At 60.1% G+C, this 57671-nt stretch carries 51 protein-coding genes and 1 pseudogene (2 of these 52 cut by a window edge); 28 read left to right on the top strand and 24 right to left on the bottom strand.

All coding sequences use genetic code 11. From position 1 onward, the window contains the following. Together C7T36_RS12350 and C7T36_RS12345 are read right to left on the bottom strand one after the other, a co-directional pair. Positions 1 to 895: the 5' portion of a cation:proton antiporter gene (locus C7T36_RS12350; RefSeq protein WP_257013380.1), read on the bottom strand. 353 nt of this gene lie to the left of the window's left edge; only the first 895 of its 1248 coding nucleotides appear in the window; the start codon lies at positions 893 to 895; its stop codon lies beyond the left edge, outside the window. A gap of 74 nt (positions 896 to 969) precedes the next feature. After that, a complete protein-coding gene (locus tag C7T36_RS12345) occupies positions 970 to 2478 on the bottom strand; it encodes a tryptophan 7-halogenase (protein ID WP_045065691.1) in 1509 nt (502 codons plus the stop codon). Positions 2479 to 2972: 494 nt separating this feature from the next. On the opposite strand from C7T36_RS12345, the gene C7T36_RS12340 reads away from it, so the two are divergent. The 7 genes from C7T36_RS12340 to C7T36_RS12310 all read left to right on the top strand — a co-directional run bounded on the left by C7T36_RS12340 (position 2973) and on the right by C7T36_RS12310 (position 11684). Then, positions 2973 to 4688: an NAD(P)/FAD-dependent oxidoreductase gene (locus C7T36_RS12340; RefSeq protein ID WP_045065687.1), complete on the top strand. Its 1716-nt coding sequence runs from the start codon at positions 2973 to 2975 to the stop codon at positions 4686 to 4688. A 372-nt stretch (positions 4689 to 5060) separates the two neighbouring features. Further along, positions 5061 to 6260 (top strand): MFS transporter, encoded by a 1200-nt coding sequence (locus C7T36_RS12335; RefSeq protein WP_239654652.1) that lies wholly within the window; start codon positions 5061 to 5063, stop codon positions 6258 to 6260. Positions 6261 to 6372: 112 nt separating this feature from the next. After that, positions 6373 to 7206, top strand: coding sequence for a siderophore-interacting protein (locus tag C7T36_RS12330; protein ID WP_045065683.1), 834 nt, complete (start codon positions 6373 to 6375; stop codon positions 7204 to 7206). A 222-nt stretch (positions 7207 to 7428) separates the two neighbouring features. Next, complete coding sequence (locus C7T36_RS12325; protein ID WP_239654651.1) at positions 7429 to 9021, top strand: FAD-dependent monooxygenase; 1593 nt, start codon at positions 7429 to 7431, stop codon at positions 9019 to 9021. A gap of 11 nt (positions 9022 to 9032) precedes the next feature. Further along, the gene (locus C7T36_RS12320; RefSeq protein WP_045065680.1) at positions 9033 to 9962 is read left to right on the top strand and encodes a VOC family protein; all 930 of its coding nucleotides are present in this window, start codon (positions 9033 to 9035) and stop codon (positions 9960 to 9962) included. Between the two features lies 1 nt (position 9963). After that, entirely contained in the window at positions 9964 to 10788 is an 825-nt protein-coding gene (locus C7T36_RS12315) for a fumarylacetoacetate hydrolase family protein (RefSeq protein ID WP_045065677.1), read from the top strand. A 113-nt stretch (positions 10789 to 10901) separates the two neighbouring features. Then, positions 10902 to 11684 (top strand): IclR family transcriptional regulator, encoded by a 783-nt coding sequence (locus C7T36_RS12310; protein WP_239654650.1) that lies wholly within the window; start codon positions 10902 to 10904, stop codon positions 11682 to 11684. 98 nt (positions 11685 to 11782) lie between these two features. Here the strand turns inward: C7T36_RS12310 and C7T36_RS12305 are convergent, their stop codons facing one another. The 3 genes from C7T36_RS12305 to C7T36_RS12295 form a co-directional block, all read right to left on the bottom strand. Continuing rightward, positions 11783 to 13387: an ABC transporter substrate-binding protein gene (locus C7T36_RS12305; protein WP_204368955.1), complete on the bottom strand. Its 1605-nt coding sequence runs from the start codon at positions 13385 to 13387 to the stop codon at positions 11783 to 11785. A 54-nt stretch (positions 13388 to 13441) separates the two neighbouring features. After that, a complete protein-coding gene (locus tag C7T36_RS12300) occupies positions 13442 to 14422 on the bottom strand; it encodes a hypothetical protein (RefSeq protein WP_052683414.1) in 981 nt (326 codons plus the stop codon). A gap of 76 nt (positions 14423 to 14498) precedes the next feature. Then, the gene (locus tag C7T36_RS12295; RefSeq protein WP_045065672.1) at positions 14499 to 14891 is read right to left on the bottom strand and encodes a VOC family protein; all 393 of its coding nucleotides are present in this window, start codon (positions 14889 to 14891) and stop codon (positions 14499 to 14501) included. A 272-nt stretch (positions 14892 to 15163) separates the two neighbouring features. Between C7T36_RS12295 and C7T36_RS12290 the strand changes: the two genes are divergently transcribed. Then, positions 15164 to 16075: an alpha/beta hydrolase gene (locus C7T36_RS12290; RefSeq protein ID WP_045065670.1), complete on the top strand. Its 912-nt coding sequence runs from the start codon at positions 15164 to 15166 to the stop codon at positions 16073 to 16075. Between the two features lie 20 nt (positions 16076 to 16095). On the opposite strand, the gene C7T36_RS12285 is transcribed toward C7T36_RS12290, so the two are convergent. Both C7T36_RS12285 and C7T36_RS12280 read right to left on the bottom strand, forming a co-directional pair. Then, positions 16096 to 19392: a protein kinase gene (locus C7T36_RS12285; RefSeq protein ID WP_045065667.1), complete on the bottom strand. Its 3297-nt coding sequence runs from the start codon at positions 19390 to 19392 to the stop codon at positions 16096 to 16098. A 139-nt stretch (positions 19393 to 19531) separates the two neighbouring features. Next, positions 19532 to 20155: a LysE family translocator gene (locus C7T36_RS12280; protein ID WP_033233756.1), complete on the bottom strand. Its 624-nt coding sequence runs from the start codon at positions 20153 to 20155 to the stop codon at positions 19532 to 19534. Positions 20156 to 20257: 102 nt separating this feature from the next. On the opposite strand from C7T36_RS12280, the gene C7T36_RS12275 reads away from it, so the two are divergent. From C7T36_RS12275 to C7T36_RS12265, 3 genes are all read left to right on the top strand, one after another. Continuing rightward, entirely contained in the window at positions 20258 to 21172 is a 915-nt protein-coding gene (locus C7T36_RS12275; RefSeq protein WP_052683411.1) for a LysR family transcriptional regulator, read from the top strand. Positions 21173 to 21349: 177 nt separating this feature from the next. Continuing rightward, complete coding sequence (locus C7T36_RS12270; protein WP_045065664.1) at positions 21350 to 21619, top strand: Rho termination factor N-terminal domain-containing protein; 270 nt, start codon at positions 21350 to 21352, stop codon at positions 21617 to 21619. 56 nt (positions 21620 to 21675) lie between these two features. Next, complete coding sequence (locus C7T36_RS12265) at positions 21676 to 22833, top strand: glutamate--cysteine ligase (protein WP_045065663.1); 1158 nt, start codon at positions 21676 to 21678, stop codon at positions 22831 to 22833. 2 nt (positions 22834 to 22835) lie between these two features. Here C7T36_RS12265 and C7T36_RS12260 read toward each other — a convergent pair whose 3' ends face one another. After that, positions 22836 to 23438, bottom strand: coding sequence for a DUF4304 domain-containing protein (locus C7T36_RS12260; protein WP_045065662.1), 603 nt, complete (start codon positions 23436 to 23438; stop codon positions 22836 to 22838). A gap of 25 nt (positions 23439 to 23463) precedes the next feature. Continuing rightward, the gene (locus tag C7T36_RS12255; protein ID WP_033233753.1) at positions 23464 to 24693 is read right to left on the bottom strand and encodes an oxygenase MpaB family protein; all 1230 of its coding nucleotides are present in this window, start codon (positions 24691 to 24693) and stop codon (positions 23464 to 23466) included. A gap of 199 nt (positions 24694 to 24892) precedes the next feature. On the opposite strand from C7T36_RS12255, the gene C7T36_RS12250 reads away from it, so the two are divergent. Continuing rightward, complete coding sequence (locus C7T36_RS12250; RefSeq protein ID WP_052683480.1) at positions 24893 to 25507, top strand: TetR/AcrR family transcriptional regulator; 615 nt, start codon at positions 24893 to 24895, stop codon at positions 25505 to 25507. A gap of 3 nt (positions 25508 to 25510) precedes the next feature. Here C7T36_RS12250 and C7T36_RS12245 read toward each other — a convergent pair whose 3' ends face one another. Both C7T36_RS12245 and C7T36_RS12240 read right to left on the bottom strand, forming a co-directional pair. After that, positions 25511 to 26575, bottom strand: a complete 1065-nt coding sequence (locus tag C7T36_RS12245) for a helix-turn-helix domain-containing protein (protein WP_239654649.1) — start codon at positions 26573 to 26575, stop codon at positions 25511 to 25513. Between the two features lie 9 nt (positions 26576 to 26584). Next, entirely contained in the window at positions 26585 to 27556 is a 972-nt protein-coding gene (locus tag C7T36_RS12240; protein WP_033233752.1) for an alpha/beta hydrolase, read from the bottom strand. A gap of 92 nt (positions 27557 to 27648) precedes the next feature. Here C7T36_RS12240 and C7T36_RS12235 point away from each other — a divergent pair, with 92 nt between their 5' ends. The 3 genes from C7T36_RS12235 (at position 27649) to C7T36_RS12225 (ending at position 30099) form a co-directional block, all read left to right on the top strand. Beyond that, on the top strand, positions 27649 to 28242 hold the full coding sequence (locus C7T36_RS12235; RefSeq protein ID WP_045065660.1) for a hypothetical protein: 594 nt from the start codon (positions 27649 to 27651) through the stop codon (positions 28240 to 28242). A gap of 159 nt (positions 28243 to 28401) precedes the next feature. Further along, the gene (locus C7T36_RS12230) at positions 28402 to 28830 is read left to right on the top strand and encodes a YciI family protein (protein WP_033233750.1); all 429 of its coding nucleotides are present in this window, start codon (positions 28402 to 28404) and stop codon (positions 28828 to 28830) included. A gap of 3 nt (positions 28831 to 28833) precedes the next feature. Beyond that, positions 28834 to 30099, top strand: coding sequence for an RNA polymerase sigma factor (locus C7T36_RS12225; protein ID WP_045065656.1), 1266 nt, complete (start codon positions 28834 to 28836; stop codon positions 30097 to 30099). A 14-nt stretch (positions 30100 to 30113) separates the two neighbouring features. Here C7T36_RS12225 and C7T36_RS12220 read toward each other — a convergent pair whose 3' ends face one another. Together C7T36_RS12220 and C7T36_RS12215 are read right to left on the bottom strand one after the other, a co-directional pair. Continuing rightward, positions 30114 to 31427 carry a YhgE/Pip domain-containing protein gene (locus C7T36_RS12220; RefSeq protein ID WP_045066781.1) on the bottom strand — a complete coding sequence of 438 codons (1314 nt, stop codon included), beginning with the start codon at positions 31425 to 31427 and terminating at the stop codon, positions 30114 to 30116. Positions 31428 to 31512: 85 nt separating this feature from the next. Beyond that, positions 31513 to 32496 (bottom strand): alpha/beta fold hydrolase, encoded by a 984-nt coding sequence (locus tag C7T36_RS12215; RefSeq protein WP_052683409.1) that lies wholly within the window; start codon positions 32494 to 32496, stop codon positions 31513 to 31515. Positions 32497 to 32656: 160 nt separating this feature from the next. Between C7T36_RS12215 and C7T36_RS12210 the strand changes: the two genes are divergently transcribed. The 6 genes from C7T36_RS12210 to C7T36_RS12185 all read left to right on the top strand — a co-directional run bounded on the left by C7T36_RS12210 (position 32657) and on the right by C7T36_RS12185 (position 39505). Then, entirely contained in the window at positions 32657 to 33505 is an 849-nt protein-coding gene (locus C7T36_RS12210; protein WP_045065654.1) for a fumarylacetoacetate hydrolase family protein, read from the top strand. A gap of 271 nt (positions 33506 to 33776) precedes the next feature. Next, positions 33777 to 35501 carry a bifunctional 3-(3-hydroxy-phenyl)propionate/3-hydroxycinnamic acid hydroxylase gene (locus C7T36_RS12205; RefSeq protein WP_045065652.1) on the top strand — a complete coding sequence of 575 codons (1725 nt, stop codon included), beginning with the start codon at positions 33777 to 33779 and terminating at the stop codon, positions 35499 to 35501. A gap of 38 nt (positions 35502 to 35539) precedes the next feature. Further along, the gene (locus tag C7T36_RS12200) at positions 35540 to 36406 is read left to right on the top strand and encodes an alpha/beta fold hydrolase (protein ID WP_045065649.1); all 867 of its coding nucleotides are present in this window, start codon (positions 35540 to 35542) and stop codon (positions 36404 to 36406) included. Continuing rightward, positions 36403 to 37347, top strand: a complete 945-nt coding sequence (locus tag C7T36_RS12195) for a 3-carboxyethylcatechol 2,3-dioxygenase (protein WP_033233746.1) — start codon at positions 36403 to 36405, stop codon at positions 37345 to 37347. Before C7T36_RS12200 ends, C7T36_RS12195 begins: the two co-directional genes overlap by 4 nt. A 50-nt stretch (positions 37348 to 37397) precedes the next feature. After that, on the top strand, positions 37398 to 38759 hold the full coding sequence (locus C7T36_RS12190; RefSeq protein WP_045065648.1) for an MFS transporter: 1362 nt from the start codon (positions 37398 to 37400) through the stop codon (positions 38757 to 38759). A gap of 47 nt (positions 38760 to 38806) precedes the next feature. Continuing rightward, positions 38807 to 39505: an IclR family transcriptional regulator gene (locus tag C7T36_RS12185; protein WP_033233745.1), complete on the top strand. Its 699-nt coding sequence runs from the start codon at positions 38807 to 38809 to the stop codon at positions 39503 to 39505. On the opposite strand, the gene C7T36_RS12180 is transcribed toward C7T36_RS12185, so the two are convergent. Beyond that, positions 39506 to 39796: a hypothetical protein gene (locus C7T36_RS12180; protein WP_233366256.1), complete on the bottom strand. Its 291-nt coding sequence runs from the start codon at positions 39794 to 39796 to the stop codon at positions 39506 to 39508. A 118-nt stretch (positions 39797 to 39914) separates the two neighbouring features. Then, positions 39915 to 40541, bottom strand: coding sequence for a DUF5701 family protein (locus tag C7T36_RS12175; RefSeq protein WP_033233743.1), 627 nt, complete (start codon positions 40539 to 40541; stop codon positions 39915 to 39917). Positions 40542 to 40711: 170 nt separating this feature from the next. On the opposite strand from C7T36_RS12175, the gene C7T36_RS12170 reads away from it, so the two are divergent. From C7T36_RS12170 to C7T36_RS12160, 3 genes are read left to right on the top strand one after another with little or no spacing between them, the layout of a single operon-like run. After that, positions 40712 to 41965 (top strand): M23 family metallopeptidase, encoded by a 1254-nt coding sequence (locus C7T36_RS12170; RefSeq protein WP_084702532.1) that lies wholly within the window; start codon positions 40712 to 40714, stop codon positions 41963 to 41965. Between the two features lies 1 nt (position 41966). Beyond that, the gene (locus tag C7T36_RS12165; protein ID WP_045065643.1) at positions 41967 to 43271 is read left to right on the top strand and encodes a diacylglycerol kinase family protein; all 1305 of its coding nucleotides are present in this window, start codon (positions 41967 to 41969) and stop codon (positions 43269 to 43271) included. 52 nt (positions 43272 to 43323) lie between these two features. Further along, a complete protein-coding gene (locus C7T36_RS12160; protein ID WP_045065642.1) occupies positions 43324 to 43998 on the top strand; it encodes a YoaK family protein in 675 nt (224 codons plus the stop codon). 340 nt (positions 43999 to 44338) lie between these two features. Here the strand turns inward: C7T36_RS12160 and C7T36_RS30535 are convergent, their stop codons facing one another. Both C7T36_RS30535 and C7T36_RS30530 read right to left on the bottom strand, forming a co-directional pair. Then, positions 44339 to 44848 (bottom strand): O-acetyl-ADP-ribose deacetylase, encoded by a 510-nt coding sequence (locus C7T36_RS30535; RefSeq protein WP_239654692.1) that lies wholly within the window; start codon positions 44846 to 44848, stop codon positions 44339 to 44341. Between the two features lie 141 nt (positions 44849 to 44989). Further along, positions 44990 to 45817, bottom strand: a pseudogene (locus C7T36_RS30530) (ADP-ribosylglycohydrolase family protein); the annotation flags it as partial. A 27-nt stretch (positions 45818 to 45844) separates the two neighbouring features. Here C7T36_RS30530 and C7T36_RS12150 point away from each other — a divergent pair. Genes C7T36_RS12150 through C7T36_RS12140 form a run of 3 tightly spaced genes read left to right on the top strand, consistent with a single transcriptional unit; the run spans position 45845 to position 48161 of the window. Continuing rightward, on the top strand, positions 45845 to 46516 hold the full coding sequence (locus C7T36_RS12150) for an NUDIX hydrolase (RefSeq protein WP_045065640.1): 672 nt from the start codon (positions 45845 to 45847) through the stop codon (positions 46514 to 46516). A 51-nt stretch (positions 46517 to 46567) separates the two neighbouring features. Next, positions 46568 to 47701, top strand: coding sequence for a dihydrodipicolinate reductase (locus C7T36_RS12145; RefSeq protein WP_045065639.1), 1134 nt, complete (start codon positions 46568 to 46570; stop codon positions 47699 to 47701). Then, positions 47682 to 48161: a carboxymuconolactone decarboxylase family protein gene (locus tag C7T36_RS12140; protein ID WP_045065637.1), complete on the top strand. Its 480-nt coding sequence runs from the start codon at positions 47682 to 47684 to the stop codon at positions 48159 to 48161. The genes C7T36_RS12145 and C7T36_RS12140 overlap by 20 nt, the downstream gene beginning before the upstream one ends. Before the next feature lies 1 nt (position 48162). Here the strand turns inward: C7T36_RS12140 and C7T36_RS12135 are convergent, their stop codons facing one another. From C7T36_RS12135 to C7T36_RS12110, 6 genes are all read right to left on the bottom strand, one after another. Beyond that, positions 48163 to 48939, bottom strand: a complete 777-nt coding sequence (locus C7T36_RS12135; protein WP_045065635.1) for an SDR family NAD(P)-dependent oxidoreductase — start codon at positions 48937 to 48939, stop codon at positions 48163 to 48165. 1 nt (position 48940) lies between these two features. Then, positions 48941 to 50686, bottom strand: a complete 1746-nt coding sequence (locus C7T36_RS12130) for an amidohydrolase family protein (RefSeq protein WP_045065633.1) — start codon at positions 50684 to 50686, stop codon at positions 48941 to 48943. After that, the gene (locus C7T36_RS12125; RefSeq protein ID WP_375128911.1) at positions 50683 to 52302 is read right to left on the bottom strand and encodes a class I adenylate-forming enzyme family protein; all 1620 of its coding nucleotides are present in this window, start codon (positions 52300 to 52302) and stop codon (positions 50683 to 50685) included. The genes C7T36_RS12130 and C7T36_RS12125 overlap by 4 nt, the downstream gene beginning before the upstream one ends. Positions 52303 to 52363: 61 nt before the next feature. Then, positions 52364 to 53404: an NAD(P)-dependent alcohol dehydrogenase gene (locus C7T36_RS12120; protein ID WP_045065629.1), complete on the bottom strand. Its 1041-nt coding sequence runs from the start codon at positions 53402 to 53404 to the stop codon at positions 52364 to 52366. After that, positions 53401 to 54555, bottom strand: coding sequence for an EstA family serine hydrolase (locus C7T36_RS12115; RefSeq protein WP_045065627.1), 1155 nt, complete (start codon positions 54553 to 54555; stop codon positions 53401 to 53403). The genes C7T36_RS12120 and C7T36_RS12115 overlap by 4 nt, the downstream gene beginning before the upstream one ends. Further along, positions 54552 to 55940 carry an NAD(P)/FAD-dependent oxidoreductase gene (locus C7T36_RS12110; protein WP_045065626.1) on the bottom strand — a complete coding sequence of 463 codons (1389 nt, stop codon included), beginning with the start codon at positions 55938 to 55940 and terminating at the stop codon, positions 54552 to 54554. The genes C7T36_RS12115 and C7T36_RS12110 overlap by 4 nt, the downstream gene beginning before the upstream one ends. Positions 55941 to 56115: 175 nt before the next feature. On the opposite strand from C7T36_RS12110, the gene C7T36_RS12105 reads away from it, so the two are divergent. Continuing rightward, the gene (locus C7T36_RS12105; protein WP_045065624.1) at positions 56116 to 56763 is read left to right on the top strand and encodes a TetR/AcrR family transcriptional regulator; all 648 of its coding nucleotides are present in this window, start codon (positions 56116 to 56118) and stop codon (positions 56761 to 56763) included. A gap of 109 nt (positions 56764 to 56872) precedes the next feature. Here C7T36_RS12105 and C7T36_RS12100 read toward each other — a convergent pair whose 3' ends face one another. Then, positions 56873 to 57671: the 3' portion of a helix-turn-helix transcriptional regulator gene (locus C7T36_RS12100; protein ID WP_045066779.1), read on the bottom strand. Its footprint extends 377 nt past the window's final position; only the last 799 of its 1176 coding nucleotides appear in the window; its start codon lies beyond the right edge, outside the window — the gene reads right to left on this strand; it ends in the stop codon at positions 56873 to 56875.

Below are 57671 nucleotides of genomic sequence, written 5' to 3'. Positions count from 1 at the left end.
CGGTGAGTACCGAGAGGTCAACGCGTAAACCTGCGGTAGCAAGGAACAACGGTGCAAATACCGTCATCACCACGGTCCTCAGCGGGGCTAGCAACGCCGCTCGATTCTGGCCCACCACTACTCCGGCGACAAAGGCACCGAGAATCGCTTCGAGATGCAGCGCTTGCGTAGCCGCGGCGCAACCGAGGACGACGATAACCACCGTCGCGATGGTTGTCCGTTGATCGGAGAGCTTCTCGGCGCGATCCAAGACGACTTTCACGAGTGGCCGTAGCAACAGCAGTGCGGCCGCGACAAGCAACACCAACGATGCCACCGTCCACACGATCTTGCCTGCGCGCACGCCGACGGTCGCCATAGCCGACACCACTGACAGCATCACCCAGGCCGCAGCATCGACGACGGTTCCCGAGGCAAGCGTCAACTGCCCTACATTGCGATGCAGGAGTCCCATTTCCAGGAGAGTCTTGGCGATCACCGGTACGGCGCTGGCGGACAGCGCCGTACCGATCAGCACCGCAAAGGTGAGCTTCGACGTGCCTTCGCCGATCAGGCTGTCGGGGAGGAGAAAGCCCGCCGCGATGCCTGCACCCAACGGAATTACAAAGGCCCCGGCGCTGACCGACGCAACCACCCCGACACGCTTGCGAACGAATGCTGTATCAAGTTGCGCTGCAGACAAACCCACCAACAAGAGGATGCCGATCTGCCCCACTGCATCAAGAAGGTTCTGTTGCGCGGCAACCGCCGGAAACAGCCAATTCTCCACTGCGGTTGCAGTGCTTCCCAGGATCGACGGTCCCAACACGATTCCCGCTGACAACTCACCGACGATGCTCGGCAACCCAAACCTGTTTGCCACCTTACCTAATGCTGTAGCGACGCCTATGAGCACAGCGATTTGTGTCAGTAGTATCAGCAGTGCATGCTCACTGATCTGCGGTACGGGATCGGCAGCCGCCCAGATATTCACCGCGCCGCGACCGCAGGCTCTGCCCAAGCCAGCCCGTCAGGTGAAGGGACCAACCCGCCCTCGAGCAGTGGCGGTGGAGTCTGAATGGAATCGGTTGCGCCACGCGCTTGCAACGAATTCATCTCTTCCATCACTTCTCGTACTACCGGCGCGGCAAAGAGATGATTCATCCTCTGGCCGGAGGCGGTGTCCATGCCACCTGTTTTCACAGTCGCATCGGTCAATGCCTTGGTCGACGCGGAGAACCGCTTCACCACTGCGTCGGCATCGGTCAACACGTCCTCCTGCGAATACGCGCCCGCCACCAAAGACACGAAGGCCGTCATGTCCTGGCGGTCGAAGTTGGTGACGCGGCGCGCTTTCCAGAAGTACGAGTCTTCGGACTGCTCCATGTCGTAGAACGAGGACAGGAACTCGTAGAACACGGCATACTCGCGGCGGTACCGTCCCTCGAACTCACCGAAAGCGCGCTCCTCGGTCAATTCCCCGGACAACACGCTGTTGATCGAGCGTGCGGCAAGAACCGCCGAGTAGGTAGCCAGATGAACCCCGGTGGAAAAGACCGGATCAATGAAACACGCTGCGTCACCGACGAGTACCATGCCATTTCCCCAGAATTTGGTGTTGGCGTACGAGTAGTCCTTGCGGGTTCGGATTTGTCCGTACACACCCTCGGTCACCCGGGTCGCGTCCGAGAGCATGTCGTCGACAATGGCGCAGCGCTTGACGAACTTCGCCAACGCATGTTCCTGATCGCCCTGGATTTTCGCTGCGTGGTCCTTTGCGATCACCGCACCCACGCTGGTGAGTTCGTCGGTGAGTGGGATGTACCACATCCATCCTTCGTCGAATGCCGCGCACAGGATATTTCCTGAGTCAGGCTCGGGAAAACGCTTGCCCCCGTTGAAATATCCGAACAGTGCTACGTTCTGGAAGAAATCGGAGTAGACACGTTCGGTGCCCGCGTACTTCGTCAACCGTGTCTTGTTTCCCGAGGCGTCGACGACGTACTTCGCGCGCACCTCGCATACGTCGCCGTCCACATCCGTGTACGTGACACCGACCACCCGCCCGTTGTCGTCGAGGATGGGTCCGGTGACAGCGGCCTGCTCCCGGACGTCGACTCCGCAGTTCGAAGCGTGCTTCAACAGAATGTGATCGAACTTCATCCGTTCGACCTGGTAGGCGTATGACGTGGGACCGGCAAATTCGGGAGTGATTGCAAACAAGAAGTTCCACGGCACGGGATTCTTGCCCCAGCGGAAGCTGCCGCCACGCTTGCGCATGAATCCTGCTTCCTCCATTTCCTTCTCCACCCCGAGCAGTCGGCACACACCGTGGACGGTGGCGGGTAGAAGCGATTCGCCGATCTGATAGCGCGGGAACTGCTCCATTTCCAGCTGCACAACTCGGTGACCACCCTTGGCCAACAACGTTGCAGCGCTGGACCCCCCGGGGCCACCGCCCACTACGACGACGTCGACCTCGTCGATACGACTGCTCATTTCGATCCCTCTCGAGTCAGGTGTAACTCTTGTTGCAAAAAATTGAATACAGTGGCGCGCACCCGCCCGGGACGGACTCACTGTGCGAACGCGACGACATGAGCTCGATCCACAATCCGAAGACGACATCTGAATCCAAAGAAAGATTCAAGTCTTTAGAAATGGCTCTTTACTATTGTGGTCTCATCGATATCCTCTAACTGTCCCAATTCGACGAACTCTAGCCTAGGCTAACCTAAATCTCGGGAACCGTGTTTGCTCGCTTTTGATGAAAACTGTTGCAGGCCTGCATCAACGGCGAGGTGGAGATCGGCTCCATCCACCAATTCGTCTTTTTACCATCGTTAGCCTAACCTAATTTTGTGCGTGTCGGGGCTGGAAGGTCAGGCCGTTACAGAACGCACATGATCCTCACATCTTTTGGGTCCGGCCCAGGTGGTCGCGATGCGATCGAGTCAATTCGGTTTCTTACTCGGGAATCTCGGAGGCAATGAATGAAGGTTTGTGTCGTTGGAGCAGGCCCGTGCGGGCTGACAACCATCAAACAGCTTCTCGACGAGGGGCATGAGGTGGTCTGCTTCGATAAGAATGTGGACGTCGGAGGTATCTGGCTTCGCCACGAAGGCGACGGCGATCAGATGAAGGCTTACGACAACCTTCACCTGACCATCTCGATAAAGCTGATGGCCTACTCGGATCACCCGTTCTCGGGGGAGCGGGTGTTCTACACTCGCCGGCAATACTTCGAGTACCTCGAGGAATACGCCGATCTCTACCATCTCCGCAACCACATCCGGTTCGGTAGCGAAGTGACGAACGTCGAACGGAAATCCGATACGTGGACCGTGTCGGTCCGACGCGACGGTGTTCAGGTGGCGGAAGAGTTCGACGCAGTTGCCATCTGCTCCGGACCGTTCAAGACGCCCAACCGGAACATCGCTGAGCTCGCGAACTTCTCCGGAGAAATCGTCCATTCCTCGGAGTACCGCAACAACGAACGCTTTCGCGGCAAACGCGTCCTGATCGTCGGAATGGCGGAATCGGGCGCCGATATCGTCCGTGAAATCGGCGACGTGGCGGATGCCTGCACCCTGTCGATCCGGTCGTACAATTATCTCCTGCCGCGAGTGTTCAACAGCACCAGGACAACTGATCACGGCACCGTGAGATCGCACCACCACGAGATGCTCAGGCGGGCAACCGACTACCCGTTCCCACTCGACACCGTTTGGGGACGCAGTTCCCTGGCGAAGGCACTTTTTCTCGCCGTATCCGTGGTTCTCGGAGTTGTCACGACGGCCATGGGCGCTTTGCGCGTGCTTCGAGACAGGCTGATTCCGGGAATGCGCGCCGCCCAGCCCGCACTCAACCCGATGGGGGAGGCGGTCTATCCCCCGAAGTTCGACATCGGAACCCTCCACAACGACGAGAACTGGAACCTGATCAAGACCTGGAATCGCCGATCACACCCCGATGGAAGCTGGACACAGCGAACCATCTTCTGCAAGAACGTCAGCTTCATCCCGAGCATTGTCGATGGCCGAGTCGTGTTGAACGACGCGGGAATCGAGAAGTCCGACGGCAACAGAGTCGTCTTCAAGGACTCGAAGGAAGGCGAAATCGACACCATCGTGCTCTGCACGGGCTTCAACAACGAGGAACTCTCCATCGGCGAACTCCAGGTCAAGGAAGGAAACGTCCGCAACCTCTACAAGCATTTCCTCCATCCGGAACACCAGGGGAGCGCAGCATTCATCGGCTTTGTTCGCCCCTTCTCGGGCGGCATTCCCATCTGTGCGGAGATGCAGGCCCGATACTTTGCGCGTGTGCTCAGCGGCAAGCTGAAACTCCCTCGCAATCTCGACGAAGTCATCGGACGGGAGAAGGAGTGGGAAGAGCACTGGACCGCCTTGAGTCCGCGACACACCGAGGCCATACCGTCGCAGGTTCTGTACCTCGACGCACTCGCGCGTGAGATCGGCTGCATGGTTCCGATGCGGAAGATGATTCTCAATCCGAAGCTGTTCATCCAACTCTGGTTCGGCAGCTTCAATCAGGCTTGCTACCGAATCGTCGGGCCTCACAACATGGGTTCAGCTGCGCTTGACGACCTCTATTCCGAACTTGTCGACAATCGCCGGGAAATGGCGTTCCGAATGTCGATGTTGCAGCTGATGCCCTCCTCCGTTCATCCGAAGCACTTGATGTAGGGCACCGAAGCTGAAGTCGGTTTGTGAAATCTGCAAGTGAACAAGGGAATTGGAGACCTTCGACTTATCGCATCGTCATGGGTGATGGTCTCCGTCTAGCAGATGTGGCCGCAGTTCTGGCCACCGTGCCTTGCACACTTAGGTTGAAGTCGGTGTCATTGACGCCGTCGCGGCGCCGTCGATACGGTCTCAATGCTGGGGTCTGGAGATGCTCTCTCGGTAACGCCGGTTGAAAGTAGCTTGCGTGCTTCGTTTTCCGTCCACCGCAGTGGATCTCCTGCCTCAGACCCCGACAAGATAGGCGCAATAGTGCTCCAAACCTTTCGCTCACTTTCAATCCCCAACTACCGCAGATACGCAGCCGGTGCAGTCGTGTCCAACGTGGGCACCTGGATGCAACGCATCGGCCAGGACTGGCTGGTTCTCCAGTTGACAGACAACAGTGGGACCGCAGTCGGTATCACGACGAGCTTGCAGTTTCTGCCGGTCCTGCTGATCTCACCCCTCGCCGGTCTATTGGCAGATCGCTATCCGAAGCGTCGGCTGATGCAGGTGACGCAGGTAATGATGGCGTTCCCTGCGCTCATATTGGGCATCCTGGCGGTCACGGGTGCCGCTCAGCCATGGCACGTCTACGCTATTGCCTTTGTCTTCGGAATCGGAGCAGCTCTGGATGCTCCTGCGCGACAGTCGTTTGTGCCGGAACTGGTCGGACCCGAGGATCTCACCAATGCGGTGGGGTTGAACTCCGTATCGTTCAATACTGCGCGGGTTGTCGGCCCCGCATTTGCCGGTGTCTTGATCGCCGCGTTCGGTTCCGGCTCCGAGGCAGCGGGGTGGGTGATCCTCCTCAATGCATTGAGTTACATCGCAGTGATCTACGCACTTCAATCGATTGACCCCGACCTGCTCTCGTCGCCTAAGCCGCAGGAGCGCCGCAAGGGGATGTTGCTCGAAGCAGTGCGCTACCTGCGTGGTCGACCCGACCTTCTGTTCGTGTTCGTGATCGTTTTCTTCGTGGGTGCGTTCGGAATCAACTTCCAGCTGACCACGGCTTTGATGTCGACTCAGGAGTTCGGCAAGAGCGCCGGGGAGTTCGGTCTGTTGACTTCGGCGATGGCGGTCGGGTCATTCGTGGGTGCTTTGGCCGCGGCGAGGCGATCCACGATCTCCGGCCGTCTGGTGATGTTCGCGGCACTGGCGTTCGGTGGCGCGTTGGCAGTCGGTGGCTTGATGCCGACGTATCTGACCTTTGCGATCTGGACACCGCTGATCGGACTCAGTGCCATGACCATGATCACCGCAGCTCAGGCCAACATCCAACTCAAGGTCCATCCGGAGTTTCGTGGACGTGTGACCGCGCTGTACGTGATGGTGTCGATGGGAGGTGCGCCGATCGGTGCGCCGATCATCGGATGGATCGGCGAGACATTCGGACCACGGTGGACTCTGTTTGTGGGCGCGGCGGTGGCTTTGTCGAGTGTGGTCGGAGCTGTGGCTGCATTCGGTTGGCCTACGCGGGCGGAGTCTTCGGATGCGGGGGCGTCCTACCCGAGTCAGCCAGTTCGTTGAGGATCGAATACGCCGTCCCCGGAGTGATCTCACAGACTTTTCATCGATATATCGTGATATAGATATAAGTATATCGTTATTCATCCTGAATCCGTCCGATCAAGGAGACGTCTTGACTACCTATTTGACTGTGACCAGTAGCGAACACATCACTCCGTCGCTGCGGCGCGTGTGGTTCCGCAGCGACGACCTCTCGGCGTTTGTCGGCAGTGTGTCCACCGACCGCTACGTCAAGCTGGTCTTCCCCAAACCCGGTGTTGTGTACCCCGAGCCTCTCGACGTCCGCGCTTTGCGCGGAACTATGGCGCCAGAGGACCTGCCTGTGGTGCGTACATACACAGCGATTTACCCGGATATCGAGGCGGGGACGTTGGCAATCGACTTCGTGCTGCACGGAGATGAGGGTGTCGCTGGACCGTGGGCGGCTGCAGCTCAATCCGGTGACACATTGATGGTCAATGGTCCCGGCGGACGATATGCTCCGGACCCGACTGCCGATTGGCACCTGTTGGTGGGCGACGAGTCGGCAGTGCCCGCGATCAGTGCCGCAATCTCCGCCCTCTCCGACGCCGCGCCGGACGCTGTGGCCCGGGTTGTGGTCGAGGTGGACTCGGCCGCGCATGAGCCGCCGTTGAAGGTCGTAGCACCATCCGGCGCTGAGATCGTCTATGTCCACCGCGATGTGGATGGTGGACACAATGCGTTGGTGGACGCTGTGCGTGACCTCGCTTGGCTGCCGGGGCGCGTCCAGGTATTTGCGCACGGAGAGGCCGAATCAATCATGCACGGCCTGCGCCCTTACCTGTTGAGTGAACGTGGGTTGCAGCGGGATCAGGTCTCGATCTCCGGATACTGGCGCCGGGGACGTACCGAGGAGGGGTTCCGGGAATGGAAGTCCGAGATGGATCCAGAAGGTGGACGTGGGAGGGGTCGTCGCCGAGCCTAGGTCGGTGGGAGGTCGACGCGGTGGCGTGTGGGCTCCGGCTCAATTGCGCAGCAGCTATTGGCAATTGAGCCGGAACCGTAGACGGACTTCGTGGTAGAGGTTCTCCTTTGGGGGTAAACCTTAGAGTGCGTCCTACGTCGCAGGAATCTATTCCTGAACGACTGGACGGCGAGTTACCGTTTCTGTACGCCACTTCTGGTGGCGATCCCAGAGGAGGAACTCGTGAACTCGATATTTCGAGGTCGCCGGTACGACGTGGCGATCTGCGGCGCAGGTCCGGTCGGAATGACCGCTGCAGCGCTACTCGCGGCCCGCGGCCTCGACGTGGTTGTGCTCGAACAGCGCATGACGACCAGCGACGAGCCGAAGGCGATCAGCATCGACGACGAGGCGTTGAGGGTCTACCAACAGGCGGGCATCGCCGAAGCTGTAATGCGAATCATGGTGCCAGGAACCGGAACCCAGTATTTCGGCAGTGACAACAAGCCGTTGTTTCACGCGCGTGCTGCTGTCCCCTACCGACTTGGATACCCGTTCAAGAATCCGTTTGCCCAACCGGATCTGGAACGTATGTTGCTCTCCGCGCTTCGTGAGCATCCGCGCGTCGACGTACACTTCGGCACCGAAGTAACTGGCGTGGAACAGGATCAGGATTCTGTCACGATCTCCATGACGGGTGGTTCTGTAGTAGCTCGGTACGCATTCGGTTGCGACGGTGGTCGCTCGACGATTCGTGAGCTGTTCGGAGTCACCATGAGTGGGCGGAGTTACGCCGACGTGTGGCTCGTGGTCGACACACTCGGTGACTTCCACACTGAACGCTTCGGGATGCACCATGGCGATCCGGAACGCCCACACGTGATCGTCCCCGGACTCGATGGCCGTTGCCGTTACGAATTCCGGTTGTTCCCCGGAGAGGGTGAGCCGACGGACACGCCCTCGTTCGAACTGATCGAACAGTTGCTGCGCAGGTACCGCGACATCACTCCCGAACAGGTTGAGCGAGCGGTCAATTACCGCTTCAACGCCGTCGTCGCGGACGACTGGCAGATTGGCCGATGTTTCCTGCTTGGCGATGCCGCCCATATGATGCCGCCGTTTGCCGGCCAGGGCTTGAACTCCGGAATCCGGGACGCGGCGAACTTGTCGTGGAAAATCGCCGATGTACTCGACGGGCGACTTCGTGAAGAGTCCCTGCACAGCTACCAGAGCGAGCGCAGTCCGCATGCGGCCGCAACCGTGCGCGCGTCCGAGAGGCTCGGCAGAGTCGTCATGACAACCTCTTCCGGGCTAGCTCGCCGACGTGACGAACTGGTCGGGGCTGCCCTGGCTACACCGGCAGGGCGGACCTTCTTCGAGGAAATGCGGTACCGTCCCGTCCAGCAGTTTACCGACGGACTGGTGATTCCTGGTCCGAATGTCGGTGTACCCGTGGGACAACCGAGGGCCTTCGACACGATCGAGAAGCGTATCGATCTGTTGGATCACTTCCTCGGCGACGGTTGGGCGCTGATCGGTGTCGATGTTGTCGACGCCGGCGAGTGGGCTGACGCATCGGATGTGGCAACCCTCTTCGATTCGACCGCCGCGTGCGTGCCTGTCGACGAAGTCCTGCCCCGGCTCTCGCAGCGAGTGCTGATCGACGTGGACGGCGGGCTGAATCGCGAATTCGATTGTTATCGAGGGCGATTCGTTCTCTTGCGTCCAGATCACTTTGTTGCCGCCGCGTGGTATCCCCACGACACAGCTCAGGTCGCCGATGTATTGCGCACCTGGACGCTCCGATTCCAGGCATCCCACTCCATATCACTATGAAAGGCTTAACCATGGAACGACCGAATCGTGTTGTCCTGCAAGAACGCGACGCTGCAGGTACCCTCACCTCTACTGCCGTCTCGCACATCGGATTCTATGTTCCCGATGTGTCCCTGGCAGCGTCCTTCTACGGCCGCGTTCTGGGTCTCGTAGTTCAAGGAGAACTCGAGAACGGTGGGCTGCGCCTGGGATGGGGTACCGGTCACCACGTCCTTGACTTGATCGAAGGCGAAAAGAGTCTGGCTTACTACGGCTTCGAGGTGCGTGACGCAGACGGAATCGAAGGAATCCGGAAGCGTCTGACCGCTGCGGGACATGACGTTACCGAACTCGATCCGTCTTTCATCGACTATGCGCTCGGCGCTCCGGACGGAATCTCCGTCCCCGATCCCGACGGCAACATCGTGCATTTCCACGGGCCAGTGGAGCGGCAGGGTGAGAATGCCGCTGACACGGGTCGTCGTCCGATCAAGTTCCAGCACACTACGGTTGGCACTGTTGACGTCGCAGCGATGGCGGCGTTCTTCGTCGATACCGTCGGGTTCCGTATTTCCGATCAGCTCGAGGACGGTAAGTTCGCGTGGCTTCGGAGTGATCGTGACCATCACACCTTGGCTGTCGTCGAGATCGGGAAGGCCGGCGACATCGACCACTATTCGTACGACCTCGCGGAGTGGGAGGACTTCAAAGCCTGGTGCGATCGGCTCACCGATCTTGGTGTCGACGTGAGTTGGGGACCGGGCCGCCACGGCCCCGGCAACAACTTGTTTGTCTTCTTCGACGACCCCGCCGGCAATCACATCGAACTTTCTGCCGAAATGGAAAAGTTCCACGATGACCGCGTTACCTATGTTCCGCGGCGCTGGAAGCCGATCCCGACCTCGGTGAACCTGTGGGGCGGCCAACTCGCAACGTGGCGCAAGACTAGCGAAGGAAACTGAGATGTCATACGCAACATATGAATTCAACGGATTGCGCGGTGTCGGCGAGGTTGACGGCGATCAGCTGGTCCCCCTTGCCGGGCTCACGGAGATCGGGGTTTCTACATCGATCGACGTCCTCGCCGCCGCAACGCGTCGCCCCGCGGACACCGTTGCGATCAAGGACGTCACGCTGCTCCCGGTGGTGCCGAATCCCACCAAGATTCTGTGCGTCGGCTTGAACTACCGGGATCACGTCACCGAGACCAAGCGGGATCTCCCGACCTATCCGGTGATGTTCGCCAAGTACGCCTCGAGCTTGCTCGGTGCATACGACGACATCGCGGTGCCGCCGGAGTCCGAGCAGGTCGACTACGAAGGCGAACTTGCCGTCATCATCGGGCGATCGGGACGACGAATCTCCGAAGAGAACGCTCTCGACCATATTCTCGGATACTCGGCGGCGAATGACATCACGATGCGTGACTTTCAGTACAAGACTCACCAGTGGATTCAGGGCAAGGCTTGGGACGCAAGCACTCCGGTCGGCCCCACTGTCGTGACGCCCGACGAGGTCGACATCACCGCGGCTGGCATACGCACCATCGTCAACGGAGAGAAGGTGCAGGAATCAGATCTTTCCTACCTGATCTTCTCCATCGCCAGCCTGATCTCGACCATTTCGACCTTCACCGCTCTCGAACCCGGCGACATCATCTTGACCGGAACTCCAGGCGGAGTCGGGTACCGGCGCGATCCTCAGCTGTTCCTGCATCCCGGCGACAGCGTCAGTGTCGAGATCGATGGCGTTGGTACCGTGCGTAATTCGGTAGTTGCGCAGCAGTAGTCCTGACCACACACCGCGAATCCGGCCGCGCCCGAAAATTCGGGTGCGGCCGGACGCATCAGGAAAGGAGCGAGCATGAGAACGCACGTCCGTTATTCGGGATGGTGGTGACTGTGACTACATTCCCCGGTGGCTATCGCGAACGCAACTCCACCGCAGACCGCACGCTGACCATCCTGGGCATGTTCTCCGACAATCGACTCCACATCAGTGCAGGCGACGTGGCCGACGCACTCGACTGTGCGCGGTCGACTGCATACCGATACTTGCAGACGTTGGTATCCACGTCTTTTCTCGAGGAGGCACCTGGTGGTGGATTCCGGCTCGGCATCCGGGTGATGGAGCTTGCCCGCCTGGCCCGGCGTAGTTTCAGCCTCACAGAGATCGCACTACCTGTCATGCGTGCGTTGGCCGATGAGCTCGGTGAAACGGTTCTTCTGACCCGGCTGGTCGACAATGCAGTTATCTGCATCGAGCGCTGTGAAGGGTCGAGCCAACTGATTCGGCTCAGTTATGAACGAGGTACTCGCCTCCCGATCAATGCCGGGGCCTCTGCATTGGTTCTGTTGGCCTGGCTTCATGAGACCCAGGCCCGTGACCTACTTGCCGGAGAACCTCTCCAGTGTTTTACCGAGAGCACGCTCGTCGATATCGAGTCTCTGATGAACCGACTGTCCGAGATTCGGACCAATTCCTTCAGTGTGTCTGTTGCCGAAGTCGATCCTGATGTCATCGGCGTTGCCGCCCCGGTTTTCGGCGACGACGGTTCGGTCGTCGCAGCGTTGAGTGTCGTCACCATGCGTTGTCGCGTGCCGTCGCAACGACTTGACGAACTGGTATCGGCCATATCAGCCGCAAGCAACAAGCTGTCGAGACAAATCTCCGTTGTCAGTTGAACAAGAGCGCTCGTCGTACACAGGGGGCCCACCCCGTTTGTGCCAACGCAAGACGCTCGGCTGGAATGTCCAGTCGAGCGTGCTGCGGCAGCGACTGATCAGTCAGCGAGCCAGAGTCCCGCCGTCAGCAGGGAACCTTCTCCGTACATCGTGATTCCACCGACCTTGTCGGATGCGATCGTGGTCTCCGAGGTGCGCTGGTAGAAGATGGCCGGCGACGTCTCGGCAAGACGTTCTGACGCAGTCTCATACGCGTCCTTACGGTCCGCAACAGACTCGCCGACGCGCCCTGCGACGAGTGCCGCATCGAGTTGATCGTCTTTGATGCCCGTTGCGCTCCGTGGCGATGTGCTGTGGAAGGAGCGGAACAACGCAGGTTCCGGGTCGATGAAGTTCGACGCCGCCACCATCATGTCGAAGTCCTTTTGCCCGTAAACCCTTCCCGACTCGGCCCAGTCGACGCGATTCACGGCAATCTTCACGTTGTCGTACTGACTGAGCTGTGCCTGAACTGCCTGGGCAACAAGTTCCTTGCCCGGGAACGCGGTGAAGGTGAACGTCAACGCAGCACCTTCGGCGGCAAACTGATCAAAAAGGTCCTGCGCCTTGGTTTTGTCGTAGGTGTGTAGCGGAGTGTCGGTGTAGAACTGACTGCCTTCCGGGAACAGAGTCTCGGCGCCGACGCCTGCGCCCTTGTCGATAGCGAGCCCCAGTGCGTCCAGATCTATCGCTGCGCTGACGGCTTGGCGTTTGCGAACGTCGTCGAACGGTGCCCTTGTCGTGTTCAAGGCGAGGAATGTTCCGCCGGCCATCGGCATCGTCTGAACCTGGAACCCGGCGGTTGTCGCCTTCTCCACGACGGACCAGTTCGCGGCCTGTACAACGTCGGCTCCACCGCTCACTACCGAATTCAACCGCTGCTCTTCATCTGCCGAGGAGGAGAGAGTGATTCTCTCGAGATACGGCCGAGGAGCGTCCCAGTACTTCGGATTCTTGACCAGTTCGATCTTGCCTGCACGAGTCCAGCTCTCCAAGGTGAACGGACCAGCTCCGATCGGATCGGCGTCAAAAGCCTGCGATCCCCGCGCCAACGCCTCCGGCGACGCGATCCAGTTCATCGCCGTCTGTGAGATCTGATGGGCGTATGAGGGAATCGCCTGTGTCAGCGTTATTTTCAGGGTCGCTGCACTCAAGACCTCGGACGATGCGACCAGTGCAGCGTCGGGAGTCGAGTTGGAGCCGAGCGACTTGTCCTTGAGTCGATCCCAGTTGTACTTCACCGCATCCGCGTTCAACGACGACCCATCGGAAAACTCGAGACCGTCTCGAAGCTCGAGGACGAATGTCTTACCGCCGTCATCGCTCGAGAGGTTCTCGGCCATCGAGTAGATGATCTCGTCGGTTTGCTCGTCGCCGTACATGAGCGTTCCGTACAGTGAATTACCTAGTGTTCCTTGACCTTGCAGGTTGTTCTGAAGGATCGCGGGATCGAGGTTGCGTGGTTCACTCAACAGTACGGTGCGCAGGGTGCCGCCGGAGACGGGATCACCCGCCGGTCCGGAAATGGACGAGGACTCGGAGCCTGCGGCGCCACCGCCACACGCCGTCAGAACAAGCGCAACGGAACACGCCGCTCCCACAGCCAGTAGTCGTGTACTTCGGAACAGTCGTGTACTTCGGAACATCCGTGTACTTCGGAACATCAATGGTCCTCTCTGAGGCTAACTCGGGATTTGAAGGACGCCAGGATTGCCGCTTCAGCGGGAGTGCGCGGCTTCGCCTGCAAACAGGTCTTCGACGCTCATCTTTCCGGGTGTGACGGACTGCTGCTCACAGTCTTGGAGAAACTTCTCGATGGTTGGAAGATTTGCCTCGATGCCGTATGGCCAGAAGTCGTCACCAAGAAACTCTTTGGTCCGCAACATGTTTGATGGCGCCCAGGGGAGAGGGTAACTCGGCACAGTAGTATTCGTCGCGCGTTTGACAGCCCGGTCTTTGGCCTTGGTGAATGCCTTCACCAATCCGACGTAGGCATCCGGGTGAGCCTCGTAGACCTCGCGACGAAGGGCGAGTACGTGCATGATCGGGTATTGGCCTGTCTTGCGGCTGTATGCCATCTCCTCGAACGTCCATTTTCCGAACAAGCGCTTTACCTCGGAGTCTTTGCGATCGAGACCTGCCGGTGGGCGCGTGCTGATTACAGCATCGACCTCGCGACTGAGGAGGAGTTCGTCCAAGGTGGTGCCGTCGACGCGTGTTACGTCGAATCCCGGAATATTCAGCGCGGTAGTCTTTTTGAGTTCCGATGTGCCTGTCCCGGGTTGAATCCAGCTGATGGACCTCAGGTCGACATCGTACTCGGATGCCAGCATGCCTCGCACCACAATGCCCGTAGACTGCGACCAGGTCGGAACGCCAATCCGCTTCCCGGTCAAGTCTTCCGGACTCTGCGGTCCATCCTTGTGTACGTAGATTGTGCCATGCCGGAACGAGCGTGCGGGGAACACAGGCAACACCACCAGCGAGTTGTCGCCCTGTCCAATCATCGCGGTGACGGTTGACAATGGCAACTCGGCTGCATCCCACTCGCCATCGCCGCTGAACCGACGGAATACTTCTCCGGGATTATCGAGTGGCGTGCAGTCTAATTCGCATTCGGGAACGGTAACGCGTCCATTCCAGAGATCTCTAGTGTGGTCGTAGTCGCCGAAACCGACACGAATAACCGGTCTGGTCATGATGATGCATCCTTTTTATCGCTGCTGATGAGTTTAATGTTTCTCGCCGATGTGCTCAGGTTCGCCAAGACGTTGGCTACCAGTGCCGTTCGGGATGCCACGTGAACTCCACGCGGTGGCCGTCAGGATCGATCAGGCTGCCGGTCTTCGAGCGATTGTGTACGCGAATCCGGTCGTCGTCGATGTACTGCACGTCCAGACCGTTCAGATGGGTATGGAACTCGTCCCAGTCACTCACCTCGACAGCAAAGTGAGTGATTCCGATGTTGGTCCGATCATCCGAATCGACGACGTGAAAGTGCAGATCGAACCGACCGTTGGTGAGCATCAGCAGATCTGCGTTAGCTGGGCCCTGGGGGTCGACCCGGGTGAGGCCGAAAACCTGGCCGTACCACTCCTCCGTGGTCTTCTTGTCGCGGATCGGGAAGTTGGCGTGGTGAATACTGTAGGCAATGCTATCGGCAGTCATGTTTCTTCTCTTCTCGGTGAGTGAAACTTGCGATCGAAGGTCGCTGCGGGACAGTCCAAGTCGATTCGGTCGACGAACTCCGTCAATCTAATAGTGCGGAATCCGGCGATTCCACTACCGAGTGCGCAACCTTTGATTGCATGAAAGTGGTGCCCGTCAAACCGATGGATCGCGTTTCTGTGGCGAGTTCCGGATACAGATGTGGGTTACGACCTATTTATTCGCGTGGTGCGATAGTTTCGCTCTATGCGTCGACGGAAAGCGAATATGCCATGACTTCAGATCCGGTAGCGACGGATTTCGACCCCGCATTGAAGCTCGCGCGATTCCTGCCGCGCACCGTGATCACTCGGCAGACTGCGGGACTCCTCCGTCGACTCACCGGATTAGGAGCCCTGGTGCCGCCAAAAGGTGGGGAAGTTGTCCGCTGCGACGCGAGTGTTTCAGTCCGGGTATTCCGACCCACCGCGCCCGAAATCCCCAGGCCAGGTGTGCTCTTCATCCATGGCGGTGGATATCTCATCGGCAGCGCAGCGATGGGGGATGGAATGTGCCGGAACATCGCCGCGCAATTGGGTGCTGTTGCAGCGTCGGTGGAGTACCGGCTCGCACCGCATCATCCGTATCCTGCCCCCTTGGAGGACTGCTACCGCGCACTGCGGTGGTTGGCGGATCAACCTGACGTCGACGCGAGCCGAATCGCTGTCGTGGGGGAGAGCGCCGGTGGGGGCTTGGCCGCTGCTCTGACTCTGCTGGCCAAAGAACGCGGTGAGGTGCTGCCCGCATTCCAGTTGTTGTCGTATCCCATGCTCGATGACCGGACAACCAAACGAACAGACTTCGACGAGAGCCGATTCAGGGTGTGGAGTCCCCGCAGTAACCGCTACGGATGGAGCGCGTATCTCGGATCGTCGATCACGGATGTGCCGCCGTTGGCCGCGCCCGCACGGTACGAAGATCTCACGGGACTCCCGCCGACGTGGATCGGCGTCGGAACACACGACTTGTTCTACGACGAAGACTTCAACTACGCCAAGCGGCTCATCGACGCCGGCGTTCCGTGCACACTGTTCGAGGTACCAGGTGCCTACCACGGCTTCGATCAGATCGAAGCCCGATCGACCCCGGCGCGTAACTACCGCCGCGAACAGCTGAAGGCTCTAGCTGCCGTCCTCTCCACTTAGGGAATTTGACTGCACGGCACCTACTTCGGTTCTGGGCTATCGCCTTTCGATTCCGCAAACCATGCGGCAACTTGTGTGCGCGAGGTGAAGCCGAGCTTCACCAGTAGATGCTCGACGTGGCCCTGTGCGGTGCGCGGCGAGATCACCAAGCGGGCTGCGATCTCCTTGTTGGTGAGACCGTCAGCCACCAGCGCGGCGACTTCGAGTTCGCGTTTTGTCGGCCTGCTCGACGGGCCGTTAGTGGAACTTCGCGGGCTGGTGCGTTCCTCGCCCAGTGCGTAGTCGACAGCGTCGCGGAACCGAAGGTCGGCGCCTTTGCTACGCGCATTGTTGAAGGCTCGCTCGCCCAGCGCGAGTCTGACTTTGCGTTCACAATCGTCTTGGAAGACGGCCATGCTCGGCACGACAACAGACGAACCTCCGACGGACCTGCTCGCTTTCTCAGCGGCGCCCATCAACATGGCTGCGCGTCGGGCATCCTTGCTGTCGATCGCGACCCACGACAATGCTTGCAGGCACACGCTGGCGTTCAACCGGTCATTGAGGTTGCGGCCCAATCGCAATGCCTGCTTCAGTAGTCGAGATGCCCGATCGCCATCGCCGTGCTTCCAGGCCGCAACAGCCAGCGTCCACAGGACGTACGTCCGATACACCGTTTCGCCGTGTTCCTCGGTAATGGCAAGTGCGCGTTCGTTGTATTCGATTGCTCGGTCGGTGTCATCCATCAGGTCGAGTGTCATGCCGAGGGTAAGCAAGGCAGTTACCTGGAAGGGCAGGTTCTTCTGTTCGGTGAACAACTGAGCAGCCTTTTCGAGGTGGATACACGACTCGGCAAGATCCTCGTTGAACAAGGCAAGATAGCCCTCTGCATGCTGGAGATAGGCGTTGATCAGCGGGTCGGTCGATTGGCCGGCGAGGACTCGCCCCTCCTTGACGAGTGCTTCTGATGTTTGAATATCTCCCTGGACCCCAGACAAGAGGCTTCCGGCATGAATTGCCCTGGCACGCTCGATGGTTGGCGGGCCCATTCGATATTCGCTGAATCTCCGTAACCATTGACGGCCTTCGGTGATTGCGCCACGAGCGAGCCAATAGGAAAACAGGGCCGTTGTGATCCGAGTGCCGATTTCAGGACTGTCGGACACACAGAACTCCAAAGCCTCCCGCAGATTGGACTTTTCCCGAGCGATAGTGGTGATCAACTCGATCTGCCGAGGGCTGATCCAGTCGGTATCTGCTGCGAGCGCCAGAGCTTCGAACCAATCGCGGTGTCGGCGACGAAGTTCCGTGTACTCATGCTCTCCGGCTTCTTGTGCCTTCTGTCGCCCGTAGTCACGGATTGTCTCCAGCATCCGGAAACGCACGGTGTTGTCCGATATTTCACGGATCAGTATCGACTTGTCGACCAGAAACGTCACGGCGTCGAGCACGTCCGTCGGTGTCAGCTCTCCGTCGCAAATCTGTTCTGCGGCTTTGAGTTCGAATCCACCGGAGAACACCGACAGTTGCGCCCACACTGCTTGCTCCATCGGAGTGCACAGGTCGTAACTCCAGTCGATGCACATTCGCAATGTCTGTTGCCTTGACGGTGCGTCCCTGCTTCCACTGGTCAACAAGGCGTATCGCTCGGAAAGCCGCTGCAGGATTTGTGTGGGCGACATCGCCCGCAATCGCGCCGCTGCCAACTCGATCGGTAGCGGGAGCCCGTCCAGTTGCCTACAGATCGACGCGATGGCGACTTTATTGTCCTGCGTGAGTTCGAAGCCCGGCACAACTCCGGTGGCGCGATCGACGAACAGTCGCACGGCATCGTTACTCGGCGCGCCCTTCGGTAGGTTGTCGGGATCGGGGACCGGTAGTGGGGGGACAAGGAGAATCGACTCTCCTCCGACTCCGAGTGGTTCGCGGCTCGTCGCCAGAATCTTCAGGTCGGGGCAGGCGCGTAGCAGGAATTCGGATAGCTGCGCCGCTGCAGTAACTACCTGTTCGCAATTGTCGAGTACCAGCAAAAGCTCTCGTTGAGCGAGGAACTCGGCAACCATCTCCCGGACGGGCTTCGCAGACCGGTCTTGTATCCCCAGGGTGCGTGCCACAACACCTGGGAGCAGCGATTGCTCCTGCAGCTCCGCCAACTCCACCAGCCGGACGCCGTCGGCAAAACTGTGTTGTGTCTTGGCGGCGATCCGAAATGCGAGTCGAGTCTTTCCCACTCCACCGATTCCGGTCAATGTCACCAGTCGCGCGGTCGTCAGTAGGTTCTTGGCCGTGGCGAGTTCGGTACGGCGGTCGACAAAACTGGTCAGCTCGAGCGGGAGTCCCCCGGTGCGATCCGTTGGCGGAGGAATACTTTTTTCGGGGTACTCGTTTTGCGGATGACCCTGTGCTGTGGGCGATGGGACGGATTGCGTGCGTGCAGGTTCGGAGTACAAGGACATTTCATCGACAGGCAGATCGTGGCGGCGTTGTGCTTCGCGGAGTTGTTGTCCTAGCTCCTGTGACGACGGGCGGGTTCCCGGGTTGGCGGACATGGCTCTTTCGATGAGAGCGCCGACGTCGTCCGGGATGCCGAACTCGCGTGGGTTCGGAACAGGCTCCGACGTAACTCGCAGGAACTGGGCGACCAGTCGTTCACCACTGCGACGTTCGAAAGCAGCGTGTCCGGTCAGTGTGGCGAATAACGTAGAGCCGAGACCATAGACATCCGCTGCGGAACTCGGCGGCCCGCCGGTCACGATTTCAGGCGCAATGAAGGCCGGTGAACCCGTGACAATGCCTGTGCCAGTTTCGAATCCACCGGCAAAATGAGCGATGCCGAAGTCGGACAGCGCCGGTTCGCCGTAATCGGTGAGCAGGATGTTTCCGGGCTTGACATCTCGATGCAGGATGCCGAGTCGGTGCGCGGACTCCAAGGCGCCGGCAATCTTCACTCCGAGGCGCAGTGCTTCACCTAGTGGGAGCGGTCCGTGCCGTCGGATCAGGGTGTCGAGGGAATCTTGGGCGTAGTACGGCATGACGATGAAGGGCCGTCCGCTACCGGTGACGCTGGTTTGAAAAACATTCACGATGTTGGGATGTCCGGTCAGTCGGCCTGCTGCGCGCTGCTCTCGAAAGAACCGTGCGCGGTTCTCCTCGTCGAGGTCGGTGGTGAGAACCTTTACTGCCACGGTCCGGTCGAGCGACGGCTGCCGACAGCGGTAGACGACGCCAAAACCTCCACGGCCGATCTCGGTAGCGTCCTCGAACCCGGACGCAGACAATTCCGCCGCGACCGAACCTGTCGCGTCGAATTGCGTCGCGAAGGGGTCGACATCGGTCATGGACTACATCGATCCACCTGTGCACGTCGCGTGGAAAATCCGACGAAACTCACCTATCGATGATGGTCCCTCAAAGCCCCCGCTCGCCACCCCCCAAGGCATTTTGTTGGAAATTCAAGTGAGTTGCCACAGCGCAGATTCATGTTGCGGCAACCTTGACGGCAAACGCACTCAGAAGTGCCCCGGTGACGAGGCGCTGGGCTGCCATGACCCGAGGATGATGACGAAGGTACTCGGAGACCGATGACGCAGCGAGAACTATCGCTCCGTTGATCGCCACAGCAACGGTGATTTGAACTAGTCCCAACTGGAGGAATTGACCTAGCACCGGTCCGTTTTCGGGGTGCACGAACTGAGGGACGAGTGCCGCATACATCAGCGCGATCTTGGGATTCAAGATGTTTGTCACCAATCCCATGGCGAACAACCGGAAAGGGGAGTGAGCGTCGAGTTCTCGTGCCTCGAACGGTGAGCGCCCGCCTGGTCGCAGCATGTTCCACGCGAGATATGCCAGGTAGACGGCGCCGACGAGTTTGACGGTCGTATATGCGGCCGGGACCGCCGCGAACAGCGCGGACAGTCCTGCAGCGGATGCACCCAGGTAGAAGACAAATCCCAGAGCGACGCCGCCCAGCGAGACCAATCCCGCGCGCCTGCCTTGTGAGATGGAGCGCGACGCGAGGTAGACCATGTTCGGGCCGGGGGTCAGCACCATTCCCAGCGCGATGAGCCCGATCCCGACTACGGACGCGATGGGCAGCATGTTCTCTCCTCTGTACTCGTTTGTGGACTTCGACTAGTTTCCGGTGTGAGCACTGTCCACGTCCATCGCATATTCGAGAACTATTTCGTGAAGGATTGCTTCATGGATGAACTAGCCACGCTGCGCGCGCTCCAGTCGGTCAAAGAGCATGGGACAGTGACGGCTGCCGCTGCAGTTCTGCGGCTGAGTCCGTCCGCGGTCAGCCAGCAGCTCAAGCGACTCGAAAAGGCGACGGGTCGATCCTTGTTGACGCCCACGGGGCGCAGAGTGGCTCTGACGCCCGAGGCTCATGCGCTCCTCGACGAGGCAGGTCCGGTGCTGAGTCGGTTAGAGGCCATTCTCGGTGTTTCGTCCGGTCGTGAGTCACAAGTTGCGGGCCATGTGCGTGTCGCCGCATTTACGACCGCCATCCGGCACGGTGCGCTGACGGCGATAGCCGAAGTTCAGGATCTACACCCGCAGCTCACCTGTTCACTCGCCGAGATGGACCCAGGCGAGGCGTATCACGCCCTGTCAGCCGGGATGGTAGACATTGCGGTCACACATCATTGGCAAGGGCAGCAGGCGCCGGTGTATCCGGCGATCACAGTGAGTCCCCTTGCCGACAATACTGCCGACGATCTGGTCGACGACGTTGCCGACGTAATTTGCCACCGAGACCATTCACTTGCCCAGTCGCCTGGACTCGAAGACCTCGCGACATACAGTTGGGTGTCCACCGGCGCGGGCACGATTTGTCATTCATGGCTCATCCACATGTTCGCCCTGCATGGTCATCGGCCACGAATCACCGCAGAAATTTCCGACTTCGCGCTGCATGTCCCGTTCGTAGCCGCGGGTCTCGGGCTCGCACTGGTGCCCCGTCTGGGCCGTCCCGAATTGCCTGGCGAAGTTCGTGTTCTCGAGCTCGAAGATCCGCCGGCCCGCAAGATCGGTATCGCACTGCGTACCCTTCAAGTCGGCGACAACGCAATATCGGTTGTCGGGGCTGCGTTACGATCATGCCTGCGCGATTAGGTCGAGAGTCTTTGTTTGCTAGGCGCTTTGGTGTACGTATCGTGACTAGTTTGCAGCCCCGGTAGTCGATCCTTACGCGTATATCCGTTTGGCCGAACACTCTTTCGGGTAGGTCCGACATAGTGCAGCGATTCACTCAGACACAGGCATGCCTCCAGCAGAAGAAGGGACGGACAGATGGCTCGTAGGGACTCGCAACCGCAACTCAAAGACCAGGATCTCTACGAGAAATTGCGCGAGAAAGGAGATTCCAAGGAGAAGGCGGCGCGGATCTCCAACGCAGCAGCGAATCGTGGTCGTTCGAACGTCGCTAAAACTGGCGGTCGGTCCACTTCGTACGAAGAATGGACCGTGGATGAATTGAAGACGCGAGCAAAGGAACTGGACCTGCATGGGTACTCGAAGATGAAGAAAAGTGAACTGATCGACGAACTTCGAAACCACTGAATTCCGCTCTTTCCGTTGAAGACTCGTGGTTTGTAATTGTCGAAGCCGAGGACCCCATGGCAAAAACGACCGTTCCGCCTCAATCTGCCGTCCTAGACACGCCCACTCTGGGCGTGGAGGAGGAATTCCTCCTGTGCGACCCGCTGACCAAACAGCCGAGGTTGCGCAATGCCGAAGTTGCAGCCGCAGGAAGAGACCTCGGTGTCGATCTTCAATTGGAGCTCACTCGCTGCCAGGTCGAGACCGCCACATCGATCGGGGGTCATATCCGCGACCTTCGGGATCAACTGCGTGAACTGCGCTTCGCTGCAGCAGACGCTGCCGCACACGACGGATGCCAGCTGCTGGCAGTGGGAACACCGTTCTACGATCCACCGCCCAACGAGACCACTGACACCTCGAGATATCAACGCATGGCCGGTGAATTCGGCGCTCTTACTGCGGGAGTGATGTGTGGCTGCCATGTGCATGTCGGTGTGGAGGACCGCAAACAAGCCGTTCGGATCATCAACCATCTGCGTCCGTGGTTACCGACGCTCTTGGCGTTGACTGCGAACTCGCCGATCAGTGCCGGCATCGATACTGGCTATGCCAGTTGGCGTTACATCATGTACGGGCGATGGCCGAGCTGCGGGCCGCCGCCGCACTTCGAGTCCGTGAATCACTACGACGCCGCAATCGCCACGATGCTCGAGGCGGGTGTCATTCTGGACCCCCACATGGTCTATTGGGATGTTCGGGTCTCGGATCATCTTCCTACCGTGGAGATTCGGATCAGTGACATTCCAGCCACAGTCGACGAGACGATCACGTATGCCACGCTGGTACACGCGCTTGTTGTCACCGTGATGAAAGAGATCGCGACGGGCAGCCCGGCCCCGATCATCGATCAGGAGGTATTGCGTGCGGCGTGCTGGCGGGCCGCCCGGGATGGAATTGCCGGTCGAGCTCTCGACATGGATACCGTGCGTCTGGTGCCCACGCGTCAGCTGGTTCGGCGACTGCTGGATTACGTTGCGCCGATGCTGGCCGAGTTCGGCGAGCTCGAGCGGGTTACTGCCTCACTGGAGAAAGTCTTCGAGCAGGGTAACGGGGCAATGGTGCAACGCCGCACGCTGGCACGGTCCGGCATCACCGAGGTGATCAACGAATGCGCTCGTCGCACCGCGGAAGGGTGTGATCGGCAGACGGATATCGCGCTGTCGCCGTCGTAGTGTCAATCGGCACCGACTGTGCGGGCGGACGCTTGTCGAAACAGGTCGTCGAGGCGCTGCCAGCGAGGCTCTGCGCCGAACTGGTAGCGCGCTCGTTGGTATTGCTCATCCGCACCGGCTTTGTCGCCTGTCGCGAACCGGTAGCGAAATACATCAAAGTCTATATCCGACAATGCAAATCGGACGATATCATCTGGTCCACGAAGCTGGCACATCACCTCCAGTGCGCTCGTGAGTGCGGCGCACACAATGTCAGCAGTCGCGGGGATATCGGTCTCTGCGTCGACGGTCACGTGTGGTCCGATGCCGGAGGCGATGTTCTCGATCCGGCGTCGGTACTGGCAGTCCACCTCGGCCGGGCGCTCGTTTTCCGGCTTTCCGAGGATTCGATCGAAGCCCGGAGAGTAGACACCACAATTGATGTAGAAACGTATCGATTCGTAGCTGTTTCCCGCGGACCGTTGCAGGTTGACGACGTCGACAACGTCGTCTCGCTCCCGTCTGAAGGTCAGTTTCTGCTTCCGGAACCCGTGCTGCTTGAGAAGCGGAACCGCACTCACTTCGAGGAGTGCGGCAAATGACTGCTCGGCCGTTGGCTGCTCCATTCGAACATGGTGGCAGATTGTCCTGTCAGCGGTAATTCGGGTTGTTGAACTCGGGAATCTCGATGCTGATCGGTCGAAGTTCGGACATGTAGAGCAGAACGAACTGTCGGAGTAGTTCGTCGAAGGTCCAGTAGGCATGTGGTGCAAGGGGTACGGGAAGGAGCCCTTCCCGTACCTTCACGAATGGACCCCATGCCGTTTCCAGGAGGGTGCTCCACACGGGTTCGCGCGGAATATTGAGCCAGTTGGCTATTTCGTTGCCCAGCATGAAGCGAGTCAACGCGCCGAGGATGGGCCGAGTGAGAAGTGTGAAATCGAGGCCCGCACCCAGATCGAGAAGAATGTCGGCGAGCTTGATTCCCTCGGGGGTGGGAGCCAAGATCGGGTCCAGCACTTGTGTGGCTTGAGATTCCGCGTCGTTCCACGTCGCGGGAATGTACTGATCCTCGATACCGAGAAGATGAGCGCTCAGTTGCCACGAATGCAGAAATCCGTCGGACTCGTCGGTGGGGACTTTCACGTTCCACGCGTTCAGGTTTCGCATGGCGGTAGTCGGCAAACTGTGCCAGGTGACCATCATGTCGTGCTGACTGATCGGAACGTCCTCCGGCGCCATGTGCGTCCAGTGCGGAGATTGAGGCAGCAGGTGCCGCACCGCGGCATGCACCAGTCTGGTCTTGACGGAGGTGACAATCATCTCGCCGTCAGCCTGAAATGCGTTGCGAGAACCGATGTCGTATCCCAACTTTGCGGTTTTCGAGATGCGGTTCTTCATGTTCGCTCCGCCTTTGGAGTAATACACTGCCAAGGCCTCTTTGGGGATGACAGTGCTCATCATTCCGCTGGCGAAGCCATAGAGAACACCGAGGTAGAGACCTCGTTTCTCATTGAATCGCACGGCCGCCGCGAGCTTGTTCTGATCGGTCCACGACGGTAGCTGCCGCGCTTGTTCCATGAATTCGCGGAGGTCGGACGGAAGTCCCGCTGGCAGCGGCTGACCGTTCTTCTTCCAGGTACGCAAGAGTTCGTTGACCTTTGGAACGTCACCTCGGTCGAGGAGAGATGCCACGAGCGGGTCCGCTTGGGTGTCCCATGTTTGTCTCGGATCTGCACCGTTCCCGGTTCCTGGCACCGAACCCGCTGGTGACCAGTGCCACGGCTGCGCACTGGCTGGTGCTGCGAGCGCGCTGAGTGCGCCGAGTGCTCCGAGTGTGCCGCCAACTCTCAACACATTGCGCCTACTGAGATCGTCCATGTCGTTACTCCCGGTTAGTCCGATGAAGCAATGAAACAAATCATGTATCTCCGTATCATTGGTAGCATAGCGTGATGGGCGCCACAAGTGTTTTGTCTGATTTTCCACCTGCGCACCCTCGTGGCAAGAAGGAGTGCATGTGACCCGCAAGGATCCCAATTCGTCTGCCTTGGAATCGATTACGTCCCTCGGGAGTGTGATGGCAGGCGAAGCTCCAGGCAAGGAAGATCGCTCTCGTATCCGGCTACTCGATGCGGCCCACGAACAGTTCTGCAAAGTGGGAATTCAGCGCACGTCGATGGAGGACGTGGCCCGCTCCGCCAACCTGTCCCGAATCACCGTCTACCGGAAATTTGCCACCAAGGATTCGCTCGTCGAGCAGGTTGTTCTCCGGGAGTTCCGCACATACTTCGAACAATTTCTCGTTGATATCGAGCTCGCGGAGACGGTGGATGATCGAATAGTTCTGGGGTTCGTGAGCTCGCTGCGTGCGATTTCCAACAATGCACTGATCTCGGCGCTCATCGACGCCGGCCCGCACGTACATGGATCGATCGTCGGTGATAACGGACGAACGCTCGCAATGGTGCGGCAGTTCGTTGCTTCGCAACTCCACAGGGAACAGGGCGCGGGCACTATCGCGGACGAGGTGGATGTTGATCTCGTGGCCGAGATGTTCGTCCGAGTGACGGCTTCCTTTCTGATGATTCCCAGCGAGGCCGTCAACCTTCATGACGATGCGCAGATGGAGGCACTAGCACGGCAATTCCTCGTGCCGATGATCAAAACGCAGTGTTCTGAAGAGGGTCATTAGCATCTACATGGCGTCGAGCAGCATCATCATTGCTGTTGCACGAGCACGATTTTCGATGGTGTCGACATGGAATCCGATGTGGTGGGAAAGCTTCGCCAAGCGGTGAGCGACGCTGCTGTGGTGAAGGTGCAGGCAGTCGGCCGCGGCTCTCAGTGTGCCGGATCGCAGGTACATTCTCAGTGTTTCCAGCAGTTCGGTCCCGTCCTTGGTTTCGCGAAACTCTCTGGCGCGAACCAGGTCCGGAATTCGGGTGTGATCGATCTTTGTGCCCGGTGCCAGGAGGTTGAGAGCGCCGAGATCGTCTGCGTTCACAATCGGTGTGGTGGCCGATGATTGACTGCGGGCGAATCGCGCCGTGCCGATGAGTGTGTGTATTTCGCAAGCGGCAGCAGCCAAAGATATTCCGGCGCGGACAGGCATCACTTTTGCGATTTCGGAGAATTCTGCCAACGAGATGAATGAACCAGTCACAAGATTCAGGTATTCGCCGCCCACTTCGATTCCGGTAGCTCGACCCGGCGTCGAATCCTTCGAGAATTGTAGGCGCGCAATCTCATTGGTGGTAGACACGATGGTACGCACTGAAGCGGCGGGGTCGAGGCCGAGACCCGCACATGAGGTCAGTACCGCTAGTTCGTCCATCGGGAAAAGCAGATTGTGAGTGTGTTCGGCTTCGGTCAGTAAGCGTCGGGGCCGCAAGATGATCGCGGCGGTCAGTGCCATCCGGTCGACGAGCATCTCGTCGAGCGGCAAGTTCGCACCGGGCCGCTCGATCCATACCGTACCGAGAACCTCGTCGTCGACGGTGATGTCTCTGATGATGCTTGGCGTGAGCTGGGGTTCGGGTGACCAACGGCCGTGAGGGTCACAACGGCGTAGATTCTTCTTGCTTCGGCCGTGTTCGGCAATCTCGATGCCCGCAACACAGTCCGCCAACTGGGCGCTTGCGCGGAGAAGCGATGCTGTGTCGGCACCGTGCCGCACGAGGGCATCGAAGTAGTCGATGACTCGTACCAGGCCTGCCGAGTTTGCGTCGAGCTCGGCAAGCCGGTACATCAATCCTTGCATCTTGCAAAGCTACGAGACTGGTGACAACGCGCGCAAGCCTCGCTGCAGTGCGCTGAACGCCTCGGCGCTGCTTCGTTTGGTTACCTCTGCAGTTGTGACGAGACCAGAACCGTGAAAGGTGCCGGGAAAGGAGTGGAGTTCGACGCTGACACCCGCCTGGAGTAGGCGAAGGGCGTACTCGATTCCTTCGTCACGGAGTGGGTCGAGCTCCATAGTGCACAGGTAGGTCGGGGGCAATCCTCGGAGATCGGTGGCGCGGGCCGGAGCGGCGTAGATCGAGACGTTCGGATCTTCGGGCCCCGAATACGATTCGCCGAGGTAGTACTGCCACGAAAGGATCGCGTTTGGGCGGTTCCACAGCGGAGTGTCGACGAAGTTTGTCATCGACACCGTTGTCAGCCGGTCGTCGAGTTCTGGGATCTCGAGAAGTTGAAATGCGACGGGCACAACGCCTTCATCTCGGGCTTTCAGCACTGTTCCGGCGGCAAGTCCACCGCCGGCGCTCTGGCCACCGACGGCGATGCGGCTGGGATCGATTCCCAGTTCTTCGGCGTGTGCGTGGATGTAGGCGAGCGCGGCGTAGCAGTCGTTCACGGGGCCGGGGAAGGGGGTTTCCGGGGCGAGTCGGTACTCGACATTGGCGACGGCAAATCCGAGTTCTCGCGCAACCTCAACGCAAAATGGATCAGTGGATTCGGCTGTGCCGATGGCGAATCCGCCGCCGTGGATCCAGAGAAGTACGGGGATCGGACCTGTGGCGGCAGCCGGAGTGAAGAAGCGAATGGCGACCTCGGGATCGTCGTCGATTCCGGGAGCAGATAGTTCGCGAAGCGTGACTCCGTCGAACGACAGGTCAGCCAACATGGTGCCAATTAGGGACTCGAAGTTTGCCCGTGCAGCGGGTAGGTCGGCGAAGGTGACCTTTGGGAGCATAGTGACCGCTGCGGCGAGTTCGGGGTCGAGAGTGGGGAATGATGTCATGCACCCATCATCGAGTGCGGTGTGTCTCACGTCACCAGCGGCTTGTAGGGAATTGTCGGACCTTCATCCGACGCCCGTCGGATCATCCTAGGATGACGCTGGTGGGCACACTACATCTCGTGGTCGATTCGAGCGATTCGGAAGTCGGGGCCAGGATCGGTGGACACCCGCCCCAGGTTTTTGACGGACAGCCGATTCTGCAGACGCACGAGTATCTTCTGACGCTTGCGGCACATACGGCGCCGTGGCTCGGTGACCGAGAGCTTTCGGTATTCGTCCGTCGCGGCTTCTCCATCGGCGACGACGACCTCGAATACCCGGGCATCGGGGTTCGGGCAGTATTGCATCCGCCGTCCGCTCGTAGTGCGGCATCAGCCGGAAGACATAGTGGGTTGGGGAGCGCCGCCTTGATTCAAGTTCCCGCAGACGACGAGGTGATGCCGTTGGTACTGATCGCGCCGCAACCGGTACTCATACAAAATGAACCGTCCTATGCCGATGCCGTCGAGGCGGACGGGCATCGCTTCCTGTTCCAGATCAATGAAGAGGGGTGGCCGGTGGTTGCCGAGCCGCAATCCGAGTTCGTGGAGGAATACCTGTTTGGCTACGGCTCAGTGTATTTCTACGGGAGCGCTGACGCGACCGGGCTCGCCAATGAAGTCGTGCCGGGATTTCTCGACTTCTGAGCTGCCCGACGACCCTTCTGCCGATACCGTGGGCAACGTATTCGACCGGCGGACTTGTCCTTCGAAAATTAGTTTCGGAAGTTTGTCGATCGGCGTCTTTGCCGTTCGACGTGTAGACAGAGGGACCGAATGAGCGGTCCACAAACGAAGGAGATTCCCATGAAGTACATGCTGATCATGCGGTCCACCGACGAAGCCATCGAAGCGTCGAAGGACATGGATTTCGACGAAATTATCGCCGCGATGGGCCAGTACAACGAGTCCCTGATCAAGGCGGGAGTCCTCCTCGCAGGTGAGGGCCTGGCGATGGAGGAGGGATTCATCGTCGATTTCGAATCCGATCCGCCGCTCGTGTCCGACGGTCCGTACGGCGAGACCAAGGAGCTGTTCTCGGGCTTCTGGATCCTTCAGACCTCCACCAAGGACGAGGCCCTGGAGTGGGCCAAGCGCTGCCCCCTTGGACCGGGCAGCAAGCTCGAGGTTCGCCGCGTTTCGGAGATGGAAGATTTCGACCAGAGCAACGAGTACATCCAGAAGGAAGCCGGCTGGCGTGAAGAGTTGGGTACTGATCGCCCTGTCTCGAGCTGAGTCGTGACTGATGATGCGGTGAGGAACGCCGTCGATGCGGTGTGGCGCATTGACGGCGCGAAGATCGTCGCCGCACTCACTCGTACTGTCGGCGATTTGGATCTTGCCGAAGATGTTGCGGGGCAGGCACTGCTCGAAGCGATCGAGCAGTGGCCTGCCACGGGCATTCCCCGCAATCCGGCAGCATGGCTGACCTCCGTCGCCACGCGGCGCGCCATCGACGGGTGGCGTCGACGAGAACGCCTCGACGAGCGATACGCGCACTTTGCGCGTGAGCTCGAGAACGATGCGAATCGGTTCGACGAAGACGGTTGGGATCCGGATCGCATCGACGATGATGTTCTTCGGTTGATTTTCATGGCCTGTCATCCGGTCTTGAATCGAAAAGCTCAGGTGGCATTGACTCTTCGCGTGGTCGGAGGCTTGACGACGGAGGAAATCGCAAAGGCGTTTCTCGTGCCGACCGCAACGATGCAGCAGCGGATAGTTCGTGCGAAGAAGACCCTGACGGCGGCCAAGGTGGTCTTCGAAGTGCCTCCGCGGGATGAGTTCCCGAGTCGGTTGAGCGCTGTTCTCGGCGTGCTGTATCTGATTTTCAACGAGGGCTATGCCGCCAGTTCGGGAACCGAATGGATGCGGACCGACCTCAGCAGTGAAGCATTGCGGCTGACGAGAATTCTTGCGGAACTTGTTCCGCGGGAACCGGAAGCGCACGGTCTCGTGGCGTTGATGGAGCTGTCGGCGTCACGATTTGGCGCACGCACCACCGCCGACGGTGAACCGATATTGCTGTCGGATCAGGATCGGGCGCGGTGGGATCGGACCCAGATCACCCGCGGTCTGGTTGCTTTGGCAAGGGCGGACGACGTCGGGCGTGGTCGAGGGCCTTACGGACTGCAGGCCGGGATTGCCGAATGTCATGCACGAGCAGCAACTTTCGAAGAAACGGACTGGAAGAAGATCGTGCTGTTGTACGAGGCGCTGCAACAGCTTGCCCCATCGCCGGTCGTGGATCTCAACCATGCTGCAGCGGTATCGATGGCATACGGTCCGGCGCCTGCTCTCGAGTTCGTCGACAAGCTTGTTGCTTCCGGTGAACTTGCCGGATATCACCTGCTGCCCAGTGTTCGGGGTGAGTTGCTCGGCAGGCTCGGGCGAACCGAGGAGGCTCGTACCGAACTGCTCGAGGCCGCTCGTTTGGCCGGAAACGAACGTGAGAAGGCGGTGCTCATCGCCAAGGCGGACGCACTTCGTGACCGGCAAACCTGAGCGCGGGAACTGCTTCAGGCTGTTTTTGCGCGATGGGTTCGTTCGTAGCCTTTCCGATCGTAGAGGCGTGTGACAACAAATCCGAGCACCAGTCCGATTGCCAGGCCGAGCAACGTCATCCAGATTGCGTGGGTCAGGCCGGCGTCGCCGTGGGCGCCGAAGAACAGGATTGCGCGGGTGCCCATGTAGATCTGGTGCATCGGTTCGAACTGCGCAAGCCAGGAGTAGAGGCCGGGGCTTGCTTCGAGCGGAATCGTGCCACCGGACGATGGCAGGGCGAGGATGACAAAGACGAACAGGTTGATCAGCATGCCGAGCGAGCCGAACGCCGCCATCACCGACATGGCGGTGACTCCGACCGCGATGATCACGAGGGTGCCGTATGCCCACAAGGCAAAGCCTTGTGTGACAGGCATTCCGAGGGTGCGGCTGATCAACTGGAACAGTCCGGACACCACACCGGACAGCACGATCATGAAGCCCCATTTTATGAGAAGTGTTTGAAATCTATTGATCCCGACTACGTCGTTCTGTACGAACAGGGGACCGAACTCGGTGGGTGCGTAGCCGAGCATTCCGTCTACCAGGGAATTGACGACTGTCGCTCCGGTGAATCCGGCGAGGACCAGCAGTAGGGCGAAATAGAAAGCGACAAGACCGAATCCTGTACCGTCGGGAAGCGGATCATGCGCGACCGTAAGAACATTCACCGGATTTTCGAGGAGAAGTCGACTGGCGCCGGACAGCTGCATTCCGGTACCACCTGCCTGCAATTGTTGTGTGACAAGCGTGGTGAGTTGCTCACCCATGTTCTTGTTGACCGGCTCCAGGGCAGTTGTCCCGATCGACTGCACCAGCGACGCGGAGATGGAACCGGCTCGTGGATTGGTGTAGATGGTGATGATCGGTTGTTGCACCTCTGTGGCGGCGACGCTTCCCTGCGCCAGAGCTATTGTCTGCTGGGTGAAGTCGCGGGGGATGACGATGGAGCCGTAGAGCGTCCCGGAGCTGAGTCGTGATTGCGATTCGATGAGACTGAGCTGCTGTAAGTCGATTTTCTCGGGATCGATCCCGTCTTCGAGCGCGGCGGCGATGTCGTTTCCGAAGTTCTCGACTGCAGCGGGATCGCTTCCGGGCAAGGTACCGCCGACATCTTCGTTCACCAGAGCGATCGGGAACTCGTCCAGATGCTTCTTGGGGTCGAGGATTCCGCCCATATACAGCGCAGCGAGCGCCGACATCAGCAACAGCACAACGATCACCGGTGCCAGCCAGAATCGCGGTGTGTGCGGAACTGAACGGGCGGATGGCGTGTCGTGTGTGCTCATCGTCAGTCGACCGGCTTTCTCGTGCGCGGACAGTGTGTGACTGAGCGTAGAGGCAAAGGTGTGGTGCTGCCGTCCTTGACGTTCTTCAGGAAAACCACTGATCCGGATTTGTTCGAGCAGCATCAACAACTTCGTCGATTGCATCGGTCGTGAGTGCGGGCTGCTCGGTGTGGACGTAATGGCCGGCATCGGTGTCCAGATCGAGGTGTGCGTGTAGCCGTTCGGCCAGAGCCTGCTGTCCGGCAATGTGGGCCGCGAATATCGTCGGACCGAAATCGACAGGTATCCCTGGTGGCAATTCACCTGCAGCCGAGAGTGGTTCAAGGTCGAACGGTTGATCGGAGACAAGGATCCCAACGGGCATCGGAGGAGGATCGCCTGCGTCGCGTAGTGATTGGAAGCTGGGTTCCAAACTGCTCTTCTCCTGGTTGTACGGTTCGAGATCAGGAGAGTAATTGCTGTTGAGCGTGAGCCACCACTGCTGCTCTTGTGGAGTCAGGCCGTCGTAGAGAAGTTCGGTGAGGGTATCGACGAGCACCAGGCCGTCGACGTCGGTCGGATAGGTGTCGGCATAGAGCCGAGCGATCAAGCCACCCCAGGAGTGAGCGACCAGGACATAGGGGCCGGGAACGTCGGCCGCACTCAGCAAAGCGTGAAGGTCGCGCATTCCGTCTTCGGCGGTAGTGGGCTGGGGGACCGGAGTGGAACGGCTTGCGTCTACTTGCTCGCCGGTGATGGTGACAGTTCCGGGGCGGTCGTAAGCGCACACCCGGGTCGTCTCGGCCACGCCGTCGAAAACTGCAGTTTCGGTCGGATTCGGATCTGCGACGGTTTTCCAGACATCTGCGCGATCGGTTCGACCGGACACGAACACGACCGTGGGCGATCCGGTCCCCTTGCAGGTCAAATACATGCTGCGGCCGTCACCGATGTCCACCAGTCCAGCGAAGTCGCCGTTTCCAGGAGTACCAGTAGCTGTACTGACATCCGTACTGGGCGAATCCGAGCATCCGCCCAAGAACAATGTGCAAGCTGCAAGTGACGCCACGATTCGCGAGTTGAGTTTCATGGTGTTGCTCCTCCCGGCCGGCAGGGTGCGCAAGGTCAGGGGTACCCAAGCTGTGGGCTGTCTAATTGCCGACTTGTCGGGAGCTGTGCTTGAGATCGCCGTTAGGTTCGGGAAATGTGCGCCTCGGCGTTTGTCACTATTCTTCGAAAGGTAGTTCTCTATGCGTATTTACAACTTATCGGGCCGGGCCTGTCTTGGAATGGACGCCGGTGCTGTTGATATCGAGATTGCCAGCAACGGGACCTTCTCCTCGGACGTGCAAAGTCTTTACTCGCGGTGGGATGAGTTCGTGCAGTGGGCGAGTGAGTTCGAGGGCGCTCCTGGAGTGAAGATCGACAACTCGGCGTTGGGAAGCCCGGTGCCGTTGCCGCCACAGATCTTTGCGATCGGCTTGAACTACCGGGACCATGCAGTGGAGTCCGGCCTGGAGATCCCCGAGATACCGGTGGTATTCGGGAAGTTTCCGGCGTCGGTGACCGGTCCACACGGCAAGATTCTGTTGCCGGAGGGCGCTGTCGATTTCGAGACCGAACTTGTCGCGGTGATCGGTAGGCGGGCGGAGAACGTGAGTGCCGCGGATGCATGGGGTCATGTAGCAGGACTGACCGTGGGCCAGGATCTGTCCGAACGGCACACACAGTGGCGAGGTACCGCGCCGCAGCAGTTCGGTCTGGCGAAGTCGTTCCCAGGTTTCAGTCCGATGGGGCCGGTCTTGGTCTCACCCGATGAATTCGAGAATCCGGATGACCTCGAGCTGGGATGCTCGATCAACGGCACCTTGATGCAGAAGAGTCGCACCAGCGACATGATCTTCACGATTCCGGAAGTTATCGAGTACCTGTCCCGCATCGTGCCTCTTCTGCCGGGCGACGCGATCTTCACCGGTACGCCGGCAGGTGTCGGCTTCAGCCGCAACCCGAAGGTGCTGCTCGGAGCGGGTGACACGCTGAAGACATACGTGGAAGGTATCGGCGAGATGCGGCATACCTTCGATCTCAGGGTCGTCTAGAGGCTTCAGATCTGCGCAATGGCCGCGCCGGAGGTGAACAACCTCCGGCGCGGCCATTTTGTGTCTCGGGCATATGGAGAAGGCCGGCAAACCATGCTCTAGCTGCAGTTTTGATGCCGCGCCATTCTGTCTGAGCGATCCCATCGGGCACCAAATGCGGCCCCGGTCACAAAAGCTCATTGACGTACCCCGCTTCGTGGTTTCTAATAGACGCATCGTGCATATAGTGCGCTAAGGCACGCGATAGTTGCATTAGCACAGATAGGAAGCCATGAAAACCACTCAGGACACCGAAGTACTCATCGTCGGCGCCGGTCCCGCCGGCCTGATGTTGGCGAACATCCTCGGCATGTACGGCAAGCAGGTCACCGTGCTCGAGGCCATGGATACGCTGATCGACTACCCGCGTGGTGTGGGACTCGACGACGAGTCGTTCCGCACCATTCAGACGGTGGGCCTGGTGGATGCGATCCGTCCGCACACAAATCCGCAGCACATCATGCGTCTGGTCAACGGTGCCGGAAAGGTCATGCTGGTCAACAACCCGCAGACCGTGGAATTCGGCTGGGAACGTAAGCACGGCTTCATCCAGCCGGAAGCCGACAAGGCGCTGTATGAGGGACTGTCCCGGTTCGGGAACGTTCAGGTGTTGTTCGGTCATCGCGTCGAGAACGTCGAAGAAGATGGCCAGTCGGTTACCGCTATCGCGTTGGTTTCTCGCCCCGACGGAACCATCGAAGAACGGCGATTCAGTGCGCAGTACCTGGTGGGGTGTGAAGGTGGTAAGTCTCCGACCCGCAAGCGTCTCGGTGTCAGCTTCGAGGGTGAATCACCTTCTACACGTTGGCTTGTCGTGGACGTCAACAACGATCCGCTGGGAACACCCAACGTGTTCCTGGGTGCCGATCCGAAGCGTCCGTACGTGTCCATCGGTCTACCCCACGCGGTTCGGCGCTGGGAATTCATGCTGCACGACGACGAAACCGAAGAGCAGGTCACTGACCCCGACTACGTGAATGCTCTTCTGGCAGATCATGTTCCCAACCCGGCGGAACTCGATTTCATTCGACGACGCGTCTTCACCCATCACGGCCGCGTCGCTTCCGACTTCCGCAAGGGCCGCCAATTGATCGCGGGCGACGCCGCGCACCTGATGCCGGTGTGGATGGGTCAGGGCTGGAATTCGGGTATGCGCGACGCAACCAATCTTGGGTGGAAGTTGGCCGCCGTACTTTCCGGTCAGGCGGACGACGCACTGCTCGATACCTATACGTCGGAGCGCAAGGATCACGCCCAGGCAATGGTGGATCTGTCGCTGACGTTCGGACGGCTCATCAAGATCACCAATCCGGTCGGTGCTGTACTCCGCGACGCTGCGTCGTCGGTGCTCAATCTCTTCCCTCAGGTCAAGAGCTACTTCGCGGACATGCGCTTCAAGCCGATGCCGCGCTACACCAGGGGAGTGCTGGCCGACCCGAACACTCGGGAATCGGGAAGTGCAGCAGCGAAACTCACGAGCAAGCTCATCCCGGTGCTGACCGCCAACGTCAAGAACTCACCGGTTGGCGTCCAGTTCCCGCAGCCGCGTGTGAACTCGCGGGATGCGTCGGACCAACTGCTCGACGACGCGATCGGCAACTGGTGGTCGGTAATCGTGTGGGGCAACAGCCCCAAGGACGTGCTCCCACAGGATTCGCTCGACAAGTTGTCTCTACTCGGTGCCCGCCTTGTTGCGGTAGTTCCGGAGACCCAGCGCGAATGGGCTCAGAAGCACATGGATCCGGACGTTATGGTCCTCGGCGATCACACCGGCCGACTCAAGAAGTGGTTCGACGACCGTCCCACTCCCTTGGTCTTCCTTCGCCCGGACCGTTTTGTTGCCGGCGCCTGCCTGACGCAGCATGCCCCGGCGACGTTGGACGCGATCCTGGCCGCAATGAAGTTCACGCCGGCCGGCGCTGTCGCGGACGCAGTCGCAGTGCCGGTCGCGCTCTAACCATCCGCCACACACACTCTTACGAGAAAGCCAGATATATGACTACAACCGAGATTCCCGCGTACATCACCGACGATTTCTTCGGCCTCGAAGACAAGTGGATCGAGACCGCAGACGGTGAACTCACCCACTACCACGAACTGGGCGAAGGTACCCCGATCCTGTTCCTGCACGGTTCGGGCACCGGCGTCACCGCCGCCGCCAACTGGTGGCTCAATCTTCCGGTTCTCAGCGAGCAGGGTCGATGCATCGCAATCGATTCCATCGGCTACGGGCAGAGCGTTGTTGCTCCGAACACCGAGTACGGCATCAAGGAATGGGTTCGCCACGCGGTGCGCGTTCTCGACGCCCTCGGCATCGAGAAGACGTGGATTGTCGGAAACTCCCTCGGTGGTTGGCTTGCATTCCAGTTTGCCATCGATTTCCCGGAACGCCTTCTGGGGATCGTCTCGATGGGCACGGGCGGCGCAAAGTTGACGGGCGCCCTGGCCGGTCACTCCAACCCGAACCTGACTGAAGCCGGCATTCGCAAGACCCTCGAACTCTTTGTTGTCGACAAGTCGCTTGTCACTGACGAATTGGTGTCCCTGCGCTACCAATCCGCGCTCAACGATACGGCCTCGGATCGCCTCGCCGAGGTGGTCGCAGCCCGAGACCGTGACCGCACCGAACTACCGCTCGATTTCGATGTGCTCTCTCGTTTGGATGTTCCGGTTCTGCTGATCCACGGTGTCCAGGACGTGGTGATCCCCGTCTCGCGTACGTGGGAGTTACTCAACGTCATCCCGAATGCCGACGTGCATATCTTCAGCCAGTGTGGCCACTGGTCACAGGTCGAGCGGGCAGAAGAGTTCAATACCGTTATCACGCAGTATCTTTCCGCTCGGGGTGTGAGTCGGTCATGAAGCAGGCTTTGCTGTGCATGTCGCACAGCCCACTGTTGCACCACCTCGACCCGCCGGCCGATGTCAAAGCATCGGTGGAAGCAGCGTTCGACCAGGCCCGCGCATTTGTTCACAATTTCGATCCCGATGTGATCGTTAACTTCGGACCCGATCACTACAACGGATTCTTCTACGATCTGATGCCGCCGTTCTGCATCGGCTACAAGGCAAAGGGCAGTGGCGATTACGACTCGTTTGCCGGTGAACTGAACGTGCCGGAAGCTATGGCCGAGGACTTGGCGCAGTTCGTGATGGATCAGGGGCTCGACATTGCGATTTCACGTCAGATGGAGGTCGATCACGGTGCGGTGCAACCGATGGAGATCATCTACGGAGACGTAGCGTCCAAACCGCTGATCCCAGTCTTCGTCAATTCGGTTGCCAGGCCGTTCGTGAAGGTTGCCCGCGTGCGTAAGTTCGGCGAGGCCGTCGGCGCGTATTTCAAGAATTCCGACAAGAAGGTGCTGTTCATCGGTTCCGGTGGGCTGTCACATGATCCGCCGGTTCCGCAGATCGCCACCGCCGACGAGGCTCAGCGCAAGATGCTGACCGACGGCCGGAATCCGACGCCGCAGGCGCGTGCGGCCAGGCAACAGCGAGTCATCGACACGGCCGTCAAGTTCGCGGCGGACGAGGCCGACATCATGGATCTGAATCCGGAGTGGGACAGAGGATTTCTCGACGTGTGCGCGTCCGGGCGGATCGAGGATTTCGATCGCTACACCGCAGACGACATGGATGCGGTAGCCGGGCACTCCTCGCATGAGGTGCGCAACTGGGTGGCTGCCTACTCTGCCCTACGGGCCTGCGGTGAATACGAGATCGCCTACGAGTTCTACCGGCCGATCAAGGAATACATCTCCGGCTTTGCCGTCACGACCGCGATTCTGCGGGATATCTGATTCTTGCTACTCGGGGGAAGCCCCCTCCCATCTTATGAAAGTAGACCTCGATGGATGTTCGTGAAGCGATTCGGACGCAACCGATGCGCCGATATCAGATTTCGACAATCGCGATCTGTCTGATCCTCAGCATGATCGACGGTTTCGAGATCCTGGTCATGGCGTTCGTAGCGCCTCACCTCGGAAAGTCCTGGGACATCAGCTCCGTCGAGATCGGCTACCTGCTCAGTGCCGGCATCATCGGCACGGCTCTGGGTGCAATTTTCATCTCCCCATTGGCGGACAAGATCGGTAGGCGCCGGCTTGCGATCTGGTGTCTCGTCGGTATCACCGTCGGAATGGCGTTGTCTGCCTGCGCCGTCAACGTTCCCCAGCTCATCGCATTCCGTGCGTTTGCCGGCTTGGGGATCGGCGGACTGGTCGCGAACCTGAATGTTCTTGTATCGGAGTTCAGTTCGGACAAGCGTCGTGGTACCGCACTGGGAATCTATGGTGTCGGCTACCCCCTCGGTGGAGCCGTGGGTGGCGCGATTTCCGGCGTCCTGATTTCCGTGTTCGACTGGCGGTCGGCGTTCATCTTCGGCACGATCATCACCGCAATCATGCTGGTTGTCGTGATCAAGACCCTGCCGGAATCCATCGAGTTCCTCATCGAGAAGCGGCCGGTCGGGGCACTGGAGCGGTACAACGAGATCGCGGATCGGCTCGGCTACGAGCAGTCGTCGGAACTGCCCGTTCCGATTCGAAAGACCGAACGTGTTGTGCGGGACGGCCTTTTCAAGGGAATCATGCTGCGTCGCACGGTTTTCCTCTGGCTCGGGTACTCATGCTTGATCGCGTCGTTCTACTTCGCCAATACCTGGACGCCGAAGTTGCTGTCCGATGCAACGGGGGATTCGAACATGGGCGTCACTGCCGGTGTGCTCGTCAACGTCGGTGGTGTCATCGGATCGATCATTTTTGCGGGCCTGTCGATCGTGTTGCGGCCGAGAGTTGTGACAGTTCTCTTGATGTTCGGTGGAGTATTTGCGTTCATCGGTTACGCCTCCGGATTCCACATCGTCGCCCTGGCTTTGACGCTCGCGGTACTGGTCGGCATTTTTGCCAATGGCGGCATCACCGGTTTCTACGCGATCAGCCCGCCCATCTACCCGGCGGCAGCCCGGGGCACCGGTGTGGGCTGGATGATCGGGTGCGGTCGCACGGTCTCGATTATCGCTCCGATTCTGACCGGCTACCTGCTCGATGGTGGCTGGACTCCGAAGAGCGTCTACATGATGTTCGGTGGGGTGTTGGTGATCGCCGGAATCGCGACGTTGCTTCTCGACGCGACCTACCGCGGCCGCAGTGAGAATCCGGAGACTCCGGAGGCGAGACGGGAAGAGGACCTGGCCGCCGCAGCCACTGCTTGAGGATGTGCCGATCCGGCGTCAAGCCCCGAGAGAATAGAGTCAAGGGCGTGGCTTCAGAATCGAATGGGTCGTCCGGCAAACAACCGGGCTCGCAAACACTGGCGAGGGGATTGCAGGCCCTCGAATTGGTTGCCACCACTCCCGATGGAATGACAATTCAGGAAGTTGCCGACGCCCTGGGTGTTCACCGGACCATTGCGTCGCGGTTGCTCACCACTGTGGCTGACTTCCGCCTCATCAAGCGCGGTGCGGACGGCAAGTACCGGGCCGGGGGTGGATTGGCGGCGCTCGCTCGGGACTTGTACGCCGGCCTTCGGGACGAGGCGACACCGTTGTTGCGTCGGCTCGCGAATTCCTTGGGCGCGAGTGTTGCGCTGTTTGTCGCGGAGGGCTCCGAAGCTGTGGCCGTCGCCGTCGTCGAGCCGAAGAATGCTCGGTACTGGGTGTCGTTCCGTGAGGGTGGTCGCCACCCTATCGACCGCGGCGCCGCAGGCTATGCGTTGTTGGCCGGGCAGCCGCCCGTCCCCGGGGAATCGAGTCGAGTCACCGATGCCCGCCGGGACGGCTACGTCGTCAGTTACGGCGAAGTCGAGCCGGGATACTGGGGTCTCGGCGTGCCGTTGACACAGCCGGCCAATGAGCCGGCCGGTTGCCTGACGTTGATTACCGCGTCCGAGGATCTGGCCCGCGGCGCAGTGCGCGAACTGATGGAGGCTGCTGAAAAGATCAGCGGCACAACACACTAGCTACAAGTGCGGCAGTATTCCCACGAAGAACGATGCGCTCAGGGCAAGCCCGATGATGCCGGTGATCAGGCCGACGACGGCATCTCCCGGCAGCGTGCTACTCGGATCCCGGCCAAGGCGGCGCAAGGTGAACACTCCCATGACGATGGCGCCCGCACCGAGCACGATGCCGACGCCGAAAGCCCAGAACACGAGTACCGACAGGGCGCCGAGCATCTCCGATCTTTCGCCCCAGCGCGCAGTGCGTTGCGCCGGCGTCGGTGGTGGCCACTGCAGCGATGAGGCCGACATTGCTGTCCCGAAGCGATGGGTGCGGTTACGAAGAGACTGGTCACTGAGAAACATCGTGTACTCCACTGGACTGGGTAGGCGAGCAGTCGGTACTGCTGTCTACCCGGTCTCCGTGGATCTATGCGTTGATCGGAATTCGGGTGTTCGCCGACGCAAATCCCAACCAGGTGTGGCGGTTGCCGGCCCAGCACCAGCCGACCTTGGGGGCGTTGCGATTGTCCTTACCGTCGCGCCCGGTCCCGTTGCTGATCCACAGCGCGGGGGTACGCGTATCCAGTGCGCCGTTGGGTTTGCGCAAGCGTGAGCCGATGGTCATGAAGCAGTGGCCACGTTCGAGAACGTCCGGGCATTGGAGCAGCCAGTGGATACCCTCGGTGAGCGTCAACGGCGTGCGCCCGGCTTCGAGGATTGCGGGTAGTGCTTCGTCCGGACTCCAGTTGGACATTGCGTCGCCTCGGTCGAGGTCCTCGAGTAGATACACGGGATTGTCCGGGGGCACTGCGTGCTCGGTGGGAGTGAACTGATCTACATCGGTCATGTCGGTGACAACAAAGCCATGTTTGCCCTGGCGTTCGAGAAGGTGGGCCAACGATGAAGCGGGAGCATACTTTTCGTGGATGGTAAGCAGAGAGTTCTCGGCGCGGGACGTTGCTGCTGCACGTATCGCAGCGGGGGATATCCCGGCGATGTCGCCGATGCCGAGAGCTATGAGTCGTTCAGCCTGCTGATCTAGAGGTGGGAGCACGGTCCCCGATGGTAGCGAATCTTGCGCCACCTCGAGAAAATGCCGTCAAGACGAATAAATGAAGTCCTAGTGGGTATGCATAAATGCGCTTATCCAAGGATTGAATTCGATACGGTAAATATCGAGCGCATTTATCGCAACCTGACTGGTTCAGGTCTAACATTCCTGAAATGGCAAGTCCGAGTGGAAAGAACAGTATTGCATTAGTTTTTCTTGCCGCGGCGATGGTTGTCTCGTGCTCCACGACGCAGAATTCGCAGACGACTCCTTCGGATTCTTCGCTCACTTCTGCTCCCGGCTCCAACTCAGCCGAACCAGTGCTCACCCCATTGACTGCCGCTACCCTTGCCGCTCCGATTCCGGTAACCGCCACTGACGGAGAGGTACACCTCGCGTACGAGCTGTTCCTCACGAATACCCTCGCGCAGCCGCTTACCTTGCGGAGTATCGAGCCGGTGTCGAACGGAGTTCCGTTGCAGAGTTCGATTTCCGACGGGCTTCTGCCGTGGATCAGGGTATTCGGCGCTACGAGGCCGACGGAGACTCTGGGCCCCGGCCAATCGGCCTTGGCCTGGATAGACGTGACGGTACCGTCCAGCTCAGAGGTTCCCGAGGTTGTCGCACATCGAATTTCGGTGGCGGTGGCCACCCCGAATCCGCCGCTTCTCCCGGCAGAGATGACGGAGATCGTGGCTCGGACCACGGTATCGACACAGTCTGCGGTAGTGATCGATCCGCCGCTGAACGGTGAGAACTGGTTGAACGGAAACGGTTGTTGTGGTCTGACAGCTCACCGTGGTGCCGTCAGTCCCCTCAACGGACAGCTTTTTGCTCCGGAGCGATTTGCCATCGACTACGTTCAACTGACGTCCGAGGGAAAGATGTTCAATGGAGATCGGACGTCCGTCAACAGTTATCCCTACTACGGCAGCGATGTTTTTTCCGTAGCGGAGGGCAAGATTGTTTCGATGGTGAATGACCTTCCGGAACAGACTCCTGGCGCTGATCCCGTCGGGCTCACGCTCGATCAATTCGGTGGTAATCATGTTGTTCAGGATCTCGGAAACGGTCGATACGCCTTCTACGCTCACCTGCAGAGAGGAAGTATCCCGCTCGAGGTCGGTGACAATCTGACGGCGGGTCAATCGTTGGGCAAGTTGGGTAACTCCGGTAACACCGACGCCCCGCATCTGCATTTCCACATCATGGACGGACCGGATCCTCTGGCGTCGAACGGACTTCCGTTCGAGATACGTTCTTTCGATCTGACAAACCGAATCATGAACCAGGACAACCTCGATTCGGTCACGGATTCCGGTGCCGCGGCGCAGTTCGCAACGGGCGTGGACACCGGTCGGCGCAGCAATCAGATGCCGCTCACGCTTGATGTCATGACATACGACGTAGTTGAACAGGGGAGCTGACATGGCAACGAGCAAGCAACGATGGTTGGCCAGGGCGGCAGTGGTCGCGGCATTCGCAGCAGTGGTGGTTCTGCTGGTCTTTGCCGGCTTGAAGACGCTGATGTTGTTGATCATGGGCGTCGGAGCTGTGGTGGTGAGTGTGGTTGCCGCGTACTGGTTTCTCACCAGTCGCGGGTTTGTACGCTGGTTCGCTCTGGCAATCGGGGTGTTGACGCCGATAGTGGTGCTCGTCTTTCTGATCCGGGCGAATCTGCTTGCGGTGGTGTTGGTGACGATCGGCTTTTTGATTGTGGCCGCGTTGTGCGCTCGGGCTGCCCTGCAAGACGATGAGTCGGGTTCTCCTGTGCCGGAACATCCTCCGAGCCCTGCAGAACGGCCCTTCTTCGTGATGAACCCAAATTCGGGCGGCGGGAAGGTCGGAAAATTCGGTTTGATCGACAAGGCTCGAGAATTGGGTGCCGAGGTATACGTTCTCGACGCCGCCCACCCGGTTGACGTGGCAGACGTGGCGCGCAAGGCCGTCGACAACGGGGCTGATCTACTCGGTGTCGCGGGAGGCGACGGAACACAGGCCTTGGTGGCGGCGGTCGCCGCGGAACATGGGTTGCCCTATCTGGTGATCAGCGCAGGTACACGCAATCATTTTGCCGCGGATCTCGGTTTGGATCTCCAAGATCCGTCGCGATGCCTTGACGCTTTGAATGACGGCGTCGACATCTACGTAGATCTGGGGACTGTGGGTGATCGACCGTTTGTGAACAACGCGTCGTTCGGCGCGTATGCCGAAGTGGTGCAGAATCCGTCGTATCGCGATGCCAAGACCAGTACGGTCGTGCGGATGCTCCCGGATGTCCTGGCTGAGCAGCAGGGCGCAAAATTTGTCGTGCACGTTCAGGACCGCGTCATCGAGTCACCACAAGCGGTGTTGGTCAGCAACGGCCCGTACGAGACGGATGACCTTGCCGGACTCGGGCAACGGCCGCGGTTGGACCTGGGAACACTCGGCGTTGTCGCGCTGTCGGTCAACAGCCCGCGGCAGGCCCTCGGGTTGCTTCGCCGCGCACATCGGCGTGGACTGACGCAAGCCACGGCATTAGAGGTGATCGTCGACGCCGACCGGCCGGAGATTCCTGTCGGCGTCGATGGTGAAGCATTGATCTTCCCGGTCCCCGTGCGGTGCGAGGTCCGGCCCGCCGCGCTTCGGGTTCGAGTTCCACGCAACCGACCGGGGGTGACGCGTCCGCGGCGGAAAGTAGATCTGGTGAGATTGCGTCAACTGGCAGGATTCACAGCGCTCGACGCATAACCCGTCCGGTTGCGACTGCATGGTTCATGGTCGACTGTGACAGGCTTTTCGGGTGACGGGATACAGCAGATCACTCATCGGTTTGGCGATAGCGCTTGCCGGGCTGGCCGGATACGTCGACGCGATCGGCTTCATCTTTCTCAGCGGACAGTTCGTATCGTTCATGAGCGGCAATATGACTCAGATGAGCGTCTCGATCGCCGACGGCTTGTGGGCCGCCGCCCGAGTGCCCGCGGCCGTGATTGTGCTCTTCCTGCTCGGTATCGCGCTCGGCACGGTGATCACGTATGTCACGGAACGCTATTCGGTTCGGACACGCAAGGTCGCCGTGCTATCGGTGGTGACCGCATTGTTGGTACTGGGGGCGATACTAGGTAGCTTCGACATCGTTCCCGGCGCGGTCACCGCAATGGCTTTGTCCATGGGCGCGGTCAATTCGGTGTTCCAGCGTGACGGCGAGGTAACCATCGGCGTCACTTACATGACGGGTGCCCTGGTGAAAATGGGCCAACGTTTGACGGGCGCATTCCTGGGCGGCCCGCGGTGGGCGTGGCTGCAACACTTCGGAATGTGTGCGGGTCTGATCGGCGGTGCAGTCCTGGGAGCGCTTGCACATCGGTGGATCGGCACTCACGCTCTCTGGCCGGCAGCGGGAACTGCTGCCGCCCTGACGGCTGTGGCATGGCGCGTGACGCCCCTACGCGGAAACAGATCCTCGGTTTCCTGACACTCCGACGCGCAGTGCCCCACACGCTTCGAGCATCGCATCTCTTCCGGTGTGGCCAACTCCGACGGTGTTGATGCTACGAATTACCCAGGACTGATGTGACGTGGAGCGTGATCGCCGGGTCGAGGTGAGTGACAACACATTGCACGTAACCCTAAGTTACATATACTTTTTTTCAGAAAAGTGTTTCCGCTCGAGTCCGAACGAGGTGCGCATCATGGGTGTCGTAGTCATATCGCTGCTCGTCGCCGCTGTGCTGACAGCACTGGCCACCAGTGACGGTGCGGGTCTGGACTTCGGGAGTCGGCAGTTGAACCGCCGGATGAGGGTTCGCTAGCCGCTACTCGAGTGCTCGCCGCAGTACATCCGCCGACGGCTTGTCGTAGGCAACGAGAATGACGTTGTCCACAGCGGTATGCGCTGAGTGAATCGCCGTAACTGCCTGTTTTGCAGCGTCTTCCTTGGGCCAGCCGTAGACGCCCGAAGAGATCAGCGGGAAGGCGACGGTCTGGGCGCCAAGGGAATCGGCCACGGCGAGGCTTTGCGTGTACGCCGATCGTAGCTGCGCCGACCGATCCTGCGAACGTGAGTATCGCGGGCCGACGGTGTGGATCACGTTGCGTGCTTTCATCTTTCCTGCTGTGGTGGCTACGGCTGAGCCCACCGGCAAGCCGTCGGGCAGGCTGGAGGCGCGCAGAGCTTTGCATTCTTCGAGGATTTCCGGACCGCCGGCGCGGTGAATGGCGCCGTCGACGCCCCCACCGCCGAGGAGAGCGGTGTTGGCGGCGTTGACTATTGCGTCGACGTCCAGGGTGGTGATGTCACCTTCGACGACGGAGATGGTGGGCATTGCTTCTCCTGTGGTGTTGAGTGCAAGACGAATCAAGTCGGTGGAGGTATACCCCGGCCACCCGTGCATGATGCGGCGCCACCGCTCCGGTATCGCCGACGCTCCCCAACGGGCGCCGAGTAGGCCGCCGGCGATTGCGGCAGTCGTGTCGGTGTCGCCGCCGGCTCGGACCGCGGCTTCGAGCGCGTGCTGCAGATGTTCGGTGTTGCTGCTGTCGGTGGAAGTTATTGCCCACCATGCCGTCTGGAGTGCGTGAACCACCCAGCCGTTCTTGGAGAAGTCTCGCGGGCTGCCATTTTCGGCCTGGTCGAGCAGTGGTCCCCAATAATCGACCACCTCCTGATCGGCGACGGTCAGGTAGTCGCGGACGCCGTTGAAGTCTCCGTGGATCACTGCGTGGCGGATGGCATGGGTCCATATCTGACAGGCTTGGCCGGCCTGTGGATCGTCATGCGTGAGTGCGCCGATCTTCCACGCGGCATCGACAGCACCTTTGGGGTCGTCAAGGTAAGCCAGCGCAACCGGCGCGGTGCGCATAAGCGAACCGTTGCCGCCCTTGAGTCCGCTGACCGCCTTCGCACGAGTCGCCATATCCGCTGCGTTGGGAGAGCGGGCGGACAGTACGGCCCGGGTCTGATTGCCGATATCTTCGGGTTTCGAGTCGTACCACCGAATGAACTGCGCTGCAACGGCATCCAGGCCCTCGGTGCTGGCAAGATCGATCCCGGTTGCGGCGACTTCGGCGATGGCTACGGCCATCGAGGTATCGTCCGTCCACTCACCCGGCGCCCACTTGAACGGACCGCCGCCGATCATGTCGATGACAACCTCGGCCTTCGGATAGGTGAACTCGTATCCGGCGCCCAGCGCGTCGCCGGCTGCCGTGCCGAGAAGTACCCCCGCCGCTCGATCGGTCTGTAGTGCGTTCAGCCTCACGTCAACCCCTTTGCTCAACTTTGCGCTAAACATAGATCATGATTGAGCTAATATGCAAGAGTGAATGAATGGACAGACGCGAGCGACAAATCGTTAACCGACTATCCGCGGCCGTCGGTCGCCGTCGACGTCGCCGTTCTGACCTATTCGGACGCTGCCCTCAAAGTGCTTGTAGTCGAGCATCGGCTGGGCAAGTTCGCTTTGCCCGGCACCTTTCTCCATGAGCGCGAATTACTCACTGCCGCAGCAGATCGGGCCTTGCACTCCAAAGCGGGAATGGTAGATGCGGAGTTCCATCAACTGGCAATTCTCGACAACCCGAATCGCGACGACAGGGGATGGGTCTTATCGGTTGCGCACGCTGCCGCGCTGCCGGAAGGTGACTTGCCGGTCGACGCGATCCTCCTCGATGCCTACGGTGCCCTGGACCTGGCTTTCGACCACACCGAGATAGTCGGATTGGCAGTTGCCGACCTCCGAAGCCGGTTTGCCGAAGCCGTCGACCCGGCCGGTCTCCTCGGCGACACTTTCACCGTCCCCCAACTGCGGCAACTCTACGAGGTGGTGTTCGATCGTGAATTGCAGAAGGACAGCTTCCGGCGTCATGTTGTCGACGCGCTGGTCAGTACCGGGGAATACGTGAGGGCTACTACGGGCAGGCCGGCTGAGATGTATCGGCGCAGCCCCGGCGCGACTCTCCCGCCGCAAGCCTTGGTTTTCCTCACCGGGTAGATTCGCGCATTCGGCCGTGACAACTACCCCGGAATGGGTACTGTCCGAATTATGGATGACCGCGACATCGAGGCGAAGATCCGGACGGTTGTGTGGGGGACGGGAAACGTCGGCCGTGCCTCGATTCGGGCCGTCGCCGCCAATCCGGCGCTCGAACTCTGCGCAGTCGTAGTCGCAAATCCCGACAAGGTCGGCCGAGATGCGGGAGACCTCGCGCAACTCGGCTACCGGTTGGGTGTGGTTGCCACCGATGATGCCGACGCCGTTCTTGCCACTGTTCCCGACGCCGTCGTCTACGCAGCTTCGGGTGAGATCCGGCCGGACGATGCCACCGCGGACATCATGCGCGCGCTACACGGCGGCGCTGTCGTGGTGACGCCCTCGGTCTACGCCCTGTACGACCACCGTTCGGCGCCGCCCGAAGTGCGGGATCCCGTCCTGGCCGCAGCCAAGGCCGGCGGCGGCGCGCTGTTCGTCTCCGGCGTCGATCCTGGGTGGGGAAACGACATTCTGCCGGTGATGATCACGGGCCTGTCCGGAACTATCGACCAGATTCGGTGTCAGGAGATTTTCGACTACACGACGTACGACCAGCCGGATTCGGTGCGCTACCTCGTCGGTATGGGTCAGCCGATGGAGTACGAACCGCCCATGGTTGCGTCGGGTGTCCCAACGATGGTGTGGGGAGGACAGATTCGGCTCATCGCGCGCGCGTTGGGAGTCGAACTCGACGGCATCAGTGAGACCCTGCTGCGCCGGGCTCTCGACGAGACGGTGACCACCGAGCACATGGGTGATTTTTCCGCCGGAACCCAGGGCGGTGTGCGATTCGAAGTTCAGGGAATTGTCGACGGCAAACCGTTGATCGTCATCGAACACGTCACCCGGATTCACCCGTCGTGTGCTCCTGACTGGCCGTGTCCTCCGGGCGATGGGGACGGGGTGCACAAGGTCATCATCGAAGGCCGCCCACGAATTGAGATCAACGTCGAGGCCACCGACGAGGGTGGAAATCGCGCGGCTGGTGGAAATGCCACTGCTGTAGGGCGTCTCGTCAATGCGATCCCGTGGTTGCGGGCCGCCGAACCTGGCTTGTACGACGCGCTCGACGTCCCACTCACCCCAGGCGTCGGCAAACTCGGCGCCGATACCTGGAGGACCGAATATGAACATCGACATCCCTGAGGGCAAGAATCCGATCGGCTACGTGTGGGGTGAGATGGTTCCGGGCATCGGTCCCGCCGCAGCCGCGTTCTCCCAAAAGGTGTATTCCGACACCACTCTCGGTCTGCGAGAGTTCGAGGCCGCTCGGCTGCGTATCGCTCAGATCAACGGTTGTATCTTCTGCCAGGACTGGCGAACCGAACGCGACGGTGCAACTGTCGAATCCGATTTTGCGCAGTCCGTCACCGACTGGCGAACCACCGATGCTTTTGACGACAGGACACGGCTGGCCGCCGAATACGCGGAGCGGTACGCACTCGATCATCACGGACTGGACGACGAGTTCTGGGAACGCATGACTGCCCACTACTCTCAGGCCGAAATCGTGGAACTGAGCATGTGCCTCGGATCGTGGTTGGCCTTCGGCCGGCTCAACCACGTCCTCGGCCTCGACACGCAGTGCGTGCTGCCCGGAAATTGATTCAGTTACCGAGTTTTGTCAGATCCGGGTAGTTCGACACTTCCCAACCGCCGTCGACCACCAGTGATGTTCCGGTGATGTAGGTGGCGTCGTCGCTCGCGAGATACAGGCAGGGAGCGGCAATCTCTTCGGGAGTTGCCGCTCGGGCCATGGGGATTCGATCCAGGAACATGTCGCGAGCGGGTTCGTAACCCATCACCGGCGCGACCAGTGGGGTGTCGACCAGACCGGGGAGAACCGCGTTGACACGGATTCCCGACGCCGCGAGTTCGATCGCGGCATTCTTGCTGAACATCTCGACACCGGCTTTGCCGGTGGCGTATGCACTTCCGTACGGGCTCGGAATATGGGCGTTGAGTGAGGAGACATTGACGATCGCTCCACCCCTTCCGTGCTCACGGATATGGCGCGCTTCGTGTTTGGTGCAGAGGAACACACCCTTCTGCACCAAATCGATGGTGAAGTCCCAATCCGCTTCGTCGAGGTCGACGATCTGTCCCACCCTCGACGCTCCGGCAACGTTGAATGCGATGTCGATCCCACCGAATTCCGCTGCCGCAGCGGCAATGGCCTCGGCGACATCGGACTCCTTGGTCACATCGGCCGGTGCGGCGAGGAAGGAACCGTCGTGTTGGGCCGCGATCTCCTTCAGTGCGCCCTCGGAGATATCGATGCCTGCGACGCGCGCACCTTCGCTGATGAGGCGCAGTGCAATCGCCGCGCCGATCCCCGAGGCTGCGCCGGTGACGACCGCGGTCTTGCCGGCAAATCTGGACATGTTAATGGGCACCTGCTTTCAAGAATTTTCCGGTTCGGCGGTTGCCGAGGACCGGTGCTGCTTCACCCTCGCCGAATACGTACTCGCCGCCGACGAATACGGCGGTTACGGTCTCGTCGTTACGATTGACCATGCGAGAGAGGTTGTCGTACTCCACAACCGGACTCTCGGCGTAAGCCTCGAGCGAATCGTCGAGATGAGCGGGATCGATAACGACAAGGTCGGCGCGGTCACCCAATCGAAGGTGCCCCGCATCGACGTCGTACCACTCGGCAAGTTCGCCGGTGAGACGATGTACTGCTGCCTCGACCGTCATGAAGGGCCGGCCGATCTTCTGGGCGTCGTACACGCGGCGAAGTAGTCGTAGGCCGAAGTTGTAGAACGCCATATTGCGCAAATGTGCTCCGGCGTCGGAGAATCCGAGTTGCACGCCGTTGTCCTGAGCGAACTTGTCCAGGATCTCGGGACGGTGGTTGGAAATGGTTGTGCGCCAACGAACCTTCGTGCCGTGCTCGAGAACCAGATCCAGGAACGCGTCGACCGGGTGGATGCTGCCACGCTCGACGCCGACCTGGCCGAAGGTCTTACCCACCAAAGAATCGTCTGGGCAGGAAACGATTTCGGCGTCGAAGAAGTCTCGGTGCCACACCTTGACGCCGAACTTCTGGTCGTAGTCCTTGCGGAATTGTCGACGGTACTCCGCGCTCTGCATCAGAACGTTGCGTTCCATCTCGTCGGTCAGATGCAGTGCCGCAGCCCCGGATCCGAACTCCTCGAAGACAACCAGATCGATTCCGTCGGCATACACCTCGAAGGGCACAGGCAGATGCTGCCAGCGCAGGTCACCGCCGAGTCGATTGACCAGATGCGCCAGCGGTCCGAGAATTGCCACGGCAAACTTGTTCGACTTGATGTCTGCTGCCGAGAGCATGCTCGTTTTGAGTCGCTTACGCCAGAGACCCACGCTGGTGAATGCCATGGCACCGGTGCTCACTGGATTGGTGGGGTCTGGTCCGGCCTGAAATACCCGTCCCCGGCGACGCAGGATCGCGTTGAGTCGGCGTCGTTCCTTCGTGGTTGCATACGTCGACGGCAGGGTGCGTGAGCGGCAGGTTTCACCGTCGAGTTTGTCGAACAGCAGTTGCTGGCCGGACATTCCGACGAAGCCGGCGTCAAGTGCCTCGGTCAAATGCGCTTCCATCGACGCGAGTTCGGCATCACTGGGATGCACGTCCTTCCGCGTTGCACGGTCCAACCCCATTTCGGCAGCTCGCATGTCGGAGTGTCCGATGAAGGCTGCGACATTGGGGCCCAACGGAAGTGACTCGAGTGCGGCGATGTACTCGCGCGCGGAGTTCCAGGTCTTGGCCCTCGTGAGTGCTTCGACGACGTGTTTGCGTGGGATTGCTTCGACGCGTCCGAAGAGATCGCCTGCATCGGACGGGCTGGCGTGAATGGTGGACAGGGAACACGATCCGACAAAGATCGACGTGACCCCGTGTCGCAGGGATTCGCTCAGCGCCGGCCCTTCCAGGATCTCGACGTCGTAGTGCGTGTGAATGTCGACGATTCCCGGGATCACCCACTTTCGCCGGGCGTCGATGACTCGGGGGCAATCGGTTTCGTCGAGGGGGTCGAGCGAGATGGCGGTGACTCGCCCGTCCCGGATTCCCAGGTTGCGGATTGCCGGTTTGGCTCCGGTGCCGTCGAACCACAATCCGTTGTTGATCACGGCGTCGTAGGTCATGCGATAACCACCTTTGCACGTATGGTTTTTCCGGTTGCGTTGCGGGGCAGAGGAGTTGTGCTCAGTTGCCACTTCACCGGCACCTTGAAGTAAGCGAGTCGTTCGGCGACATAGCTGCGTAGTTCCTCTTCCGTCGCGGCGCCTTCGTCACGCAGAACGACGACGGCAGCAACTTCCTGGCCCAGGTCTGTCGAATCAACGCCGATCACGGCGCATTCGAGCACAGCGGGATGCTCGTCGAGGCACTGTTCGATCTCGAGGGGATAGATGTTTTCGCCGCCGCGCAGGATCAGGTCGGATCTGCGCCCGGTGAGTCGAAGGCGACCGTCTTCGAGAACTCCGAAGTCGCCGGTCCTGAGCCAGCGGTCGGGGGCGATGGCAGCCGCAGTGGCCGCCTCGTCGTTCCAATATCCCAACATCACATAGGGACTACGCGCACAGATTTCACCTTCCTCGCCATCTGGGACCGCAACACCGAAGGGGTCGCGAACCTCCACGCTCACACCGATGATCGGGCGGCCGAGAGTTCCGGGAAATGCAGCGAGTTCCGGGGGCGTCGCAACCGAAATTCCGGTCGAGGATTCGGTGAGTCCGTAACTGTCCACCAGAGCGTGCTGCGCAAAAGGCAGTTGTGCCCGTAGACGTTCCTGCAAGGCCGGAGACGACGGCGCTGAAGCCAATGCAAATGCGCTCAGTGACGTCAGGTCGTACTTCTCGAGATTGCCGTGTTCGAGCAGACGGCTTGCCATGGTGGGGACGACAGCCCAGTTGGTGACTTTCTCGCGCTGGACGAGTGAGAGGACTTCGTCGACGTCGAAGGCGCCCTGATGAATGACCACGGCGCCGCCCGTGGCCAGTCGAGGGACCGCCAGATTGTGCAGGCTTGCGATGTGGAACAGCGGCGCGGTCAACAGATAACGCAAGTCGCTCGGTCGTCCGTCGGTGGGTTGCCCGGTGAAGGCCGCAGCGAGACGGTCGCTGTAGCGGTGGTAATCGATGACCGCCAACACATTTCGGTGGGTGTGAACAGCTCCTTTGGGGCGTCCGCTGGTTCCACTCGTGTACAGGATGACGGCCGGATCGTCCTCGTCGACCGTGGTACGGGGAAGCGGTGATCCGGAGAACTTCTCGATCAGGGCCGGCAAATCCTCTTCCATGGTGAGCACCGGAATATCGGTGCCCAACCCGGAAAGAATCTGCGCGCGCTTGGCATCGGCGATCACCACGGTAGGTGTGGTGTGTTCGATGCCGTACTTCACCTCACGTGCCACCCACCACGAGTTGAAACCGACGGCGATGGCTCCGAGCGCCTGGGCTGCCCAGAACGTGATCACCCATTCCGGTGTGTTGGCGGCAAGAATGCCCACACGATCGCCCTTGCCGACGCCGTACTGTTCGCGCAGCGCAGTGGCTAGAGCGGCAACGGCCGCACCATGTTCGAGGTAGCTGAAGCGTCGGTCCTTGGTCACCAGGTAGTCGCGTGAACCGTAGTCGACAGACGCTGCGAGTACGTCTCCCAGCGACTTGTCACGGTTCTTCATGACGGGCATCGAACTACCGAGAACGTCTTCGACGCCCATTTCGAAAGGTCCACCGGGGCCGGTCAGGCCTGCCATGACGGACGCGATGTATGCCTGTGTATCAGCGGGAGTGGTCACGTGAAGCACCTTTCGAGAATTAGGGTACGAGCACTGCGCGTCCGGTGACCTTGCCGTGCTCGAGACGATCGAGTGCGTCGCGGGCATCAGCGAGGTCGAAGCGGGCCACTTCTACCGTTACCAGACCGGCCTGCGCCAGGGCGATGGAATCGACGAGGTCGTTTCTGGTGCCGCCATACGACTTCCGGACCGATGCACCCCACGGCCAGCCAGGTCCGCCGGCAGCCTCTGCGGTGATTCCGGGGTTTCCACCACCGAGGCCGACCATTCGGTAAGCGCCGTTGGGCGCAACGGATTCGACAGACATCTGCGCCGTGGCATCAATACCGACGAAGTCGAAGATGACTTCTGCGCCTCGGGCCGACGTGAGGTCCAGGATCTGTCGCGCGGTGTCCGGCCCTGATTCGAGGGTGATGTCGGCCCCACAACGCTTCGCCAGGTCCAGTTGATCCTGGCCGACGTCGACGGCAATGATGCGCACTGCACTGACTGCCCGAAGTATCTGTACTGCAACATGCCCGAGTCCGCCGACTCCGATCACCACAGCGGTGGCGCCGGGCTGCAGATGCTCACGAGCGCCACGGATGGCGTGGTAGCTGGTCAGCGCTGCGTCGGCGAGTGGTGCGGCCTGGAGAAAGTCGAGATCTCCGATGGGGACAAAGGAGCGGGCCGGGATTTTCACGTACTCGGCCATACCGCCTTCGGGACCGAGCCCGGGACAGGGAGGCATTGCGGTTCGTCCGGCAGCGAGGCACATGTTCTCGTTGCCGCTCATGCATTCTCGGCACTGTCCACAGGACCAGCACAGGTAGACGACGCCACGCTCTCCGACGGAACGGCCGTCGACGCCACTCCCGACGGCTTCGATCGTTCCGGCAATTTCGTGGCCGATTGTCAGCGGTTCTTCGCGCATCTTGTACGGAAAGTGCAGCAGGTGCAGGTCGGAGTGGCAGATTCCCGCTGCGCCCACCCGAATCAGCAGTTCCGACGGACCGATCTCGGGGATCGGCACGTCGTTGATCTCGAGGAGACCAGGCCCCATGAGCTGAGCTGCCTTCATGAACTGACCTCGCTGATCTCGGAGTTGTACGCAGCGCTCAGGTAGGCGTTGCTGCGGTCGGACCCGATCAGGCCCGGTGCCATTTTGTTCATGACGTACGCGAAGGTCATCCGTCGGTCCAGATCATTGACGAGCATCGAGCCGCCGATGCCGGCCCACCAGCACGCGCGTCCGCCTGGAACGAGTGGTGCGGTATCCGGGTGCGGCAGTCCGTAGCCGATACCGAACTTGAGGGGAGTCATGATCCCGAGGTCGATACCATCGGCTTGGACTTCGAAGATCAGATCGATAGTGCTCTGCGAGAGCAACTTCTGGCCGTCGAGTTCACCGCCACACGAAATCAGAGATTGAACTCGTGCAATCGAACGTGCGTTTCCGTGGCCGTTGACCCCGCCGATTTCGGCTTCGCGCCAGGGTGCGGTATTGACCTCGGGGTAGTCGAGCAAGGGGCAGGTCAGGGTCTTGATGAAGATGCTGTCCTGGTCGAGCGTGGACAGATCGAATTCCAGCGCCGGCGGCGGAACAAGAGTTGCGATTCGGCCGAAATGCTCTGCGGACGTGCCGATGTGGAAGTCGGCGCCCAGCGGGCCGGCAAGCTCTTCGGCAAAGAACCTGCCAAGGGTCCGCCCGTCGATGCGTCGGATGACTTCGCTGATCAGATGTCCGTAGTTGATCGCGTGATAGCCCGACGCCGTACCTGGCGTCCACCACGGCGCCTGGGTGGCGAGGCGGGCGGTGGACGTCTCGAGGTCGTAGATATCCTTCAGTTCGATCGGGCGCTCCCAGCCCGAGACTCCCGACGTGTGCGACAGCAGGTGACGAACTTCGATGTCTTCCTTGCCGTTTGCCGCAAACTCGGGCCAGTAGTGGGCGACCTTCTGGTAGACGTCCAGTTGTCCGCGTTCGACAAGAAGCAACGCGGACAGTGCTGCCATGGTCTTGGTGATGGAGAAGGTGTTCACAATGGTGTCGGAACCCCAAGGAGTGGTGCGGGATTCGTCGGTGTATCCACCCCAGATGTCCACGACGGATTCTCCGTCGACGGTGATGGCGATGGAACCGCCCAGTTCCTCACCGGACGCCAGTTGCGCTTCGAAGGCGTTGTAGACGGCCTCGAACTCGCTGTTGCAGTGGCCATTTACCAGGCTCATATGCGATCCGCCTTCTCGAGTTCGTGTGCTGCGGCACGCGGCGCGACGGGGAGCTTGTTCCCGGAAGCCTCGGCGCGCTTGGTGCCCTTGGCGATTTCCTTGTTCATGTTGCGGACGTAGGGATCGAACTCGAGCTGAATGGTGTGGCGAGGAGACTTGTAATAGGGGGCGAGGAAGTACGCCTCGTCGGCCTTGGTGATCTCCTGCATTTCGCTGGGGGTTGGCAGTTGGTATTTACCGGTCAGGTAGGCCGCGACGAGCTTGCTCTGCTGTTCGGCGAAGTTGACGAGTGTCGGCATGGGCTGAGCCAGTCCCATGAAGAAGAGGTTGTCGATTCCGGGCTTCATCATTCGCTTGAAGAGCGGGAATCGATTGTCTTTGTCCGGCAGAAGATTCGGATCGCTGAAGAAGGGGAAGCTGATGTTGTAACCGGTTGCGCAGATGACTACGTCGACGTCCTCAGCAGTGCCGTCCGCGAAATGAACCTGCTTGCCATCGAGTTTGGTGATCGCCGGCTTGAAGGTGATGTCGCCGGACCCGGCGCGTCCCAGGAACTCGCCACTGGCCGACGGATGGGCCTCGAAGGGGCGGTGGTCTGGCTTGGGCAGTCCGTAGCCCTCCATGGTTCCCAGGTTCTTTCCGAGGAATCGGCGACTCAGGAACAGGCGCAGACCGCGGGGCATCCAGGGCGGGGTGATCAATTTGTCTCCGGGCACTCCGCCCAGGTATTTCGGCAACACCCACACGCCGCGGCGCGCCGAGACGATGAGTTTGTCAGCGAGGTATCGCTGCCCCAGTTCGGACGCAATGTCCAAGCCGGAGTTGCCCATTCCGACCACGACAACCTTCTTGCCGCGCATGTCGATCGGATCGAACGGGTCGTTGTAGCTGTGACTGTGCATCAGGACGCCGTCGAACTCGCCCGGGTAGTCCGGGATGTTGGGGTCCCAGTGGTGGCCGTTGCAGACCATCAGTACGTCATAGGTGCGGACTTCGCCGTCTGAGCGCGTAATGGTCCAGAGTCCGTTTGCATCACGTTCTGCTGCAACAACACTGGTGTTGAAGATGATCGACTCGCGCAAGCCGAAATGCTCGACGTAGTCCTTGAAGTACTGGAAAAGTTCGGAGTGGTGCGGGAAATCGGGTAGGTCCGCGGAGACGGGAAAGTCCTCGAATGCCAATCGCCACTTGGAGGTGTCGATGTGCAGGCTCTGGTAGCAGGCCGACATGCCGTTGGGGTTCTTGTAGTACCAGTTTCCGCCGACCTCGTCGGATGCTTCGTAGCAGTCGAAGGGTATTCCGAATTCCTTCATTCGCTTGGCCGTCGTGATTCCGGTCGGTCCGGCGCCGATGATGCAGACTCTCGGCAAATTCGTGGGGCTCATACGCCATCGCTTTCTGTTCTGATCCGGGCATCGAGACGAAGAGTCGAAGCCCGGAAAGTGACTTGAGTCATAGTGCATCATTGGCTGACGTTGTGTCAATGAGTGACGCAATGTTGCTCGATGACGATGAGTCGGCGATTTGCCAGATTGCGCAAAGTGAACGAAGGTAGTTGATGTGAGCACGGCAACGGATGGTCGAAAAGGCAAGCGGGGCACCCTGCGGGACGAGCAGAAGCGCGCGACGCGGGCCAAACTCGTGGACGCTGCTCGCATTTTGTTCGAAGAACGCGGGTACGCGGCAGTAACGGTCGACGACATCGCCTCGGCTGTTGGATGCAGTAGAGCCACGTTTTACGTGCATTTCCCCAGCAAGGTGGCGATGCTGAAGACCATCGGCGAGGCCGGTATGGCCGCCAGTGCGTTCACTTTCTACATTGATCTCGACCGTGTGCTCGACACACATTCGCGCGCGGAATTCACCGCGTGGTTGGAGCGGGCATTCGACTGGTTCGATGAGAACAAGAGGCTGCTGCCGGCATGGGACGAGGCGGTAGCACTCGAGCCGGAATTCCGGATCACTGCGCGTGACGGGATGACACAGCTGCCGAATGCGATGCCGAAATATCTCGAGCGGTGGCCGTCCGATCAGCGCGACGAGGCTCGGCTGCGCGTCGAACTGCTGGTCAGCCAACTCGAGCGCTTCTTCACCCGCTGGGCGGTTCAGGGAACCATCGACGTGACCCGGGTTCAGGCAGCGGAGGTCCTGACCGATATTTGGTTCCCGGCCCTGTTGCCGGGGTCGAAGAGCCGCGACGAGCAGTAGACGAGCAGTAGTGGCCTGTCGCTAGTTCGGGTCGATCTCCACTCTGATTGTGCCGGTGAGAAGTTCTCCGGCTGGGCTCGGCGCTTCTCGGCCTGGATCGGATTGTTCGTCACGGAAGCCGCCTGAAGCGGCCTTGAACATTGTCGTGAAGAGTTGGACCGGCGGACAGGAGAAGGTGCACAAGTTCGGCTTGGCGGTGCGTGCCGGTCTTGTCGAAGATGTGCTGAAGGTGGGTCCTGACTGTGGTGATCGAGACGGAGAAATTCTCGGCAATCAGCTCCATCCTGTCGCCCTGTGCTAGGCGCAGGGCGACTTCCGACTCGGTGCCGGTGAGTGCGTACAACTCGCGCAATGCGGTTGTGTCCAAATCGGTTTCGCGATCCGGGTCGTCGATCACGATGAGTGCGGCGGCTCGCGCTTCGCCCAGTCCGACCGTGCCGATTCCGGCGATGTCCGCGGCGAGAGGAACTACATGAACGGCATAGTCGCAGCGCCCGGAAAGGCGAGGGCAGGAAAGTGTGCCGCCGCGAGGAACCCGGTTATCGTGTGAGTCCGTCGCGAGGTACATGAGGTCTCGGAGTTTTCGATCGGTACGAGCGAGCGACGCTCCAATGGACCCATGCTGACCGAGATGTAGGCCGTCACCGGAAGCGAGGATTGTCTCAGCTCTGGAGTTGAGCCGCATAATCCGACCATCCAGTCCGATGATCACGATACCGCGCTCGACCTGCTCGAGTGCGGTAGAGAGAGCGCATTCGCCCTGCTTGAGGTGTACGAGTTTCGCTTCGGTGTGAATCGCCTGTTGTAGGTGCGGAACCAACCGCCTGATCAGTCTGAGTCGATCAGGGGTTCCGAACGGCTCCGAGTCCCTGGATGCGGCAATCCCCAGCCACGCACTGGAATTGCCT

This window comes from Rhodococcus sp. AD45-ID (genome assembly GCF_003023755.1).
Lineage (GTDB): Bacteria > Actinomycetota > Actinomycetes > Mycobacteriales > Mycobacteriaceae > Rhodococcus_F > Rhodococcus_F globerula.
The sequence above is the reverse complement of the archived record's forward strand: the minus strand, read 5'-3'. Positions and strand labels throughout refer to the sequence as shown.

What these genes read in the sequence shown, in the direction of transcription:
- C7T36_RS12345 (WP_045065691.1), bottom strand. Translation starts at nt 2,478, where the DNA reads ATGAGCAGTCGTATCGACGAGGTCGACGTCGTCGTAGTGGGCGGTGGC.
- C7T36_RS12340 (WP_045065687.1), top strand. Translation starts at nt 2,973, where the DNA reads ATGAAGGTTTGTGTCGTTGGAGCAGGCCCGTGCGGGCTGACAACCATC.
- C7T36_RS12320 (WP_045065680.1), top strand. Translation starts at nt 9,033, where the DNA reads ATGGAACGACCGAATCGTGTTGTCCTGCAAGAACGCGACGCTGCAGGT.
- C7T36_RS12315 (WP_045065677.1), top strand. Translation starts at nt 9,964, where the DNA reads ATGTCATACGCAACATATGAATTCAACGGATTGCGCGGTGTCGGCGAG.
- C7T36_RS12305 (WP_204368955.1), bottom strand. Translation starts at nt 13,387, where the DNA reads ATGTTCCGAAGTACACGGATGTTCCGAAGTACACGACTGTTCCGAAGT.
- C7T36_RS12300 (WP_052683414.1), bottom strand. Translation starts at nt 14,422, where the DNA reads ATGACCAGACCGGTTATTCGTGTCGGTTTCGGCGACTACGACCACACT.
- C7T36_RS12295 (WP_045065672.1), bottom strand. Translation starts at nt 14,891, where the DNA reads ATGACTGCCGATAGCATTGCCTACAGTATTCACCACGCCAACTTCCCG.
- C7T36_RS12290 (WP_045065670.1), top strand. Translation starts at nt 15,164, where the DNA reads ATGACTTCAGATCCGGTAGCGACGGATTTCGACCCCGCATTGAAGCTC.
- C7T36_RS12285 (WP_045065667.1), bottom strand. Translation starts at nt 19,392, where the DNA reads ATGACCGATGTCGACCCCTTCGCGACGCAATTCGACGCGACAGGTTCG.
- C7T36_RS12280 (WP_033233756.1), bottom strand. Translation starts at nt 20,155, where the DNA reads ATGCTGCCCATCGCGTCCGTAGTCGGGATCGGGCTCATCGCGCTGGGA.
- C7T36_RS12275 (WP_052683411.1), top strand. Translation starts at nt 20,258, where the DNA reads ATGGATGAACTAGCCACGCTGCGCGCGCTCCAGTCGGTCAAAGAGCAT.
- C7T36_RS12270 (WP_045065664.1), top strand. Translation starts at nt 21,350, where the DNA reads ATGGCTCGTAGGGACTCGCAACCGCAACTCAAAGACCAGGATCTCTAC.
- C7T36_RS12265 (WP_045065663.1), top strand. Translation starts at nt 21,676, where the DNA reads ATGGCAAAAACGACCGTTCCGCCTCAATCTGCCGTCCTAGACACGCCC.
- C7T36_RS12260 (WP_045065662.1), bottom strand. Translation starts at nt 23,438, where the DNA reads ATGGAGCAGCCAACGGCCGAGCAGTCATTTGCCGCACTCCTCGAAGTG.
- C7T36_RS12255 (WP_033233753.1), bottom strand. Translation starts at nt 24,693, where the DNA reads ATGGACGATCTCAGTAGGCGCAATGTGTTGAGAGTTGGCGGCACACTC.
- C7T36_RS12250 (WP_052683480.1), top strand. Translation starts at nt 24,893, where the DNA reads ATGGCAGGCGAAGCTCCAGGCAAGGAAGATCGCTCTCGTATCCGGCTA.
- C7T36_RS12245 (WP_239654649.1), bottom strand. Translation starts at nt 26,575, where the DNA reads ATGCAAGGATTGATGTACCGGCTTGCCGAGCTCGACGCAAACTCGGCA.
- C7T36_RS12240 (WP_033233752.1), bottom strand. Translation starts at nt 27,556, where the DNA reads ATGACATCATTCCCCACTCTCGACCCCGAACTCGCCGCAGCGGTCACT.
- C7T36_RS12235 (WP_045065660.1), top strand. Translation starts at nt 27,649, where the DNA reads ATGACGCTGGTGGGCACACTACATCTCGTGGTCGATTCGAGCGATTCG.
- C7T36_RS12230 (WP_033233750.1), top strand. Translation starts at nt 28,402, where the DNA reads ATGAAGTACATGCTGATCATGCGGTCCACCGACGAAGCCATCGAAGCG.
- C7T36_RS12220 (WP_045066781.1), bottom strand. Translation starts at nt 31,427, where the DNA reads ATGAGCACACACGACACGCCATCCGCCCGTTCAGTTCCGCACACACCG.
- C7T36_RS12215 (WP_052683409.1), bottom strand. Translation starts at nt 32,496, where the DNA reads ATGAAACTCAACTCGCGAATCGTGGCGTCACTTGCAGCTTGCACATTG.
- C7T36_RS12210 (WP_045065654.1), top strand. Translation starts at nt 32,657, where the DNA reads ATGCGTATTTACAACTTATCGGGCCGGGCCTGTCTTGGAATGGACGCC.
- C7T36_RS12205 (WP_045065652.1), top strand. Translation starts at nt 33,777, where the DNA reads ATGAAAACCACTCAGGACACCGAAGTACTCATCGTCGGCGCCGGTCCC.
- C7T36_RS12200 (WP_045065649.1), top strand. Translation starts at nt 35,540, where the DNA reads ATGACTACAACCGAGATTCCCGCGTACATCACCGACGATTTCTTCGGC.
- C7T36_RS12195 (WP_033233746.1), top strand. Translation starts at nt 36,403, where the DNA reads ATGAAGCAGGCTTTGCTGTGCATGTCGCACAGCCCACTGTTGCACCAC.
- C7T36_RS12190 (WP_045065648.1), top strand. Translation starts at nt 37,398, where the DNA reads ATGGATGTTCGTGAAGCGATTCGGACGCAACCGATGCGCCGATATCAG.
- C7T36_RS12180 (WP_233366256.1), bottom strand. Translation starts at nt 39,796, where the DNA reads ATGTCGGCCTCATCGCTGCAGTGGCCACCACCGACGCCGGCGCAACGC.
- C7T36_RS12170 (WP_084702532.1), top strand. Translation starts at nt 40,712, where the DNA reads ATGGCAAGTCCGAGTGGAAAGAACAGTATTGCATTAGTTTTTCTTGCC.
- C7T36_RS12165 (WP_045065643.1), top strand. Translation starts at nt 41,967, where the DNA reads ATGGCAACGAGCAAGCAACGATGGTTGGCCAGGGCGGCAGTGGTCGCG.
- C7T36_RS30535 (WP_239654692.1), bottom strand. Translation starts at nt 44,848, where the DNA reads ATGCCCACCATCTCCGTCGTCGAAGGTGACATCACCACCCTGGACGTC.
- C7T36_RS12145 (WP_045065639.1), top strand. Translation starts at nt 46,568, where the DNA reads ATGGATGACCGCGACATCGAGGCGAAGATCCGGACGGTTGTGTGGGGG.
- C7T36_RS12140 (WP_045065637.1), top strand. Translation starts at nt 47,682, where the DNA reads ATGAACATCGACATCCCTGAGGGCAAGAATCCGATCGGCTACGTGTGG.
- C7T36_RS12135 (WP_045065635.1), bottom strand. Translation starts at nt 48,939, where the DNA reads ATGTCCAGATTTGCCGGCAAGACCGCGGTCGTCACCGGCGCAGCCTCG.
- C7T36_RS12130 (WP_045065633.1), bottom strand. Translation starts at nt 50,686, where the DNA reads ATGACCTACGACGCCGTGATCAACAACGGATTGTGGTTCGACGGCACC.
- C7T36_RS12125 (WP_375128911.1), bottom strand. Translation starts at nt 52,302, where the DNA reads ATGGCAGGCCTGACCGGCCCCGGTGGACCTTTCGAAATGGGCGTCGAA.
- C7T36_RS12120 (WP_045065629.1), bottom strand. Translation starts at nt 53,404, where the DNA reads ATGAAGGCAGCTCAGCTCATGGGGCCTGGTCTCCTCGAGATCAACGAC.
- C7T36_RS12115 (WP_045065627.1), bottom strand. Translation starts at nt 54,555, where the DNA reads ATGAGCCTGGTAAATGGCCACTGCAACAGCGAGTTCGAGGCCGTCTAC.
- C7T36_RS12110 (WP_045065626.1), bottom strand. Translation starts at nt 55,940, where the DNA reads ATGAGCCCCACGAATTTGCCGAGAGTCTGCATCATCGGCGCCGGACCG.